The organism is Adlercreutzia wanghongyangiae (assembly GCF_035989245.1).
GTDB classification, from domain to species: domain Bacteria; phylum Actinomycetota; class Coriobacteriia; order Coriobacteriales; family Eggerthellaceae; genus Adlercreutzia; species Adlercreutzia wanghongyangiae.
Genome location: NZ_JAYMFF010000002.1, coordinates 1 through 57,671 on the forward strand (window position 1 = coordinate 1; position 57,671 = coordinate 57,671).

Here is a 57,671-nt window from a genome sequence, read left to right on the forward strand (position 1 = left end):
CCGCGGGCGGGCTGAAGCCCGCCCCTACGGGATTGATCGGCCGCGGGGGATTAATTGGCCGACTGGGGGCGATGCGGGCGGCCTGAAGGCCGCCCCTACGGGGGTTCAGGCGGTGGCGGCTAAGTGGTTTTGGGCTTGCGGTGGGCGTCGCGGCGGGCGTTGTTGCGCTCGGCGGTCACGTCGCTGAAAGCGCGGGTGATGCCGCGCAGGGCCTCCAGCATGGCCGTGCGATCCTGCATGGGAGCCCGCATCACGCCGTCGCGCAGGATGGCCCACTCGTGACCGCCTTCGAACAGCTGGGCCGCATCGGTAACACCTGCGGCTTTCACGGCGTTGAACAGGGCGTCCACCATGCGCTTGCGCCCCTCGCCGTCCATGGAGGCCAACCACTGGTCCAGCGCCTGGGCGCGCCGCTGGGTGCGCTCGGGCAGCGCGGGCACCGTGACGAAGGCGCCTTCTGCATCCGCGCGCTTGTCTGCAGTCGCCGCTTCACCGCCCTTCGTCCCGGCGGAACCCTTCGCATGGCCCCCATTCTTCGCACTTTTCTCCCGACCCTCAGCCGCATCAGCCACTTCCCAGCGGTAGACCGAGTGCTGCTCGAAACCGCGACCCGTCGCGTGCACCACCTGCACAGGCATCTGCGACGCCATGAGGATGCCCACCATGGAGTCCTCCGGCACCTGCTTGGTCATGCGGCCCGCCAGCGGCGCGTAGTCGGCCGCCGAGAACGTGCCGGGCATAAATCCGGGGCCGTCGTGGTTGTACACGTGCGCAATGCGGTCCTGCACGGCAGGCGCCGCCGTAAGAGCCGCGTACTCGGCCAGATTGCCGCCCTTGGAATGGCCTCCCACAATGATAGGGCCGGGTACGCGCTCGTCGGCCGCCACCGCCGCCAGGTAACGGGCGGCCAGATCTTGGCCCGGCACGGGCACCATGTAGGCCATGTTGAAGTCCTCGCGCCAGCCGGTGAGCGTGGTGTCGGTGCCGCGGAAGCCCACGTAGACGAACTGGCCCGGGCACACGAAGGCGGTGGCGGCGAACTGCATGTCCAGCACCTCGTCGAAAGCGGCCACGTGATCGTAGACGAGCAAGTCGCGGTAGCGGGGGCTTGCCGCCATGAGGAAGAGCTGCTGCCTCATCTGAGCCGCGTGCATGCCCGAGAACATGGTGGAAAACAGCTCGGCCCGCATAAGGTCGGCAAAGCGGACGGGCTCGGTGGGCGCCTGCGCGTCCTGGGCCATCTCGAGTCGGTCGCGAACCACCGCGTCGGAAGCGGCGGGGGCGGTGCCACTCGCTGCGGAATCGCCCGCCATGGGCGCACCAGCTGCTGACTTCAGAGCACCCGCACGGGATGCCGCCGCATCGTCCCGGCCCGCCGTTACAGCCGCCCGATGCTCCTCGCGCCCATGGCCGCTGCGCCCACGCCGCGCCCCGCGGTCGCGCCAGCGGGTGAGCCGCAACCGCAGCGCGGCCAGCTTCCCGTCGGATGCCGGGCGCATGGCCTCGCGCTGCGGCCCCGCGTCCCCCGCCTGGCTCACTCGGGGCATCACGCCTTCGCCGCGAGCCATGCAGAACTGCGCGAGCAGCGCCGAATCCACAGCATTGAAGGGTACCTCGCTGAAGGGGGCCAGCTGCTCTTCCAAATATGTGAGCACATCGTTCATGGTTTCATTATGCCGCACCGAGCGCGCGCCCGCACAGCATCCTCTCCCCCAGACACAAAGCCGTTGCCAATCCTCCCAACACTTATCATGACCGCATCGGTCACCTTCCGCTACAATGGCTCCTGCAATTTCGTTCAAACGCGCCGCTCGGCAATTCCCCGCGACCCGGCTTCAACCCAGCTCCGGCCGCCAGCGCCACGGCGCCCCAAGCATCAGGAGTCACCATGGCCACCGATCCTGCTTCCATCCCCGCTCCGGCCCGCGATGCGGCCGCGCCCACCTGCGACGCGAACCCCGCCGGAGGCGACATCCCCACCGGCATCGGCAGCGCCGCCGCGCCCCGCGAGCACTTCGCCAGCCGCCTCGGGTTCATCCTCATCTCGGCCGGCTGCGCCATTGGCCTCGGCAACGTGTGGCGCTTCCCCTACATTGCCGGCGAGTACGGCGGTGCGGCGTTCATCCTCCTGTACCTGGTATTCCTCGTTATTCTGGGCCTGCCCGTCATGGTGATGGAGTTCGCCGTGGGCCGCGCCTCCCAGCGTTCGGGCGCGCTCGCCTTCGACGTGCTGCAGCCCTCGCGCCGCTGGCACTGGTTCAGCTGGTGGGGATACGTCGGCTGCATGCTGCTCATGATGTTCTACACCACCGTCTGCGGCTGGATGTTGGCCTACACCGCCAAAATGGCCACCGGCACCTTCGTGGGGCTTGATCCCGAGGGCGTCGGCGGCGTGTTCGGCGCCATGCTGGCCAACCCCTCCGAGATGGTGGGCTGGATGCTGGCCGTTATCGTCATCGGCTTTTTCGTGTGCAGCTTCGGCCTGCAGAAGGGCGTGGAGCGCATTACCAAGATCATGATGATCTGCCTGTTGGCCGTGATGGGGCTGCTCGTGGTGCGCTCGGTCACGCTGCCCGGGGCGGCCGAGGGTCTGGCCTTCTATCTGGTGCCCGACTTCGGGAAGATGTTCGACGGCGGCATGGCCGGCTTCGGCGAGGCCGTGTACGCCGCCATGGGCCAGGCGTTCTTCACGCTGTCGCTGGGCATTTCGGCCATGGAGGTGTTCGGCAGCCGCATCGGCAAGCAGAACTCGCTCACCGGCGAGGCGCTGCGCATCTGCGGCCTGGACACGCTGGTGGCCATCCTGGCGGGCCTCATCATCTTCCCTGCTTGCTTCGCCTTTGCCGTAGCTCCCGATTCGGGCCCCTCGCTCGTGTTCATCACGCTGCCGAGCGTGTTCGAGCAGATGCCGCTGGGCCAGCTGTGGGGCACGCTGTTCTTCGTGTTCATGAGCTTCGCGGCGCTGTCCACCATCATCGCCGTGTTCGAGAACCTCATCACCTTCACCATGGAGAAATGGGACCTGTCGCGCCGCGACGCCATCAAGCGCACGGCCATCCTGGTCACCGTGCTCAGCCTGCCCTGCGCGCTGGGCTTCAACCTGTGGGCCGGCGTGACCGTGCCGGGCATCGGCGACATCCAGTCCATCGAGGACTTCATCGTGTCGAACAACCTGCTGCCCCTGGGCAGCCTGCTGTACGTGATGTTCTGCGTGACCCGCAAAGGCTGGGGCTGGAACAACTTCCTGGCCGAGGCCGATGCGGGCAACGGCATGAAGTTCCCCCGCTGGGCGCGCGGCTGGCTCACGTTCGGGCTACCGGCGCTCATTATCATCATCTTCATCATGGGCTATGTGCCGAAGATCATGTTGTGGTGCGGATTGGCCTAATTCTGCCTCGACGCTGACGCGCCCTTCCGCTATACTGCTCTGGTGCCCTTGAGCCCGAGTGGTGGAACGGCAGACACGACGGTCTCAAAAACCGTTGCCGCAAGGTGTGCGGGTTCAAATCCCGCCTCGGGCACCATAAACTGCAACGGCTCCCCACGGGGAGCCGTTTTTGTTGGCAGGTACTGCCGCAGCCTCCCTACCGCTTTCGTAGGGGCAGCCTCCCCGCTACCTCCGTAGGGGCAGCCTTCAGGCTGCCCGCAAGCACGACCTTGTCGCCCGCGCCCGTGCCACGAGGCGTGGGGGCACTGCGTCCTCAGGCGAATCGCGAAACCTCTAGCAGGTCTCGTGGTAGAAAATGTGCATGTCCTCGTACTGGTCGTCCTTGTTGCGGAAGCCACCGGGAATGGTACCGATGCGCACGAATCCCAGCTTCTCGTACAGAGCGATGGCGCCGGCATTGCTGGCAACCACGGCATTAAACTGCAGCCCGCGAAAACCCAGCTCCCCCGCCTGACGCAGCGAGTCCTCCACCAACAGCCGACCCAGGCCGCGACCGCGCAGCTTGTCGGACACCGCATAGCTGGCATTGGCCACATGGCCGCAGCGCCCCACATTGTTCGGATGCAGGATGTACAGCCCCACAATGCGCCCCGCCACCGTGACCACCGCCGTGTGCGACTGCGCGGCGAAAAATTCCCGCGCCGCATCTACACCCAGCGGTTCTTCCTGGGGAAAGGCCCGGCCGTCCTCCACCACGGTATTCCAAATGGGCACCATGGCCGGCACGTCCTCTTCCCGGTAGGGTCGGGTTACCTTCACGGAAATCTTGTCGAGCACGCCCATGGCCGATTCCTCCCTTGTCGCATACGAAGCCGGCGCCTATTGTACCCGCCGCGCGTGCGACTCCCTTCGCAAAACGGAGAACTGCGCCGCCGCAAACGTCAAAGGATAGTTGGTTGAGAAATGCAAGATGGGGGGCAGCGGGCTAGCGGTCACTTTCTCGGGAAGACTCTTGCTGGGTGCGGTGGCAACGGCGGTGCAGCAGGTAAGCCCAGGCCAGCACCACCGCTACCGTCGCGGTGCCCCATAGCCAGTCCATGACGCAGTAGTTCAGGGCCGCCAGCGTTACGGCGGCCAGCACGAACAGGGAATACAGCAGCTTATCGCACAGGCTCATGGCACGACTCCTCCCCTGGGGCGTTGCAAGCGCCGCGACGGTCTTCCCGCTTGTTAGACTCCTGACGCAGGCGCATTAAGGTGTAGGCGCTGGCCAGCACCATGATGAGCACGAACATAATATGCAGCGGGCAGGGGCCCAGGATGCCGCCGGTCTGGGGCAGCTGGTGAATGGCCGACGCCCACCGGTTGCGGCCGTCGCCGTTGCCGGAACCCGTTACCGGACCTGCTTCGCTCACCGACACGCCGCCCGAATCGGCCCCCGACGAGCCGTTGCCGTCGGAAATGCCGCCCTGCACTGCGCCCTCGCGCACCTCGTAGGTGAGCCGCAGGGTGGTGGTGTTGCCGTACTCGTCGGTGAACACCTGCTCGGCATGCCACGTGCCCGGAACGGAGCGGTCGATGGAGGCTACTGCAGCGCCGTAGGCATCGGTCAGGCGCACATCGCCAGCCGTCACGTTGCCGCCCATGGCCGCTGCAATGCGATAGCGCGCGTCGATGAACGATGCCATGGCCTGAGCCGTCAGCGGTGTCTCGGTGGTACCCACTATCACGTGATCCTCCACCACGGAGTGGGTGAGCCCCGTTTCAGGATCGAAGTCGGTGCTGGTGGGCGTGATGGGCACCTCCGGCGGGTTGCCGCCGATAACGCCGCCCGAACCGTCGCCGCCAGAGCCGTCACCCGGACCATCGGGGGTCACGGTGGGCGCATCGGACGTCACCAGATAGCGCAGGCGGATGGTGACGGTGTTGCCGCTCTGGTCGGCCACCTTCCAGGTGATGAGCCACGAGCCGGGATGCGAGAGATCCACAGCCGGCACGGGCGACCCCTTGGCGTCGGCCAGGGCCAGGGACAGCTCGGCCATGGCGCCGCCGCCCTCGGGCGTGAAGGAGTAGCGGCGCAGCATGAGGCTGCGGGCGTCGGCCAAGGTGAGGGTCTTGCCCTGCTGCACCTTCACGCGCATCGCGTCATCGATGACGGCGTGCTGGGTGCCGTCGGGCGCCACCTCGGGCGGATAGGACGGGTCGACGGGCCGCGGCTTCGGGTTCAGCGGGTCGTCGCCGGGGCGCGGCACCAGGTCGGTGCCCGGGTCGGGCGTGACGATGACGCCGGGCACGTGCGAGGCGACCAGGTGGTAGGTGAGCCGCACGGTGGTGCTGTTGCCGGCCGCATCTCGTACCAAGTAGGTGATCAGGTAGTCGGCCGGCCGCGAGGTGTCAATCGCGGAGATACCCCCCCCCCGAGGCGTTCTTCATCGACTGCACGGTCACCGTGACGCCGCTGCCTCCGTCCACGTCGGTGGGCAGGAAGTGCCGCCGCAGCAGGGCCTCGGCGCCCGGGCCGTCCATGGTGCCGTGGCAGACCGCCTCGGTCACCTCGCAGGCGACTTCGACGGACTGGGTGCCGTCGGGGTTCTTGGTCACCGAACCGGTGGGCTCCAGCGGGTCGCCGGGCTCCTTCGGCCCGGACGGATCGGAGGGGTCCTTCGGCTGCAGCGGCCGGATGACCGGGCAGCTGTCCCGGGTGGTGGAGTAGTGCAGCAGGATGGTAGTGGTGTTGCCCTGGGAGTCGGTGATGACACGGCGGATGAGGCACTCGCCGGGGGCCTTCGTGTCGAAGGAGGCGATCGCGTTGCCCGCGGCGTCCAGCAGCTCGTCGGAGACGGACACCGGCGCGGCCGCGGAGGTGGCCGCGTAGCGGTAGTCCATCATGGCCGAGGCCTCGGACTTCTCCAGCAGGCCCCCGAAGGGCGGCGACGCCGGGTCGATCATCTCGGACACGCTCTCCTCGATGAGGGCGTGGCGCAGCCCCCCGTCGTCCTCGGTGAAGGTCGGGGGCGGCACGGGGTCGCTGCCGGGGTCGTAGGGCGGGCCGGCCGGCTCGGGGCCGTCCGGGTCGCCGGGATCGGGCCGCTCCACGCTGGGCGGCTCGGTGGTCGACACCTTCACCGGCGCCGACAGGTTGCCCGCGGCGTCCTCGGCGACGTACCAGCCGTTGGGGACGTTCGCCACCGTCTGCACCGATTCCCCGTCGCCGTCCGTCAGGTCGAACGGCTTGTAGACCCCGGCCTGCGCGCCCGTGCCCACGGCGCCCGACGGCCCCGTGCGGTGCAGCCGCCAGATGCCGGAGGCCACCTCGGCCGAGTCGTCGGCCGTGAGCGTCCGCAGGGCCGGATCGAGCGACAGCCGCGGGGCGGTCTGGTCGAGCTTGACCGTGCCGGCCCGCTGGGTGGAGAGCACGCCCGTGGAGTCCTTCCTCGCCTGGGCCGACAGCGACAGCCCCGCGGTGTCCCCCGCCCGCGTCCACGCCGGGTCGGCAGCGGTCAGGGTGGCGCCCGCGTCCTCCGAGGGCGTCAGCTCCATCCGGTCGAAGTCCCCGGGGTAGAAGGTGACGGTGACCGGCGACCTGTTCCACCCGTTCTCGTTGGCGGCGGGAAGCCGCGTGTAGTGCCAGTCCGAGCCGGGCGTGCCCGGGCCGGTGCCGTCGCCGGGCACGAGCGGGTGCTCGTTCAGGAGCTTCGCTCCGGCCTCGTAGGTGCCCCCGAAGGAGTCGTCCACCAGCTGCAGCCCGATGGAGGCCGCCGTGCCGGCGGGCCCGTCAATTTTCGCGTTGAACGTGACCTTGTTCTCGGTAGTGCCCTTCAGCGTGACCGCCTGGCCGGCCGATGCGGCGACGTCTCCCGACACGGTCATGCCGGACGTGGGGTACTTGGAGTGCGTCGCGCCCAGCAGCTTCAGGTGCAGTGGGAACTCCTCGCTCCCGGCGCTAGCGTTGGTGTTCTGCAGCACCGCCTCCACGCGCACGGTCGTGCCGGGCGCCACGTAGTCGTTGGACCCGATGAGGGTGCCGTCCGTGCGGTACATCTTGATGTCCTTAATGACAGGGTCGAAGTGAGGAAGGGACATAGATTGAAAAGTGGCAGCAACGGTAAGTCTCCGATCGGGCGGAGCAGAGCTAGCGGCGGCTCCCCACCACACAATTTGACCCGCAAAGTACAAATTGGCACTAGCAAGCGTCGGGCTTGACAACTTATCGCGCACTTTATTAATGGTCCTAGTCCCCACTCCAGCCACATTAACTACAAGGGAATTACCCGTGTAGCTATATGTGAGGGTGATTTGAGCCGTAGCCCCCGGCCAATTAACCTTCAACTCATTTGCTATAACCTGATCGCTTGTCAAACCTGGCTCATTAAGCTGAATCACGCTTTCAATGGTGGAACTTGTCTCCGCCACCCTCTTCTTAATGCCAAAGAAAGTGCCATTGCTGCCAGACTCAAGTCCTGTGGTGAAGGCCACATTCATCGCAAGTTGTGAGCCAGGAGCCACAGGATTAGGAAGCTGCCCTGTAAACTTCAACTGCCAATCATGCTTAAGGGAAACAGGCTTTATCGAAGTGAATCGACCGTCACTTCTATAGGGATTTGTGCCACTGTAGTCAGATGCATTCTCTGTAGAGGCCATGCGAAGAAGTCCTCCGCTAATTGGGCGAATGGGCGTGCCCGTTCCATTGAAAAAATCGGCATAGTTCGTAGTGCCTGCAAAATCCGCCTCGGCCTCCTCCACGGCGGGGCTTCCCGGCACCAGGGGCAAAAGGGTTGCGGCGAGCAGGATGGCGAGGGCCATTCTTGTTGCGCGGCCCAGAAAAGAGGGCATGCGGTGTCGGGAAGCAGCCGCTGGACGGTGAGACTTCAACGCCACTTCCCCGCTGTCGTGCGGGCGTTCTCCTCTTCTCCTCATAACCGCTCCTCCTTTGCGAAAGCCTCTCTCATCAGGCATTTTGGTACAAGGGACAATTTATCGAAGCCTAATATCCATATCTATGGGAAAACGGGTCATCATTTCTGACACTGAGCTGCCACCTTCACAGTCTCTTCACATATCCCGTTTCTTGCACCGCGCGAGCGCCGCCATTGCCTGGGCCGTCGGAGGCGCCAACGGTCTCCCCCGCTCCGCAGCCCAGCCTGGATTAAAGGGCACCTGAAACCCCCTGTGGTACACTGCGCCCCGACATTCCCGAAGGAAGGCACGGTACGCAACATGGGCTTGGGTGCGAACCCCTACGATGAGCTGGCTGAACTGGTGAGGCGCGCCCAGGCGGGCGATCGCGAGGCGTTCCGCACGCTGTACCAGCGCACGGCCCAGGCGCAGTTTTTCAACATCTCCACCAAGGTGGGGGCCGAGGCGGCCACCGACATTCTGCAGGAAGTGTACCTGATTGCCTGGCAGAACATCGCCGATATCAAGCCGCGATCGTTTGTGGGGTACCTGCACGCCGTGGGGCACAACGCGTGCCTGCGCTATTACGACCGCGCCACCCGTTCGCGCGAGACCATGCTGGTGCGCGACGACGTGGCGTCGCTGGACGAGACCATGCTCAGCGGGCGCGTAGCCGACGAGACGGCCGATCCGGCCCTGGTGGTGGACGCGCGCGACGAGCACGAGCGACTGGCCCAGGCGCTGCGCGAGGTGTTGGACGAACGCGAGCGCGAGGTGATACTGCTGCGCTTCTACCAGGAGATGCGCCTGGACGACATCGCCGAAGCGCTGGACATGTCGCCGAGCACGGTGAAGCGCACCATCCGTCGTGCGCTGGACAAACTACGCGGGCGCCTGGACGATCTGCCGCGGGGCGCCGCCTTCCCCGTGCTGCTGGCGGGAGCGGTGGAGCATCCGCTGGCCGAGGGCGTGCTGCCGCGGGCGCGGCGCGTGCGATCGTGGCCGTCGGACGGCGCGGTGCGGGCGGTGGCGGCCGCATCGGCCCTGGTGGTAATAGGATGTCTGGCCGCGGCGCTTTCCATGGAGCGACCGGTGTTCTCGGCACCCGAGGTGATTAGCGAGACGCCCGTTCCCACGGCCGAAACGGCCCCTGCGGCCGAGCCCGCCGACGCCGCTGGCCCGCAGCTGGCGGCCATGGCCACCGAGCGCGGATGCACGGTGCTGACGCTGACCGACGAGACCGGTATCGCCGAGGCATATGTGACCGACAACAAGGGTGCGCGGCACGACGCTACGAGCCTTGAGAGCACCTCTGACGGCTCAGGAGCGACCGTTTACCGTTTCGAAATTCCGAGCGGAACCTACGTTTTGACCGCCATCGACACCCTCGGAAACACCTCCGAAGGCACCATCACCGTAACCCTCCCACCCGAAGACCCCATCTCAATCTCCGACTGGGAATAACTTTCCACATGCCTTCCGGTCTCTCCCCATCCACGACCCCTGCGGCCTACCGAAAGCGGTCCGGCGACGGCAGCCGCTGGACACTGCTGCGGCCCAGAAGCGGCACGCGAGCGACTCGCGGGCGGTGTTTTGCCGACGAAGGTGCGAAAGGGGCGCGACACCTCGCCGACAGTTCCCGAGACAGAATGACGGTTCTGCTGTTGTAGGCTCGACTCACCACTAGCACCCGTGCAGAGAGGCGAGCCATGGAGCAGCGCAACCTTCCCTTTTCCAATCGATGGATGTTCAACCGCGTGATGCTGCAGGAGTCGATTTGCCGCAAAGTCATCAGAGCCACCACCGGCATTAAGGCGAAAGAGATCACTTACCTGAACGCCGAGCAGGTCATCGAGCCTTCTCCGGACAACCGCGGCGTGCGCATGGATATTTTCGCCCAGGACGACAGCCATGCCTACGATATTGAGATGCAGGTAGAGCCGGAACTTCTGCTCGGCAAGCGATTTCGCTACTACCAGTCGGCGCTTGACATGCGAGCCATTCCTCGCGGCAGCGACTACGACGGCCTCACGGAGAGCTTCATCGTATTCATTTGCGTGCAGGACCCTTTTCAGCAGGGGCTTCCCGCATATACCATCGAGCGTTCGTGCCGAGAGGCGCCGCACCAGGCCATTGGGGACGAGTCGCACTGGATCGCCCTTAATGCGGAAGCCTGGAGCGATCTGGCCAATGAAGAACTGCTTGATCTGCTAAGATACGTGGAAACCGATGAGCCTGACGGCCCCTTATCCCAGGAAATCCACGCGGCCGTTTCCGAGGCAAATGCAGATCGAAAGTGGGTGGGTAAAGTGTGGTCTGTCAGCACCATTGAGGAGAACGACGCCCGTCGTCATCGCATAGGCTTGCGCCTTGCTCGCAAAGAGGGTATCGAGGAAGGTCTTGCGCAGGGTATCGAGCAGGGTATCGAGCAGGGTATCGAGCAGGGTATCGAGCAGGGTATCGAGCAGGGTATCGAGCAGGGCGCTGCGCAGTTCGCCGCTCTCGCCGACCAATTGCTCGATCAGGGACGTCTTGAGGATTTGAAGCGTGCGGCCCACGACAAGGAGTTTCGCGACCAACTGTTGCGGGAATTCGAGTCAAAGGCGTAAGCCCAATCCTTGTTTGGAAGTAGCTTCGAGGGCAGCTCATAGGACGATGAAATGCAGGGAAGGAGCCAATATGGCTCCTTCCCTTGTTTTGCATGCAGAATACTGCAGCGAAGGGTTAGGCTACCCGCGGAAGTAGTCCACACCGCCCTCGAACAGGGGCTGATAGGTGTTACCGAAGGCGTTCTTGTACAGACCTGCGCCGCTTCTCTCGGTGTGGCCCATCTTGCCGAGCACGCGACCGTCGGGGCTCGTGATGCCCTCGATGGCGAGCACACTTCCGTTGGGGTTCACCGAAAGGTCCATAGAAGGCACGCCAGCCTCATCCACATACTGGGTGGCAATCTGGCCGTCCGCGATCATCTGATCCAACAGCGGCTGCGGTGCCACGAAGCGGCCCTCGCCGTGGCTGATAGCCACCGTGTGAATGTCGCCCACCTCCATCTTGCTCATCCAGGGAGACATCGTGCTGGCCACTCGCGTGCGCACGAGCGTGCTCTGGTGACGGCCGATGTTGTTGAAGGTGAGGGTGGCGCATCCGTCATCCATAGGACGGATGTCGCCGAAGGGCACGAGCCCCAGCTTCACCAGGGCCTGGAAGCCGTTGCAGATGCCGAGCATGAGGCCATCGCGGCGCTGCAGCAAGTCGCGCACGGCCTCGGTCACCTGCGGGGCGCGGAAGAACGCCGTGATGAACTTCGCCGAGCCGTCGGGCTCGTCGCCACCCGAGAAGCCGCCGGGAATCATGACGATCTGCGACTCGCCGATAAGGCGCGCCAGCTCGGCGGTGGATTCGGCCACGGCCTCGGGCGTCAGGTTGTTCACCACATACACCGTAGGGATAGCGCCGGCCCGCTCGAAGGCAGCAGCGGAATCGTACTCGCAGTTGTTACCGGGGAACACCGGGATGACCACGCGAGGGGCACCGAACCCGTCGCCGATCAATGCCGGGCCATGGTAGGCCGGGGCCGGCTCGCCCTCGAAGCTCAGAGCGGACACCTCCTCGGCAGCCGCCGCCTCCTCGGGCGACGTACGGTACGGGAACACGCCCTCCAAACCGCTTCCGCGCTCCCAAGCCTCCTGCACCACGGCAAGATCGGCCACCTGGCCGTCGCAGACCAGCTCGTAGGCCTCGGTCACGCGACCCAGATCCAGCACGTCCACATTGGCGTCGAGCCCGGCGTCCTCCAGGCGGGTAACCACCGACTGGGCGTCCTCACCGGCGGCCAGCTCCAGCGCGAAGGAGCCGTAGGCCGGCTCGAACAGCACGCCCGCATCCACCTCATCGGAGGTGGCCACGCCCACGCCGTTGCCCACGGCCATCTTCACGAGGGTCTCGGCCAGGCCACCGTAGGCGCCGCTCGCGCAAGCGCGCACCACGCCGGCGCCGATGAGGTGCTCCACGGCGTCGAAGGTGGCGCACAGGCTGGGAGCGAGCGCGTCTTCGGGCGTGAGCCACACAAGGGCGCTGCCCGCCTCCTTCAGCTCCGGCGACGTGACGCGATCGACCGAGCCGATGGCCGTGGCGAAGGACACAAGCGTCGGCGGCACGTCCAAATCCTCGAAGGAGCCGGACATGGAGTCCTTGCCGCCGATGGCGCCCACGCCGAAGTCGATCTGGGCCATGAGCGCGCCAAGCACCGCGCGCATGGGCTTGCCCCAGCGCTCCGGGTCCTGGCGCAGCTTCTCGAAGTACTCCTGGAACGTGAGGTACATGTTCGCCCGCTCGAAGCCCGTGGCCACCAGCTTCGCCACCGAGTCGAGCACGGCCATATAGGCGCCCGCATAGGGGTCGAACGACGACAGGTACGGGTTGAAGCCCCAGGACAGGCCCGAGACCGTGGTGGTCTTCCCGCCGAGCACCGGCAGCTTCGCCACCATGGCCAGCGCCGGCGTGAGCTGGTGCGCGCCGCCGAAGGGCATGAGCACCGTGGCGGCGCCGATGGTGGAGTCGAAGCGCTCCACGAGGCCCTTGTTGCAGGCGCGGTTGATGTCGCCCATAAGCGCCGAGAGGGATGTCTCCAGCGAAGCACCGTCACACACCGCGTCCACCACGGGGTCGGTCAGGTCGGATACGGCCTCGAAGGCGCGGTCGCAGGCGCTTTCGGCGTAGCTTGGCGTAGCCGGCGCCGGCACCGTCACCGCCGCGTGCTTCGGCGCGCCGTTGCTCGCCAGGAACTCGCGGCTCACGTCCACGATGGTGCTGCCGCGCCAGTGCATGCGCACCCGCGGCTCCTCGGTGACCACGGCCACCGGCGTGGCCTCCAGGTTCTCCTCGTGGGCAAGCGCGATAAAGGCATCCACGTCCTCGGGCGCGAGGGCCACGGCCATGCGCTCCTGGGACTCGGAGATGGCAAGCTCGGTGCCGTCAAGACCGTCGTACTTCTTGGGCACGGCGTCCAGGTTGATGTCCAGGCCGTCGGCCAGCTCGCCGATGGCCACCGACACGCCGCCGGCGCCGAAGTCGTTGCAGCGCTTGATCATGCGACAGGCGTCGCCGCGGCGGAAGAGGCGCTGGATCTTGCGCTCCACCGGCGCGTTGCCCTTCTGCACCTCGGCCCCGCAGCTTTCCAGCGATTCCACGGAATGGGCCTTGGAAGAGCCCGTCGCGCCGCCGATGCCGTCGCGGCCCGTGCGGCCACCGAGGAGCACCACCACATCCCCCGGCGCCGGCGTCTCGCGGCGCACGTGGTCGGCCGGGGTAGCGCCCACCACCGCGCCGATCTCCATGCGCTTGGCGGCATAGCCGGGGTGGTACAGCTCGTGCACCTGGCCGGTGGCCAGGCCGATCTGGTTGCCGTAGGAGGAATAGCCGGCCGCCGCCGTGGTCACCAGCTTGCGCTGGGGCAGCTTGCCAGGAATGGTGTCGGCCACGGGCACCGTGGGATCGGCCGCACCCGTAACACGCATGGCCTGGTACACGTAGGAGCGGCCGGACAAGGGGTCGCGGATGGCGCCGCCCACGCAGGTGGCCGCGCCGCCGAAGGGCTCGATCTCGGTGGGGTGGTTGTGGGTCTCGTTCTTGAACAGGTACAGCCAGTCCTGCTCCTCGCCGTCGACATCCACCTTGCACTTGATGGTGCAGGCGTTGATTTCCTCGGACTCGTCGAGCCCGGTAAGGATACCCTGCTTCTTCAGCCACTTCGCGCCGATGGTGCCCATGTCCATGAGGCACACGGGCTTCTCGTCGCGGCCGAGCTCGTGGCGCAGCTCCAGATAGCGGTCGAAGGCCGCCTGCACGTTGGCGTCGGCAATGTCCACGTCATCGAGCACCGTGCCGAAGGTGGTGTGGCGGCAGTGGTCCGACCAGTAGGTGTCGATCATCTTGATCTCGGTGATGGACGGGTCGCGCCCCTCCTCGGCGAAGTACGCGCGGCAGAACTGAATGTCGGCCAAGTCCATGGCCAGACCGCGCTCGGCGATGAAGGCGGCCAGCTCGTCGTCGGAAAGCTCGGTGAAGCCAGAAATGACCTCCACGTCGGCCGGGCGTTCGAAGGCCATGACCAGGGTATCGCGCTCCTCCAGCGAGGCCTCGCGGGCCTCCACGGGGTTGATGACGTAGCGCTTCACCGCTTCCACGTCGTCCTGCGACAGGTCGCCCTCCAAGTAGTACACCACCGCCGAGCGCACGGCGGGACGCTCGCCCTGGCTGATGAGCTGGATGCACTCGCTGGCCGAATCGGCGCGCTGGTCGAACTGTCCGGGCAAAAACTCCACGGCGAACACCGCCGCGCCGTTCGCCTCGGGCAGCTCGAAGGTGGCGATGTCGGACTGCGGCTCGGAGAACACCGTGGGCACGCAGGAGGCAAACAACTCGTCGCTCGCGCCTTCCACATCGTAGCGGTTCACCAAACGCATGCCGGTAAGCCCGGCAATGCCCACAATGTCACGCAGCTCGGCGGCGAGAGCGCGGGCTTCTCCGTCGAACCCGGGCTTCTTCTCAACATAGACGCGAGATACCATGAATGTGCCTCTCTCTTCGCAGTGAAGGTACCAGTTCCTTGAGTCGGGCGGGCTGAAGCCCGCCCCTACGGCCATCTCCCGCCCCCCGGTCGGCCATCTCCCGCGGGCGGGCTGAAGCCCGCCCCTACGATCTCTTCCCGCCTGGCCCTCGTAGGGGAGGCCTTCAGGCCTCCCGGGGGGGGGGTCGACCGATTCCCGCGGGCGGGCTGAAGCCCGCCCCTACGACCGCTGCCCCTACGGTCTCCGTGGTGCGGGCGGGCGTTTGCTACTCGGCCTCTTCCGCCTTCTCGGCGGCCTTGGCCTCCTTGGCGGCCTTTTTCTCGGCCTGCATCTTCTCGCGGTTGGAAAGACGGAAACCGCTGCCAAACAGACCGCGACGCGCGGGTTTCGCCGGCGCCTCGTCGGACGCAGCCCCATCAGCCCCATCGACCTCGGCAGCATCCCCCTCAGCGGAACCGCCGCCCTGCTTCTGCGCCGCGTGGCGGTTCTGGTTCTTGCCGGAGCCCTTCTTCTTCGCTGCCTGGCTCTTCTTAGCCTGTTCAGCCTGGCGAGCGGCACGCTCGGCCTTCTCGCGTTTCGCCTCAACCTCGCGCATGCGCGCCTGGTAGGCGTTGCGCTCCTTGCGCACGGGCCACAGGTCGATAACGAACGCCGCGATGAGGAACACGTAGGTGAGCACCAGCACCGCCACGCCCACCTGGCCGGGCAGGAAGTCCTGCCCCACGAACGCCAGGGCACAGCAGCCGATGGCCAGCACCAGCAGCACCCACCACACGATGCGCAGGCGCTTGTAACGCAGGGTGTCGGGCTTGTAATAACGATTGTTGAACTCGCGGCGCTTGCGCTCTTCCTCGCGCTGCTCGGCCTTGATCTCCTGTTTGGTCTTCACCTTCTTGCCGGGCACCACGGTAACCGACGAGGCCGCCTTCGACTTCGGCTTGGCCGAAGCGGCGCTCTTGCGGGTGGTGCCGCGGCGGTCTTCGGAGGTGTACCGCTCGTTCATGGGGTTGCGCTGGGACATTTCTCTCCTTCAAATCATGCCATCTTGAGCGTAGGCCGCAAGGCCGAAGTCGGAAGACCTCGCGAGGTTCTTCGACTCGCTCCGCTCGCTCAGAATGACATAGCGGGTCTTGCGTGGAACGAACTAGAAGGTCGCGGGATCGAACTTCTGGCCGGTAATAAGCTCGTAGGCCTGTATGTACTTGGCCGACGTGGCGTCGATGACATCCTGGGGCAGGCGCGGCGGCGTGCCCGTCTTATCCCAGTTGGCCGTCAGCCAATCGCGCACGAACTGCTTGTCGAAGCTGGGCTGGTCGGCGCCCTCGGCGTAGGCGTCGCCCGGCCAGAAGCGCGACGAATCGGGCGTGAGCACCTCGTCGGCCAAGATGATGGTGTCGCCCAAACGGCCGAACTCGAACTTCGTGTCGGCGATGATCACGCCGCGCTCGGCCGCATGATTGGCGGCGGCGGTGTACACGGCCAGCGCCAGATCGCGCAGGGCGGAAGCGTCGTCCTCGCCGATGATCTCCACCAGACGCTCGTAGGAGATGTTCTCGTCGTGGTCGCCGATCTCGGCCTTGGTGGAGGGCGTGAAGATGGGCTCGGGCAGCTTCGAGGAATTCACCAGCCCCTCGGGCAGCGCAATGCCGCACACGGTGCCCTCGCGCTGGTACTCCTTCAGGCCGCTGCCGGCCAAATATCCGCGCACGATGCACTCAGCGGGGAACATCTCGGCCTTCTTCACCAGCATGAAACGGCCGCGCAGGTAGTCGGCGTAGGGCTGGAACTGCTCGGGCAGATCGGCCACATCGGTGGAGATGAGGTGGTTGTCCACCACGCCGTCCAGAAGCTCGAACCAGAACTTCGACAGCTGGGTGAGCACCTGGCCCTTATAGGGAATCTCGTCCTCCAGAATGTAATCGAAGGCCGAAATGCGGTCGGTAGCCACCAGCAGCAGCTTGTCCCCCAAATCGTACAGATCACGCACCTTGCCCTGCGCGTCGGGGGCGATGTCGATTCCCGTCATGAGCACCCTTTCTCTTACGGTCTCCCGTTGCTTGGTCTCGGCGCCCGAAAACGGCACTTCGGACGCATTTTTGCGTATCGCTCATTATGGCACAAATGGGAACGTCCCCGCGACTCCATCACGCACACGGCACAGGCCGCCAACCCTGCGGCGCGGCAGCCGGTCCCGTCACAAAACGGCCCCGTCAGAACCCGCCGGGCCCCCTCAACATCAACATCAACATCAACATCATTTTCAACATCATTTTGGGAAATGATGTTGATGTTGAAGAGTTTTCCCAGGTAGATGGACTGCATATCAACATCATTTTCAACGTCATTTCCCAAAATGATGTTAATATGCAATCGAACGAATAGCCCGAAGCAAAGGAGACCGCGTGGCGCTTCCCACCAACCTCACCACTCTTCTGGAAGGCGGCGTTGTTGAATGGGGACGCCTAGAATTCAAGGAGACCTGGGATCCCGAGGCATCGCTCAAAACTATCTGCGCTTTCGCTAATGACCTGGACAACTGGGGAGGCGGCTATCTGGTCATCGGCGTTCGCAGCACCGACGATGGAACGCCGGGCGAGCTGGTCGGCGTCGACCCCGCCAAGGTAGACGCGTACCTCAAGGACATGCTCAACAAATGCAAGCTGATCCAACCCGACTACGCGCCCATCACCGAAGTGGTCAAGCACGAGGGCAAGCTGTTTATTATGGTGTGGGCGCCCGGCGGAAGCCAGCGGCCCTATTCGTCGCCCAAGGTGCCCACGGGCAAGCCATCGGAGCGCATTTACTGGATTCGCAAGATGAGCAGCACCATCAAGCCCTCCGAGGCCGAAAAGCGCGATCTGTACACCCTCGCCAACAACATCCCCTTCGATGATTGCATCAACCATGACGCCGACCTGGCCGACCTCAACATCTCGCTCATCAAGGGATACCTGAAGGAAGTTGGCAGCTCGCTCTACCAGCATGCCGACACCCTCGATTTTCGTGACCTATGCCGCAACATGAACATCGTCGCAGGGCCCGACGAATACCTGAAGCCTAAAAACGTCGGACTCATGTTCTTCTCCATGACGCCGGAAAAATTCTTCCCCTACGCGCAAATCGACATCGTTGAGTTCCCCGAGGGAGAAGGCGGCGACCGCATTATCGAGCACACTTTCACCGGCCCCCTTCACCAGCAACTACGCGACGCGCTGCAGTATTTGAAGAACACTGTGGTGGAGGAGCAGGTGGTCAAGCGCCCCGACGCCGCCGAGGCCGAACGCTTCTTCAACTACCCCTACGCCGCCATCGAAGAGTCTTTGTCGAACGCCGTGTACCACAAAGGCTACGACTCGCGCGAGCCTATTGAGGTGCGCGTACTGCCCGACCGCATAGAGATCCTCAGTCATCCGGGAGCCGATCGTTCCATCAGCATCGAGGGACTGCGAGCCTACCGGGCCCTGAGTCGGCGCTACCGCAATCGACGCGTGGGCGAGTTTCTCAAGGAAATGAGACTCACCGAAGGTCGAAACACGGGCTTGGCGAAAATCCTGCGGGCCTCCCGGGAAAACGGCTCCCCCGATCCGCTTTTCGAAACCGACGAGGAGCGGCTGTACTTCCTCGTCACGCTCTACGCGAACCAGCCGTCTGACATCTCGCCCTCGGATGCCGAGGGCACACGAGGCAGTCGCGGCAGTCGCACAGGGCAGGATTCTCCCGCGGAAGCAGCCGCGCGCATCTCGGGCCAGCTGCGCCGCGCCCGGCTTTTGGCCTTCGTAAGCGAAAACCCCCATGCCACCATCGAGGACATTCGGCTTCACCTGCATGTCGCCCGCGCAACGGTCGATCGCGACATACGGGCGCTCAAGCAAGAGGGGCGCCTTCAAAGGCGGGGCGCGGCCGCTCGGGGAGAGTGGATCGTCCTATAGGGCGCTTCCGACGTCCATGGCATCAGCGTCAACATCATTTTCAACATCATTCTGGGAAATGATGTTGATGTTGAAGAGTTTTCCCAGGTAGATGGACTGCACATCAACATCATTCTCAACATCATTTCCAGAAAATGATGTTGATCGGGCGGCGACGGAGGCGAGATCTTCGCCACTCCTTCGCCGTCCTTCGCCGCTTTGCCCCGCCCGAAAAACAGCCGCCCCAGCGATTCATGCTGGGGCGGCGCTGCTCTATCGGCCAGACTTCGGCTGCTTCTTGTGACCCACCCGGGGGATGGCGCCCTTGCGGTCGCGGGACTCGACAGCTGCGTCGTACAGTGGGATGTGGATGGTGAAGCACGCCCCCTTGCCCTTCTCGCCTTCCACCTGCACCCAGCCGCCATGGCGATCGACGATCTCCTTCACCACGGCCAGGCCCACGCCCAAGCCGCCGCTCTCGCGGTTGCGCCCGGCATCGGCGCGCCAGAAGCGCGAGAACACCATGCGGGCCTCTTCCTTGGAAAGGCCGATGCCCGTGTCCTTCACGGCAATGGAGGCCATGATGTCGCCCTTGCGCACGCTGACCTGGATATGACCCCCCTCGGGCGTGTAGCGCACGGCGTTCGAGATGAGATTGGCCGTGGCCTGGCGAATCATGTCGGCGTCGCCCTTCACCTGCACGTCGGGCTGTGCATCGTATTCCAAGGTGAGCCCCGAATCGGACACGAACATCTCGTGGGTGGCGATGATGCCGGCGATAAGGTCGCCCACGTTCACCACCTCTTCCTTCATGGGGTCGGCGCGGTTTTCCAGACGCGACAGCTTCAGCAGCGCGTTCACCAAACGGCTCAGGCGCTGAATCTCGGAATTCACCGTCACCAGGCGCTCCTCGTCGGCCTCGTACACGCCGTCCACCATGGCCTCCACCGTGGCCTGGATGGCCATCAGCGGCGTGCGCAGCTCGTGGGCCACATCGGTGGTCAGACGCCGCTCCAGGTCGCGATCCTTCTCCACCGACTCGGCCATGGCATCGAAGGTCTCGCCGAGGCGCGCCACCTCGTCCTCGCCGTGCAAGTCGGTGCGCGCCGAAAGGTCGCCTTTGCCGATAGCGCGGGCGGCCCCCATGATGCGGTTGATGGGCGCCACCAAATTGCGCGCGAACAAAAAGCCGATGCAGCTGGCCAGCACGATGGCCACCGCCGCGGCGATGAACATGGCCTGGTAGGAATTGTCGCGGAACTCCTGGTCGGGCTGGCGCATCAGGGCCTCGCTGCCGTACACCCACAGGCGCACGTAGCCCACGGTCTCGCCGTCGGCCGCCTGAATGGGCGCCACCGCCAGCTGCGACCGATCAGACGGCTCGAAGGACTTCAACGTGCCCGCCTGCTCCTCATCGATGACGATGGAGGAATCGAAGGGCACTTCCCCGTTGTCGTCGATCACCTTCACACCCACGCCGCTGGTCAGCTCCACCGCCTGGGCGGCGGGCTTGGTGGTCTCGGGATCCCACAAGCTGCCCGACTGGTCGTACAGCATGGCGATGCGGTCGGCCGTGGTCTTGCACAGCGTCTGCATGTTGTCGGCCGTGTAGGTGCGGAAGTGCTGTTCCCACACGAACGACACCACGCCGATGGCCACCAGCGCCGTCATGGCGGCGATCAGCGCGAAGGCCAGGGTGACACGCGTGGTGTAGGAAAAGCTGGACCAGCGCAGCCGGCGGCGCCTCGGGGGCTTGCGCGTTACAGACGGCGAAGAGGTCGCCGGCGGGGCGACCTCTTCAGCAGTTTCCAGGATGCGGGGCTTGGGTTCCACCTCAGTCATGGAGCTCCTTCAAATCGGGGGCGCTTACTGCTTGGTGGGATCCTCGAAGCGGTAGCCCACGCCGTGCACGGTGTGCAGCCACTTGGGGCTGCGGGGGTTGTCGCCGATCTTGGCGCGCAGGTTCTTCACGTGCGAGTCGATGGTGCGCTCATAGCCCTCGAAGTCGTAGCCGAGCACCTTCTCCACCAGCTCCATGCGGGAATACACGCGGCCCGGATAGCGCGACAGCGTGGTGAGCAGCTTGAACTCGCTGGCGGTGAGGTCGATCTCCTCGCCGGAGACGAGCACCTTGTGGCCCGACACGTCGATGGTCAGCTCGCCGAACTCCAGCACCTCGCGCTGAGGTTCGGAATCGGCGTGCACGCGACGCAGCAGGGCGCGGGCGCGGGCCACCAGCTCACGGGGGCTGAAGGGCTTCACCAGGTAGTCGTCGGCACCCAGCTCCAGGCCGATGATGCGATCCTCCACCTCGCCCTTGGCAGTGAGCATGATGATGGGTACATCCGACGTGTCGCGGATGACGCGGCAAACGCGCTCACCCGGCACACGGGGCAGCATGAGATCCAGGATCACCAGATCGAAATGGTGCTTCTGGAACTCTTCCAGGGCGTCCTGGCCGTCGCCCACGGCCGTAACCCAGTAGTTCTCGCGCTCCAAATAGGCGGTCACCGCATCGCGGATGGCCTTCTCGTCCTCGACGAGCAGAATGCGACGTGTCTCGTTGCTCATGAGTGCGCTCCTCGTATTCGCTAACGTTCCGTTCTGGTCACCAAAGCTGATACCCTATCTGACCTGCGATTTCTTTGCGGTCGCGATATATATCAGCCCGGCGGTCGTGTTTGCGTTTATTGTAGCGTTTAGCGCCATACGGTCGCCGAGGCGTATGCGAAATGACACAATACACCCATGCCACAGAAACGAACCACGCGCACCCGGCCGACCCCCTCGGCGCAGCACCGCCCCCGCAGCGGTGCCCCGAAGCGGTCCGCGGGTGATTCTCCCAAAACTTCCTCGCGCCTCGGCCGCCGCACGGCTCCGGGCGCCGCGCGTCCCGGCTCGCCGTCGGCAGGCGCCCACACCGTCAAGGTGAAGGTGCGCCGCGCACCGTCGGCCCCCACCCCCCGCGCCGACGCCACCGAGGGTCGCGAGATCACGCTGCCCGGCGGTCACGAGGTGCTGCTGACGCGCCGCCATTTCCTGTACGGCGCCGCCGGCATAGCCGCGCTGGCCCTCATGGGCACCGGGGCCGCTTACGCCTCGGGCCAGTCGAAGGGGGCCGATTCCACCGACACCCTTTCCGTGCCGCAGGACGCCGTGTTCTCATCGAACGACCTGGAGAAGATCGACGACGCCTCCACGGTCATGGAGCTGACGGCCTCCATCAAGCTGCCCTTCGGGTCGCTGGTGTGGTCATGCGACGACGCCGTGGCCGCCTGCCTGCTTCCCACCGAGGTGGCCAAGCCGCTGGCACAGATCGGCCTCATCCTTCCCGATCAGGGCGACTACGTCACGGTGCTGGAACACGCCGTGGGCGAGGACGAGGGTTTCGAAATTTACGACGTGCGCGCCAACAGCGCCGGCGTTATCTGGACGGAAGCCGACATCATGGACAGCATCTGGCGCGTGTACGGCGCCGCCCTGTCGGGCGAAACCTTGGGCGAGCCGCAGCTGCTGGACGAGGGCGATGCCGACTGGGAGATGCCCACCTTGGCCTGCGCCGCGAACTACGGCTTCTGGCAGCGCCTGCCCCAGCTTGACGGCAACGCTCGAGTGGAAAATTCCCTGCTGAAGCGCGCCGCCTTCGGCACGGCCGATGTGGAAGTGGTGTACGAGTCGAAGGGCCGCATGGCCTGCGCGCCCACCTCGTGCGGCGACGCCGTCATCGCCTCGCCCCGCGCTCGCACCAGCGGCACCTACTATCAGCTCACCCGCATCGAAGGCTCCACGGGCCAGGTCACCGACGCGTGCGTGCTGCCCTCATCGATGCGCCCCTTCGAATGCGGCTACGGCAAGACGGGCTTCAACTTCGCCTTCGACGGCATCTACAACTACGGCGACGGCATCGCGAACCTGGGCACCTACATGCCCCTGGCATCGTTCGAGCGCCCTTCGCTGGAAGGCGACGAGCCCAGTGACGAGGGCACCGAGGCCGGCGGCCCGCATCTGTCTGGCACGGCGGCGAATGCCAGCACCAAAGCCTACAGCGACCAGCAGTGGTTCCACTACGCCCGCAACCCCCTGTCAGCACCGGCCTGGTGCGGCAATTGGGTGATGGTGCGCGGCCAGAGCAGCGTGTGCGCGGTGGACTTGGCGTCGAAGCGCTACACGTCGCTGCCCTTGGAAAACGGGGCCAGCAGCTACGGCGACTTCATCGCGTCCACCAACATGGGCAGTCGCACCATTACCTACAGCAACATCGACCACACATCGCTCGACGGCAAGCAGACCAAGCACTGCCTCGTGCGCGTGTGGCAACCCGTGGCGTAACCCACAACCGAGTCCCTCCGCATAGCGCACGTCCGCCCCCCGTAGGGGCGGGCTTCAGCCCGCCCGTTCAGTTCGCCCGACGAGGCACTGGCGGCGGGCGGCCTGAAGGCCGCCCCTACGTGCATTTCCCAGCAAGGAATCCCGCAGGCGCCATCCTCGTAGGCGCCACCCTCGTAGGGGCGGGCTTTAGCCCGCCCGTTCAGCTCGCCCGGCGGCGCCCCCGGAGGGGCGGGCTTCAGCCCGCCCGTTCAGTTCGCCCGACGAGGCACTGGCGGCGGACGGCCTGAAGGCCGCCCCTACGTGCATTTCCCAGCAAGGAATCCCGCAGGCGCCATCCTCGTAGGCGCCACCCTCGTAGGGGCGGGCTTTAGCCCGCCCGTTCAGCTCGCCCGGCGGCGCCCCCGTAGGGGCGGGCTTCAGCCCGCCCGGCAAAGATGTCAGCGGCGGGCGGCCTAAAGGCCGCCCCTACAGGCCGATATACTGCTGCTTTGCCAGGAGGATACGCGTGACAGACTCGTCGATGCGTTCCTCGGTCAGCGTGCCGGCGGCCACGGCATCCAGCACGCCCTGGTAGGCTTCGCGGAAGTTCTCCGGCATCAGCGGCACGTCGCACCCGGCGGCCAGCGCGGCCACTGCCGCCTCGGCCGGGCTGTAGCGATCGGTGACGGCTCCCATGGAAAGCGAGTCGGTCACCACGATGCCCGTGAACCCCAAGGTATCGCGCAGCATGTCCTGCACCACCACGCTGGCCAGAGGCGCCGGCGTGTCGTCGCCGACCACCTGGGGCAGGTTCAGGTGGCCCACCATAATCATCGGCACACCTGCCTCGATGGCCGCCTTGAAGGGAACCAGATCCACCGCGGCCAGCTCGTCGGCTGTCTTGTCGATGGTGATGGCGCCGGTGTGGCTGTCGCCCGCGGCCGCACCGATACCCGGGAAGTGCTTCGCGCAGCACAGCATGCCGGCATCCAGAAAACCCCGCACCTCGGCTTTCACCATCGCCGCGCACACCTCGGCGTCGCTGGAGAACGAACGCAGCCCCATGGTGTCGCTGCGCAGAGGGTCCACCACATCGCACACGGGCGCGAAATCAAGGTTGAAGCCGAGCGGCTTCAGGTAGCCCGCAATCTGCCCGGCCGCCTGACCCGCCGCCGCGGCATCCCCCGCCGCGCCGAGGGCAGACGCGTCACCCACATCTTGCACGCCGAAGGCCTCGTTCGAAGCCACCCGCGCCACGCTGCCGCCCTCCTCGTCCACTGCCAGAAACGGCGGCACGTTGCTGTCTTCCTCATAGAACCCGTGCACACTGGAAAGCATCGTCGTGGTTTGGTCGGGGTCGGTCAGGTTCGGGGCGAAATACACGATGCCGCCCACGGGCCACGCCTTCACGCCCTCATGAGTGGCGTCCCCCGCCCGCGTCACCTGCGACACACCCTCCACCAGCGCCTCGGGGGCCACCACGAACAGCTGAGCCACCTTCTGCTCCAGGGTCATGGCATCCACGCGCGCTGCCACGGCGGCCTGGGCCTCGGCCTGGGCACTGCCCGCATCACCATTGGCCGCAGCCTCGCCATCGGCCGGCTCGTCGAAAGCCGTGGCCGAGGGAGCCACCTCGTGCGAGGCGCCATCGCAGCCGCCCAGGGCCAAAGTGGCCGCCGCGGTGGCACCGAGCCACACGAACCGGCGGCGGGTAACGGAATTGGTCGAGATGCCCATGGGAGGCCTCCTGTAACGGCGCGTATCGGAACAAAGCGCATGCACCCATCCAGCATAGGGCAGGCGCAGCGCCTTTTCAACCAACGAAACGGGAATACCGTGCGCTCGATGCGGCGGCTCCAGAAGGCTCGGCGGAACGCCGATTCTCAGCCAAGCGCGTAACGGACGCGCGACTTTCTGTGGAGTCCGTCGCGTGGCGGCCCGTTTTCGGGAATAATAGAAGCTGCACCAACAGCGACCACGGCTCGGAGGCCCCATGACCTACCTCATCACCTTCCTCGAGGGCATCATCACCTTCGTGTCGCCGTGCCTGCTGCCGATGATCCCCATCTACGTCACCTACTTCGCCGCCGGCGAGGAAGTGCGCACGCCAATAGTGCTGCGCAACGCCCTGGGGTTCGTGCTGGGATTCACCTGCGTGTTCGTGGCTATGGGCGCGCTGGCATCCAGTGTGGGCGCGTTCTTCATCCAGCACCAGACGGCGGTGAACGTGGTGTGCGGCCTGGTGGTGATCGCCTTCGGCCTGTACTTTCTGGGTATCATCAAGGTGAACCTGTTCCGCGGAGGCAAAAACCCGCTGGCCGGGCGTCAGCTGGGGTTTTTCTCGTCGGTGCTGTTCGGCATCATCTTCTCGGTGGGCTGGACTCCTTGCGTGGGAGCGTTTCTAGGGTCGGCGCTGATGCTGGCATCGCAGCAAGCCTCGGTGGTACAGGGCATCATTCTGCTTCTGTGCTACTCAGCTGGCCTGGGCATTCCCTTCGTAGCGGCGGCTGTGCTCATCGACAAGCTGAAGGGGGCCTTCGCGGCCATCAAGCGTCATTACGACATCATCAACAAAGTGTGCGGCTGGTTCTTGGTGGCCGTGGGAGCGCTGATGGCCACGGGGCTGCTCGGCGGCTTCCTGCGGCTGCTCAGCTAGCGCGTAAACGAGAAAGGTTGGGAACATGAGCGAGAACGAGAAACCCCAAGGCACTGGCGAGACGACGCCCCAATCCCCCGAGGAGCGCGGCCAGCAGATCGGCGCGACCCTGGCGGCAGTCGAAGAGGCAGAGGCGCGTCGGGCCGCCACCCCTGCGGGCGAGCAGGCCGACCGAAAAACGCATCGCGGCGTGATCATCGCCGTGGTGGCGTTCGCCGTGCTGCTCATTGGCGCGGGCGTGGCCTACAACGCGCTGGTGCCCGGAGCCGAGCCGTCCCTGTCGGGCGGCAACGTGGTCACCACCACCGAGGTGCCCACCGACGACACCGACCCCAACGGCAACGGCGCCAACGCGGCCGAGGTGGGCACCACCGAAGCCGACGCCGACGACACCAACGCCACGGCAGCCCCCGAGTTCACCATGAGCGATGCCGAGGGGCAGACCCTCACCCTGGCCGATTTCCGCGGCAAACCGGTGCTGCTGAACTTCTGGGCCAGCTGGTGCGGCCCCTGCACCAGCGAGATGCCGGCCATCCAGGACGCCTTCCAGAAATACGGCGACCAGGTGCAATTCGTGGCCGTGAACATGACCGGCATGGGCGGCGAGACCGAGGAAGCCGCCAGCGCCCTCATTCAGCAGAACGGCTACACCTTCCCCGTGTACTACGACGTGGACAACAGCGCCGCGGTGGCCTTCGGCGTGACCAGCATCCCGCAGACCTACCTCATCGACGCCGACGGCAACATCGTCGCCGGCGTGCGCGGAGCCATGAGCGAATCAGTCCTGGAAGAGGGCATCCAGATGCTGACGGATGGCGCCACTTCGTAAACGGATAGCGGTAGAATTCGAATCCTTGCGTTTCTTCTCGCCGAAGCATCGGGCCGGCTCAAGCCGGCCCCTACGGAAACGAGGCGCGGGAAGACCGCGCCTCTTGTAACATCGAAGCGGGGGCAGCTTCAGCCGCCCCCGCCCATCTTTAGTTGCTTCCTATCGCCTGCAGACGATGGCCTTTTAGAACTCCAGCTCCTGCAAGCGGTCAAAGACCACGTCCTTGCGGGTGAGGAAGTCCCACGGGTCGAAGATCTCGTCCAGCTTCTCGACCGACAGCAGCGCGGCGGCCTCATCGTCGGCCTCCAGGCGCTCGCGGTAGGTGGGGCCGTCCACGGCGTTCTGGATGCCTTCCCACACCTTCATGGCGTTGCGCTGCACGATAACGTAGGCGTCCTCGCGGGTGATGCCGGCGTCCACCAGGGCCAGCAGCACCTTGCTGGAGAAGATGAGACCCTTGGTGCGCCACAGGTTGTGCTCCATCTTGGCAGGGTAGGTCTGCAGCCCGTCGAGCATCCACTGCATCTTCGCGAACATGTAATCAAGCGCCGTGAAGCTATCGGCCAGCACCACGCGCTCGGCGCCGGAATGCGAGATGTCGCGCTCGAACCACAGGGCCACGTTGTCGAAGGCCACCTGGGCGTTAGCTTTCACCACGCGGGCCAGGCCGCACACGCGCTCGGCCGTGATGGGATTGCGCTTGTGGGGCATGGCCGAGGACCCCTTCTGGCCCTTGGTGAACGGCTCTTCCGCCTCGATGACGTCGGACTGCTGCAGCAAGCGCACCTGCATGGCAATGGACTCCAAAGTGGAGGCGGTCACCGCGAGCGCGGCCATCACCTGGGCGTGGCGGTCGCGGGCGAGCACCTGGGTGGACAGCGGGTCGGGCGTGAGGCCCAGCTTCTCGCACACGTAGGTTTCCACAGAGGGGTCGATGGAGGAATAGGTGCCCACCGCGCCCGAAATGGCGCCAGTGGCGGCCACGGCGCGGGCCTCCTCCATGCGCGTGAGGGCGCGCTTCAGGGCCCAGGCCCAGCTGCCGAACTTCATGCCGAAGGTCATGGGCTCGGCGTGGATGCCGTGGGTGCGGCCGACGCACAGCGTGTTCTGGAACTCGAAGGCACGGCGCTTGCAGGTGGCACCGAGGCGCTTGATGTCGTCGATGATGATGTCGCAGGCTTGGGTGACCTGGTAGGACAGGGCCGTGTCACCCAAGTCGGAGGAGGTCATGCCGTAGTGCACCCAGCGGCTCGGCTTCTCGGCGCCTTCGGGAATGTCGGCATCGATGTAGTTGGCCATGCAGGTAGTGAACGCGATGACATCGTGGTTGGTGACCTTCTCGATCTCGTCGATCTCCTCCACCGTGAAGTCGGCGTGGTCGCGAATCCACTGGGCCTCTTCCTTGGTAATGCCCGCCTGGCCGAGCTCGGCTTGGGCCTCGCAGGCCAGCACCTCGATCTCCTTCCAGATGGCGAACTTGTTCTCGAGTTCCCAAATGCGGCCCATTTCGGGGCGAGTGTAGCGACCGATCACGTGCGTTTCCTTTCCTCATGCCCTGCGTGCTCTCGTGGTGAACAGGGTACCAGAAACAGCCCGATTCGTCGGGACTTCTCGCTCAAGCGCCGCTTTCGGATGCGCCGAGGTGCCGCGAGGTCGTCATCGTGAACAAGTCAACGGGATTCTTTGCGCAGCGGGAAAATATCTCATTGCAGAATGCGGCCGGCTCGGGTAAGATGCATTGTTACGCGGAGGAGTGACCGAGAGGCCGAAGGTGCTCGCCTGCTAAGTGAGTATGCCCCACAAGGGCATCTAGGGTTCGAATCCCTACTCCTCCGCCATTCTTTGTTTCGTTCGCTCTGACGAGACGAACGAACCTCTCGATGCTGCGGCTTTCTGCCGCATTTCATCTTCACCCTTGTTTTGCACGCGGCGTTGGCGAAGCCAACTTGGTGCAAAGGCGGGCGAATCTGAAATGCCGCAGAAAGCCTCGTTGACTTTTGCCAAATCTGCGAGTTCTTTTAATTGACTTATCGGGGCGTTTTTATTTTCCCCAAGGCCAGCGGCGGTGGGTGGTGGCGGTGAGCTTTCAAAGAATTTGGCGCGATTTTTAATTTCTGGTTGACCACACGCACCCCCTCTTGTTAGAGTAACTGCCAGTGATGCAGTTGCCGTGGACTCTACGTGAGGCGGTGACAAAGAAAGGTCGCCACCCGCCGGTGGCGGCCTTTTGATTTTCGGGGAGGATGCATGGTCAAGGGGTTTAAAACGCACGAGGAGCTCGTTGCCCTCATGGAGTCACGAGGCATAACAACCGACTCCAAAACAATCGACATCATAAAACGGGAGAGCTACTACGCCATAATCAATGGATACAAGTCGCCTTTTCTCGATCGCGAGGCAATGCAGCATACAGCTGAAGATGTTTATCGAGAAGGCACGGCGTTTTCGCAAATTTACGAATTGTTCTTGTTCGATCGAGACATGAGATCCCTCATATTCCCCTATCTGACCCGCGTTGAATCCATTCTCAAAAATGCTGTCGTCTACTCGTTTTGCGAGAGAAACACCTCTCCCGCCGCCTATCTTGATCGCGAGAACTATACAACCGCCAAAGATATGCTTTTCCCAAAAACTTTCGCGGGCAGCAAGCGAGACGAACATCGCAAGAACTTGGCAACCCTCATGAAAATCCTCAACGGGAAGCTCGCGATCAACAAAAGAACGCGGCCATTCGTAAAGCATTACCTAGAGGCATACGGGATGGTGCCCCTGTGGGTTCTCCAAAACGACCTTACCTTTGGGAACATGGAGCATTTTTATCAACTTCAAAAACGCGGCGTGCAGAATGACGCATGCAAAATCGTCGGAGAAGTATCAGGCAATTCTCAGCGGATCACCCCTCACGACTTGCTCAGAGTGTTTGGAGTACTCGTCGAATTCCGCAACATGTGCGCCCACGACGAACGCATCTATTGCGCCGAGGTTAAAGGTGCCCGACTCGACGGAGCCCTGAGCCTCATTCAACTTGTTCTCCCGCGAGACGAAATGATTGAACTGGCCCTATCATATAGGGCCCTTGTTGGAGAATACCTGAGCAAGGCGAATGGGCCTATCCTCCCATCGGTCTTAAGCGACATGAATATGCTCGCACCCAATATAGAAGCGGATGCTGCCGCAATGTCAGCAGCATCCGATCCGCTATAAGCCAGCTGATAGTAAGCAACGCTACCGATGCCAAGGCCAGCGACGGTGGGTGGTGGCGGCAAGGCGCTTTTTGCGGTAGCTGGGGTTGTTCTTGAGGAAGCGGCGGTTGCACAGGCGGGTGATGGCCAAGCCCACCAGACCCACGGCCATGAAGCTCAGCGTGAGGTCGAGCACGGCCGGGGCGTGGTCAAAGAGCGCGTACACCGAGGCCAGCGCGAAGAAGCCGCTGATGACGCCGCACACCCAGGTGAACACCTGAATGAGCACCTCTTTGGCGCGGGCCGGGGAATGGCGGTAGGTGACCACCAGGTAAATGACGCCCGCCACCAGCGCCAGCAGGATAATCAGGGGCACGATGCGGGAGAGGCGGGCGATGAGTCCCATGGCATGCTCCTTTCAGCAAGCGCGGTTGTCTTCGCCCATTCTATCGGCAGCCCGGCCATTTCGGCGCGACAACCGCCGCTCTCCAGAGGTTCGTTACGTTCGCGTGCAAGGCAGAGCGAAGCCGAGCCGACGTACGGCGGGGCAACGCGCTAGCGGCGGCTGGGAACGATGGCGGCGCGCAGACCCGACAGGTTGGTCGGGCGCGCCCACCAACCCTGCTTGCCAGCGGCCAGGGCCAGGGCGCTCGCGGCATCGTAGTCGTCCACCAGGGCGAACGTGGCCGAACCGCTGCCGCACAGCAGCACGTTTTGGGCGCCCACCCGGTCGGCCAGCCACTGGCGCACCGCAACCAGCTCGGACAGCAGGGCCTCGGCGGCGGGGGCCAGGTTGTTGACCAGGGGAACGTCGGCGGCATCGGCGGCAGCGCAGGCCGCTTCCAGCACCGCGGGTTGCACGGGCGTCGGTCGCTCGTCGAAGCGGCGATAGGCCTCGGCGGTGCATACGCCGTCTGCGGGTTTCACCAGCACCACCGCCTGGCGCGACGGAGCCAGCGTGCGCTCCAGCGTATCGCCCGTACCGCCCAGCTGCGCGCAACCGCCCTGCAGGAAGAACGCCACATCGGCGCCAAGCGAGCGCGCCACGGCCACCACGCGATCGTCATCGGCGGGAACGTCCCAAAGCTGGGCCAAGGCCACCAGCATGGTGGCGGCGTTCGACGAACCGCCGCCCAAGCCGCCCTGGGCCGGAATGTGCTTCTCGATGCGCACCGACACGCGCTCGCAATCGCGACGATCCAAGGCACGGGCCAACGCGTCGGCCGCCTTGAACACCAGGTTGTCGGCGGCAGCCACCGCAAGACCCTGCCCCGTGCGATCGGACAGGTCGATGCTCACCAGCAGGTTTTCCGCGGGACCGCCCACCGCAACCTCGGCGCGCGACTCCGTGGCCGCTCGTGCCACCTCGTCGGCAGAAGCCGGGGCGGCATGCACGTACATCGTGTCGTGCAACGCCAGGGCGTGCATGATAGTGCGCGCCTCATGATAGCCATCGGGACGAACCGCGCCGATGGCCAGCAACAAGTTCACCTTCGCCGGCGACACGAGCTTCAGCGACCCCGGCCCCAGAAACGTCGTAGCCGACCACTGAGCGTCGCGGGCAGCAGCCAGCAGGTTCACCTCAGCTTCGCGATTGCGCTGAGCGTTGTCAATCATTCGCCATCCTTTCGCTTCTTCCGGCGGGCGCGGAAGAAATTGCGCAGCAGTTCCACGCACGCCTCCTCGTTCATGCCGGGCGTAACTTCGAACTGGTGGTTCAGGCGCTCGTCGGCGTGAATGCGGTACAGCGTGCCCAGCGCGCCGGCCTTCTGATCGGGCGCGCCGTACACGCACCGGGCGATGCGCGCCTGGTGCATCAGGCCCGCGCACATGATGCAGGGTTCCAAGGTCACGTACACCGTGCAATCGGACAGCCGCCACGCCTCCAGCACGCGCGCGGCCTCCTTCATGGCGATGAACTCCGCGTGCCCCGCCGGATCGCAATCGGTCTCGCGCCTATTATGGGCGCGGGCGATCACCCGCGGCTCGGCCAAGGGACGCCGCGTACCACGGTCGATAGGCTCGTACACCACCACGGCGCCGATGGGTACCTCGCCCGCAGCGCCAGCCGCCTGGGCCTCTTCCAAGGCCAGGGCCATGTACTGTTCGTCCAGTTGTTGCTGCTCTTGCGCGCTCCGATGCTCGTTCATGGAAGTGATTATAGCGAATGCGACGAACGCGGCCGGGAAGGGCTGGCTGCACTCTTCCAAATCTCCGTCGCCGGACTGGCGGGCTACGGACCCGAATGGGACGCGGGGCGACAGCGCCCGCCGAACGCAGCCGCGAAGAGTGCGTCGAAAATCTGCCTCAATTTCCAGATTTCCACGGTTTTGTCCCCCTAAAACGTGGAAATCTGGAAATCGCGCCTTGTTTTCGGCCCGCAGCGGTGGAAAACCGGAAATCGGGGCGGATTTTCGCGAAGCTGCGGTCGGCGGGGTGCTTGCTACTCTTCCTCGGGGTCGTCGTATTGATGAATCTTGCGGTACAGCAGCCACGACCAGAAGATCACGACCAGCACCGTGGCCGCGGCCCACGCCCAGTCGGCGGCGCACAGGCCCACGCTGGCGAGCACCACGGCACCCAGGCCGACGGTGATGTACAGCACTACGTCGAAGGGTTTCACGAACAGCTCCTTCCCCACTTACGGCGCGCGTCGCCTTCGCCGTGAGCGCGTGCCTCTTGGCGCAGGCGCATCATGGTGTAGGCGCTGGTGAGCAGAATCATCAGCGCGAACAGGGGGTGCAGCGGACACGGACCCAGAATGCCGCCAGTTTGCGGAAGCTCGTGAATGCGGGAGGCCCAGCCAGAGCCACGGCCCGCGCCGTCGCCCGAGCCGTTGCCCGCGCCCGAGCCGTTGCCGCCATTGCCCGCACCCGAGCCATCGCCGTTGCCGTTGCCCGTACCGTCCATGGAGCCGCCGGCAGTGCTCTCGCGCACTTCGTAGGCGAGGCGCAGGGTGGTGGTGTTGCCCCAAGCATCGGCTATCGTCTGGTCGGCGTACCACAGGCTCGGCGCCGAGCGATCGATGGCGTTCACCGCCTTGCGATAGGCGTCGAACAGGTGCACCTCGCCGCGCGTGACCGCGCTGCGCGTGTTGCCTGCGGTGCCGTCGTCAGCCGCGAACGCATAGCGGCTTGCGATGAACGCGCTCATGGCCTCCGGCGTTACCCGCTCGTCGGCCGTACTCACGATCACGTGGTCCTCCACCACAGAATGGGTGAGCCCCGTGTCGGGGTCCACGGTCACCTCGGAAGGCGCCAGCGGCGTGCCCGGCGGCGTGCCGCCGGGATTGCCGGGGTCGGTGCCGCCCGGTCCCTCGGACCCGCCAGGTTGCGAAGGCGTCACCGAGGGCGAGCTGGATGTAACCATATAGCGCAGACGGATGGTGACGGTGTTGCCGTTCTGGTCGGCCACCTTCCAGGTGATGCGCCACGAGCCCGGGCGGGAGAGGTCGATGGCGTTCACCGCGCGGCCCTGGGCGTCGGCCAGGGCCAGCGCCAGCTCCTTCATAGCGCCGCCGCCCTCGGGCGTGAAGGTGTAGCGGCGCAGCATGAGGCTGCGGGCGTCGGCCATGGTCAGGCTGCCGCCGGGCTGCACCTTCACGTACATGGCGTCCTCGATGTCGGCGTGCTGGGTGCCGTCGGGCGCCACGGTGGGCGGGTAGGCCGGGTCGATGGGCCGCGGCTTGGGGTTCAGGGGGTCGTCACCCGGCTGCGGATTCGGGTCGGTGCCGGGGTCGGGCGTGACGACGGCGCCGGGAACGCGGGAGCTCACCAGGTGGTAGGTGAGCCGCACGGTGGTGCTGTTGCCGGCCGCGTCGCGCACCAAGTAGGTGATCAGGTAGTCGGCCGCGCGGGACGTGTCGATGGCCGACAGCTGGTTGCCGGCGGCGTTCTTCATCGACTGCACGGTGACGGTCACCCCGCTGCCGCCGTCCACGTCGGTGGGCAGGAAGTGGCGCCGCAGCAGGGCCTCGGCGCCCGAGCCGTCCATGGTGCCGTGGCAGACGGCCTCCGTCACCTCGCACTCCACCTCGACGGACTGCGCACCGTCGGGGCCCTCCGTCACCGGACCCAAGGGCTCGATCGGCTCTCCGGGCTGCTTCGGCCCCGTGGGGTCGGCGGGGTCGGTCGGCTTCAGCGGCCGTATGACAGGGCACTCGTCGCGAAACACCTCGTAGGTCAGATTCACCGTCGAAGTGTTGCCGTCGGCGTCGGACCGCGTGTAGGAGATGAGGTAGGCACCGGGCTTTGACAGGTCGATAGATCCCACGGGATCGCCGCTGGCGGTCGCCATGGTCAGCGATCGCTCGGTCGTGGCACCGCCCCCGAGGGCGGCGAAGGTGTAGCGGCCTTCCATCAGCTCGCGCGCAGCCTGAAGCGAAAGCGTCGCGCCGGTCTGCGCGGGCACGCGCATCTTGTCGGACATCACCGCATGGTGCGTGCCGTCGGGATGAATATGGGGAGGATCACTCGGCTCCAGCGGTGCCGGATCCGGATCGGTGGGCGTCGGACGTGGCTTCACTTCCGGCGCCTTGCTCTTGACCAGGTGATACGTCAGGCGAACCGTGGTGGTATTGCCCTCGTCGTCGGCCGCCAAGTAGGTGATAAGGTAGTCGGCCGGCCGGGAAAGGTCGATGGACGACACGTCGCCGCCCGCGAGTTCCTTCATGGACTGCACCGTCAGATGCACGCGCGCGTCGTCCAACGTCGCCACATTGAAGTGGCGCTCCAGCAGCGCGAGCGCGCCGACCTGGTCCATGGTCCCCGGGCCCGTCGCCTCGGTTGCCTCGCAATCCACCGTGGCGTGCTGGGTGCCGTCGGGATCGGTGGTCACCGGGCCAGACGGGGAAACCGGGTCGCCAGGCTCCGTCGGACCGTCGGGGTCGTTGGGGTCCACGGGCACAATCGGGCGCACCAGGGGGCAGTTGTCCCGAATGGTGGCGTAGTGCAGCAGGATGGTGGTCGTGTTGCCCTGGGCGTCGGTGATGACACGGCGGACGGTGCACTCGCCGGGAGCCTTCGTGTCGAAGGAGGCGATCGCGTTGCCCGCGGCGTCCAGCAGCTCGTCGGAGACGGACACCGGCGCGGCCGTGGACGTGGCCGCGTAGCGGTAGTCCATCATGGCCGAGGCCTCGGACTTCTCCAGCAGCCCTCCGAAGGGCGGCGACGCCGGGTCTATCATCTCGGACACGCTCTCCTCGATCACCGCGTGCCTGAGACCCTCGCCGTCCTCCGTGACCTTCGGCGCGGGCACCGGGTCGGAGCCCGGCCCCAGCTCCGGCCCCACGGGCGGCGCGTAGCCCGGGTCGGAGGGGCCCAGGACGCTGCCCGCCGGCCGCTCGACGGCGGGCGGCTCGGTGGACGACACCTTCAGCGGCGCCGACAGGTTGCCCGCCGCGTCCTCGGCGACGTAGTAGCCGTTGGGCAGCTTGCCGACGGCCTGGGTGGGCTTCCCGTCGCCGTCCGTCAGGTCGAACGGCCTGTAGACCCCGGCCCTCGCGCCCGACGCCACCGCGCCCGACGACCCCGTGCGGTACAGCCGCCAGATGCCCGACGTCGCCTTCGACGGGTCGGAGGGAACGTCGGTGAGCGTGTAGGCCTCGAGCGCCGCATCCCTCTCGATGCGCGGCGCCCAGGTGTCGATCTTGATGGTGCCCGTCTTCTTGCTGGAGACCTCTCCACTAGTTGTATTGGTCGCCTTGATCTCCACATCGTAGCCGTCGGTGTCGTCCGAGCGCGTCCACACCTGCTGGTCGGACAAAGTGACCGCCGCGTCGCCGTTGGCGGGAGTGAGGGCCAGCTGGTTGAAGTCGCCTGCGAAGAACTGCACCGAGACCGGCGTCGTATTCCAGCCGTTCTCGTTCGGCTGGGGCAGGCGCGTGTAGTGGTAGTCATGTCCCGCCTCACCCCAGCTGTCGGGATCGTCAGGATTCGTCGGCGGCCGCAGCGACTGCTCGGCCATCAACTCCGTGGTGGCGTACTGGCTGCCCTGAAACGTGTCCTCAATCAACTGCTGCGACAGCACTACGGCCCCGCCTGAGACGCCGGCCACGGTACACCAGTAGCGGATCTCCGTCACATTGCTTCCTATCAAGCTGATCGGCACGCCGTTGGACCCCGTCGGCGTGTCGGGCCCAGCGGCCGTGGCCACCGGCGAGGGAGTCGAACCGCCGTACCCCACCTCTACGGGATGGGAGGCGTCGTAGAAGGCGACGAGCCCCTTCGTAGGGTAGGAGGACGTGTTGACCTGCTTCACATGCATCCCATATATCTCGCCGCCGGGGGAGGCATAGGCGTTCTTCACTTTGCAGCGCACCTGCACATTCTCGCCCGGCACCACGATATCGTCCTTGCTGATAAGCGTGCCATCTTCTCGATATAACGCGACATCTTGAATTACGGGGTCAAGGTGAGGCAGACTCATCGCTTGAAATTCGATGGTAGACAACATATTTGAAGGAGCATCCGCGACCGTTGTGGAGCCATTCTTCCAATTAATTGTACATTGCAGAAAAATATAGGGGCTTTTCGCCACTTTATTTGGCACCGTACAAGACCTGCTCTTGCCAGCCGCAGACAAAGTAAGAGTGTTTGAAGAATACTGATACTGCAAGACTGCATCGTAAGAGTCCTGCGATGGAAGGGTCGTGTCCGCGCTGCCGATAATGCCAGCCGCTAGGCTATTGGTGATGTTGCATGTTCTTATCTCGGTGCTCCTCCCCTGGCCCCTCACCCACCCGCGTACCATGAGACCCATAACTCCATTCAAGTCTGCTGGATCTGATGTATAGGAAAGGCCAGCTTGGAAATTGCATTTTATTTGACTTGTGGATGAAGTTGCCAGAGCCGAACATGGCTCCGTTGTATTAACCCGAACGCGTATGGCCCAATCATGACTCAACGACACCATGTTCTTACTCACGAAGGCGGCGCTGCTCGCCCAGCGATCGCCCCGATACCCATAGGCCCACGAATAGTCAGTTCTGCCAGCAATCAGCGTACTTCCCGTAATGCTCCCGGGGGCACCATCCCGATCTCCAATAGTAAAGAAATCCTTATAGTTCGTCGTGCCCTCAAGCGCCTCAGCTTCTTCCACAACAGGAGGCGCAGGCAGCAATGGCACCAGTCCGGCAACCAAGACAACCGCCAGCGTAGCCTTCGCGATACGCGCGAGAAGACCCCTGCGACACTTTCGTCCGTCCGCTGCCGTTCCTTCTCCCCGTTCATCGTCGACAGAAGCGATAACGCGACGAAATAACCGGGCCTCTCTCCGGGTTCTCATTGCCGTCTCTCCTCGATGAGCCCGCGGTCTCTCTCACAGCCGGCGGGCGCCTAGGTATAGTCCATCAGGGGAAGAATCGGGTCAACAAGCAAAACGGCCCATATTTTTCACCGGACGAAAAATTCCGTCCTTCCAATGCCCTAAGCGAACGCCAAATCCCGCCCCACCAAGCGTCGCAGATAGTCGGACCGGGAGATTCCCTCACTCTTCACCCGCGCGTCCATGGCCGACAACTCGCTCGCGGGAATCTTGAACGTCACCGAAACGAGTTCCTCGCCCAGCTTCAGCGGACGTCCGCGCACAACGCGCGTGCTCCCTTCGGGCCATTCGCCATGCTCGAACATGTGCGCCATTTCCTCAAGCCGAGCCTCGCTCACCACAGAGCCGTTTTGTGTCGTCACCGCCATACCGCTCACCTTCCCAACCCCGTCTCCTGCAGCGTTTTCCAAATATGTCTTTCGTAATTGTAAGACATATTTAAACGACAGGATGCGCCGTTCGCACGGGAACGCATTCTGACCTTTTCGGGGAGTAGCGGCCGATTGGGCGCTTTCGTTGGGGGTTGGTTCACGCTATGATAGGCGCCACGAATCGCAGGCGGAGCGGAAGGCGGTGGCGCAGTGGCGCGGAATCAACGGGATCGCGAGGCGCTGGCCCGACTGGTCACGCAGGCGCAGGCGGGTGACCGGGCGGCCTTCGACGAGCTATACCGCCGCACGGCCCAGGCGCAGTTTTACCTGATGGCCGCCAAGGTGGGCTACGATGCGGCGGCCGATCTGCTGCAAGAGCTGTATCTGATCGCGTGGCGCAACATCCAGAACGTGCAGCCTTACGCCGTGCTGGGATACCTGGGGTCGGTGGGGCGCAACCTGTGCCGCCAGCAAGCGGAACGCGCCCAGCGCGCACGGCGCAGCGTGCCGCTGGAGCCCGACGCCCTGGAGGGCGATGATGCGACCGACGAGGTGGCGGCCGCCCTGCACGACACCAGCACCGACCCGGCATCGGCGGCCATCGCGGCCGACGAGCACCGGCGCCTGGCCCGCGCGCTGCGCGAGGAGCTGACCGATTTCGAGCGCGCCTGCGTGGTGATGCGCTACTACCAGGGAGCGAAAATCGACGAGATTGCCGAGGCGCTGGAGTCGTCGCGCAACACCGTGAAGCGCACCCTGTCGCGAGCGCTGCTGACCCTGCGCACGAAGATGGGCCTGGCTCCGTGGGGCGCCCTGGGGCTGTCGGGTGCTTTGGCCGACGCGGTGGAGTCGCGCATGGCCGCCGGCGCGCGGGCGCTGGAACGGCGGCGGCCGTGGTTCTCGCTGGCCACGGGCGCGGTGGGCGCAGCCGCCATCGGCGTGACGGCCGGAGCCGTGGCCTTCGCGGTGCTGGCACCTCCGCCGGCCGAGCCAGTGGCCGAGGCGCAACCGGTGGTCATCGAGGAGGCCGGCGTGCCAGCCGCCTCTTCCGCCGAGGTGGACACCACCGCGCCCCAGCTGGACAGCGTGCGCGTGGAAGACGGCACCACGGTGCTGCGCTTCACCGACGAAACGGGCGTGCGCGACGTGTGGTGCGAAGGGCCCGACGGCACGGTGTACCACCCGGCATCGCACGAGGACGCTCCGGGCACGCCGGCCCGCAGCGCCTGGCGCTTCAACCTGCCCACCGGTACCTACGAGGCCCACGCCGTAGACGAGGCGGGCAACGAATCCGCCGGCGAGATCACCTGCGAGATTTATTCCGACGACCCCGTGTCAGTGGGCCCGAACTCGTAAGTACGCTCCCTTCATTTCTCCCGCCCCCCAGCCCTTCTGCAGGATGCCTCCCACCTCTCCGCAGGACACCTCCCATCCCTGTAGGGGCGGGCTTTAGCCCGCCCTAAAGCTGCCCCGACCCCCTCTGTAGGGGCGGGCTTTAGCCCGCCCTAAAACCCAAAGACCCCGTTACCGCAGGGAGGGAAAGCGGCAACGGGGCCCACAAGGGAAAGGCGCAGAAGCGCGCCGGATGGAGCTTAGGCGTTCAGGATTTCCTCGGCCACGTAGGCGCCGGCACCGATGGCCAGACCCACCGAAGAGCCCTCGTTGGTGTAGTAAGGCACGCTGTACACGCTGCCCTGGTCAACGCCGGCCACGTACAGGCCGGGAATAGCGCGGTTCTCCTTGTCCACGGCGCGCAGATGGCTGTCCACCTTCACGCCGCCGTTGGTGGACCAGCAACTGGGCACGTACTCGAACGCGTAGAACGGGGCGGTCTTCACGGCCTTCAGGAAGTGGGCCTCCTTGCCGTATTCCTCGTCGACGCCGGTTTCGCAATAGCGGTTGTAGTTCTCCACGGTGGCCTCCAGCGCCGGCAGGTCGAAGGCCTCGGCGATCTCGGCGATGGAGTCGGCCTTCACGGCCCAACCCTGCTCGATGGCCTCCTGCAGATGCGCCTCGGCGTTCTCGGGCGTCGTCTTGTAGTAGTCGGCAACGGGACCGGAAATCCACGAGGCCGGCTGACCCAGATAGGCGAAGATGCCATCGCCCTGCACCGCATTGTAGTAGTCGGCGTCCATGATCACGTAAGCCTTGCCGGCGCGCAGCAGCGCCTCGCCGCCCACGGCCAGCGGGAACTGGGCAATCTTGCCCTCGCTGATGAAGCGCTCGCCCACCGGGTCGGTGTACAGGCCGCCGAACAGCCAGTAGCCCAAGTGCTCGTTGGTGTTGTGCCAGTCTTCCGTGAAGGGGCTGACCGTGGCCTTCGACACGGCACCGCACTCGTTGCCCAGCACCGCGAAGTTGCGGTCCCACGCGCCGCCGGCATCCAGCACCATGTTGATGCCCGTGCCGTCGGAAAGCGTGCTGCCCAAGGGGAACACCTTCGTGTTCAGCTTCTCCAGCTGCATGTCCTCATTGCCGCCGAAGCCGCCCGTGCACACCACCACGGCAGAGGCCATCACGTCGATGCCCGCGTCGGTCTGCACGCCCGCGACGGCGCCGTCTTCCATGATGATCTTCTCGGCCTTGGTGTTGAACAGGAACTCACCGCCGTTGGACTGAATGTCGGCCACCAGCGGCCCCACGCGGTCTTCACCGCCGGCCTGGAACATATGGCGACCGCGGAAGCCCACGCCGTAGGTGTCGGGAATGAGGTCCATGCCAATGCCGAGGTCGAGCATGGTGTTGATGGCCTCACCGGTGTGCGCCAGGCAGTTGCGCAAAAGCGCGCTGTTCACGCTGCCGCGCGAGAAGTCGTTCATGTAGGTGAAGATCTGGTCGAGCGTGACCGTGGCGTCCTCCTGCTCCTGCAGCTTCGTCTCGCAGGCAGTGGGGCCGCCGCACATGGCGAAGTTCGAGATAGCGGCCGACGGGCCCACCTCGATGACTACCACCTTCTTGCCGCCGCGGGCCAGCTTCAGGGCCGCCTGCAGGCCAGCCGCACCAGCGCCTACGATGGCCACGTCGCATTCCTTGGTTTCGGAACCTTCCTTGCGGGGAATGCCGGCGTCCGCGGCGCTCTCGCCCGTGTCGCTCAGCGCCGCCGCGCCGGCGTCCTGCGCCTGGGGCGCGCAACCCGCCAACCCCGCGCCAGCCGTGAGGGCGCCCAGAGCGCCCAAGCCCAGAAACGAGCGACGATCCATTGACAGTGCCATTTGTTGTCCTCCTTGAGTCCTCCCGTAAGGCCGAGCGCTGCGGCCGGCCCGTGGTGATTGCAACGAGACGCATGGTAGGGGCTGCCTGGGCGCCCGCGCATCGCCCCAAAGAGAGGTGATGGCCGCGAACTGGGAAGACTTTGCTAAAATCACCGCGACGAGGTGATGTTCAAGAGGCGTGTTTCCCCTAGGGTTACATCGGTGAGAAGGAGGGGGCAGTGGGCGAAATGCAGAAAGCGAGCGCACCGACGCTGCTGGAACGGCTGGACATCAACGTGCCATTGCGGCTTTTGGGGTTCGGCCTCATTTACGCGTGGGGCATCTGCCTGTGGGACATTCCCCTTTCCGCCAGCGGTACCGCCAGCGCCCTGCAGACCCATCCCGCATGGCTGCTGTCGGCTATGCTGACGCCGGCCTCCTGCGTAGCTGTGGCCATATGGGGAAGGCGGCGGGAGCTGTCGCGCTGCCCGTGGCTGTATGCGGGCGCGCCGCTGCTGTGCACTGCGGGAACCGTGGCGCTCATCGCCTGCGGGTACACCGAGGGAACCGCGCGGGATTTGTGCGCGCTGGCGGCGGGCGTGGGCACCGGCTGCGGCCCCGCTTTCCTGGTGGTGCTGTGGGGCTGCCTGTTCGCGCGCATCGAGACATCGGTGACGGAAACGGTGATCCCCGCGTCATTCGTGGCCACGATGCTGTGTGCGCTGGTTATTCCCACTCTGCCGCCGCTGGCCGCGGGCGCCGTGGTGGCGCTGCTGCCCCTGGCGTCAGGTTTTCTGCTGGCGCTGTCGCGCACGGGGCTTTCCCGCAACCGCATTCCCGCCGAGGACGCCGCGAACTTCAAACCGCTCGCCGCTACCCCGTTCACTGTGGCGCGCATGATGATCGCGGTGTTCGTGCTGTACACCCTGGGCTGCGCGGCGCCGGCGGCATCGCCGGTAACGATGTCGGTGACGTCCGAGGCGTGGGCCACCGTGGTGGGCATGCTGTTCGCCGTCACGCTTTCCGCAGGTATAGTGCTGTTCGCGCATCGCGTGAACGTGGCGTCGCTGTACCGATGGATCACCGTGCCGTTCGTGGTGGGTATCGTGGCAACGCCGCTGAACGACGAGCTGGCCGCATTCCTCGCCCGCGTGCTGATGAACGCCGTGTTCACCGGCATCGAGATCATCACCATGCTGTATTTCATTCGGTTGTCGCAGCGGACGCGGCCTTCCGCCACGTTCTATGTGGGCCTGGGCGCCGGCGCCGCCTACGGGGGCGTGCTGGCGGGCTACGGAATGACCAGCATGCTGCAAGACGGCATCCGCAATCCGGAGAGCGCGTTGTTCTTCTGCCTGGTTCTGCTGGGTGCCTTCGCGTTGACCTCGCTGCTGGTGCCGCGCCAGGATGCCACCCTGGAGGAGAGCGCCGTCGGGGGAACAGAGCCGGCAGCCAGCGAAGGCGGCGCCGGGAGCGAAGGCGCCGCCGATGCCGTGATGGCGTCGTATGCCGAGAAAGTGGATGTCGTTCTAGCGCACCGCACTTCTGTGGCCGCCGAGCACGGGCTGTCGGCGCGGGAGACGGAAATCTTCCTGCTGCTGGCCCAGGGGCGCAGCCGCCCCTATATTCGCGACTCGCTGTATCTGTCGAAGAACACCGTGGCCACGCACATCCGCCATATTTACGAGAAGCTGGGCATCCATTCCCAGCAGGAGCTCATCGACCTCGTGGAGGAGTAGGCGGGGCATTCGCCACGCCACCAGCCGCAACGCGTCTTGCGGGATTGTGCGCGCGGTTGCCCGCGAGGTGTGGTATCCTTTTCAGCGCTCAAACGCAACAATGCGCAGGTCGCGTTGCGTTTCGCCTAATGCGGAGGCGTGTCCGAGTGGCTTAAGGAAGCAGTCTTGAAAACTGTCGTGCCGAAAGGTACCGTGGGTTCAAATCCTACCGCCTCCGCCAGTTTCACATCGCATCGCCGTCGGCTTCGCCGTACTTCGCCTTGATCTCGGCAATAACCTCTTCGGAGGTTTTCGCGCCCGTAGCAACATCGACGAGGTTCTGATGAGCCTCACGCGTCAGGGGCATGTCAGACAATGCCATGGTCGCGGCAACTTGCTTAACGTGGTACTCCTGTTCCGTCGTCATCTCCATAATGGCCTCCTTATGCTGGCCATTGCAAACAATGTGTCCTTGCTGCGATAGCAGAGCGCTAACAGCGCAGAACCGCGCCGCCCGTCTAGCGCGATTGCGTGACGATCTGCAAGCCCTTCTCTAGCTATTTCGTCTTGCCCGCAAGGCCGAACAACGCCGAAATAAATGCGCCCACGACGACAAACGGCAAAAGCAGAAGCGTAACTATGATGGAGCCAGCGCTGTCATTTCTCATGATTGCCTCCTCTCGGTCGATGTTTACAGGCTACCACGATGCGTCGAAGCGTGGAGCGAAATCTCGCAGTAGAAATGCCGGAAGGGGTCCGTCGATAGTTTCTCGAAAGACCCGTCTGCTGAATTGGCCAGGCTACAGACCGAGAAGGTCAAGTAAGAAGCCGGAAGAAAGCTTTGGGAGAAAATATGCGCCAGCTCAGCCTGTTCATCGGTAGCTAAATGCTGAACCAAGCCAGCCCCACCACCGGAAGGGAGCGAAAATGCTTCACGTGTACGAGTTCGATGTTTTCGAGGACGAGGACGTCCTGCTCGCCCCGCCCTTCAACATGAAGGGAGGCACCCAGGGCGCAGACTTCCGAGAGGCCTGCGAGATGGCCGCCGACTGGCTGAAGACCGAGATGGAACACCGAGTCATGCGGGGCCTCCCCTTCCTCGAGGCCACGTTCGGCAACGAATCGCGCCACGGCGGCCGAACGATCATCGTCGCCGTGGACGCCAGCAAGAAGACAGTACCGCGGATGACGGCTGCAGCAGCGGCGCGCGAGCTGGGCGTGACGCCCGGACGCGTATCGCAGATGGTGAAAGCGGGCCTGCTGGAGTCGTTCGAGCTGGACGGCCGAACATGGCTCACCCGCGGCAGCGTGGAGGCCCGCAAGGAGGAGGCCCCAAAGCCAGGGCGGCCCCGGAAGGCCGCAGCCGTTTGAGTGCCGGCCAGAATGCCACTGATCCAAAACCAGGAGGGTACCTTGAAAACAAAAGAGAGCGACGGAGGCAACGCGGACGTCATGGCAACGGCAATAGGTCCATGGCGATAAAACACTGAGTGAGGAGCCCGCGGGAGATACAAGACCAGCCGTAACATGTCCGGCCCGCCTAACCGTCCGCGGCGGAATAGGCCGCCGTCAGATACCGAAGGCCGCCAGCCGCCCCGAGCTCGGGGCGGCTGGCGAGTACGCACCTCCGAAGCTAGCGAAAGGGGGTGATACCGATGATAGAGACGCTTCTATCAGTGCTCGCGGGCATCCTGTCCGCCGCCATATGGGAGGCCGTTAGGCGCGTCGCCGCGTCTGTTAGGGCGCGAAAAAGGCCGCCGGAAGATCGTTAGGCCTCGGCGGGCTTGATGCCCCGCGGGGCGCGGATCGGTACCGCGTCCCTTGGTTTGCGACAAGTATACACCCGATGAAGGAGTTAGCCACGAAGACGACGAACGAGGAGCTGCTCAAGATGGTCAAGGCCGCGGCCCCGGGCTTCGAGAATGTCGGCAACAATGTCGTGTTCTCCGACCCGCAGAACGGACAGATCGACGCGGGCCGGTACTTCCAAGGCGAAGTTCCCGTTGCTACACTGGTTTCGCGAATAGACAACCTGAAGCCGTCGGCTCTCATAGACAACTGCCGCACCAGCAGGAAGGATTGATCAGATGATTGACGCCATAAAAGCCGTGTCTATCGCGGAGTCCCAGGGGCAAGTCCTTCAAAGCGTCGCGCCTCCTGGTTGGCGACTCCCACTGGTTCGTCGCAGTGCGCGGCGAACCCGGCAAGCCTCTGCCTGGATACTCGCCCATGGTCATCAACAAGGCGACGGGAGAAGTCAGCGGAATATGCTCGGTTCCGTATTTCGTCAGGAGCGACGAGCCTACGTCCGTCGAAGCAGAGTACGAATCTGCAGAGGCAGTGCCGCTCCCGGCGGCGTAGAGACCAGCAGTTTGACCACCAGCCAGAATGTCACTGCTCCAAAACCAACTCCTTTCGTCGGGCCTGATCGTGGTATGATGGCGGGGATGTGGTGCCGCTCCTGCTGCTAACATTCGCGGCGCCACTGGTTTAGCGGGTGCGCCTTTGGCGTGCCCGTCTCGCTTTCAGGACCGTTCAGCCCATCCGGCGACGCGGGCCAGCAGGTACGCCCCACGGAGCACTTCGCCTAGCCAGGCCATCCCTAGCCTTTTCGTCCCTAAGTAGCTTCTCGCCCGGGGCGGCCCAGCCCTTCGGCTGGCGGGGGACGTTCACGCTTGAGCGCCCCCGCCAGCCGCCCCGCGCTCGGGGCGGTCTGGTTTCCAGGCCTGGGTCTTCGCGCCGACGCGCTCGCCAGGTCCCAACGCTCTTCATTCGCATTCCCGCCATGCTCGCCGCCTGCGGCTGGTCGCTGCGCGCCGTTCCCTCCGACGAGGTGCCGCTCTCGGCCCTCGTCATCGCCCCGCACAACCGTTCGAGGGGAAGGGGGGCTTATAGGGGTTCCCCTCGGCTGCGGCCGTCCCTCATCTTGCCTCTGAGCCCCCCACCGCTGGCCCTCGCGCCCTGCCCGCCGAGAGCGTAAGGGCTATAGAGCACCGGGGTAGGACATACGCCGTCATCGAGAAGTGCAAGCATGTCAACCCTGGCAAGCTGCGGGAAGCTGGAGGACCATGCACGGCGAGGCGGGCAGCCCGAGCGATCTCGTCAGAAAGGCGGTAGGCTATGCCGGCGGAGAGACGGATGAGAGGCACTACCTGCGAGCGTCGAAACGCGGCCCGGTGATGCTCGCCGACGACCTCACGAACTTGATCGAGGACGACGACATTTTCCAGGCAATTCGTCATCTTGCACATTTCCGCCACAAGCAAAACGCTGTGAGACGGTGAAACCTCGCTAATGCGGATCACCTGAAAACTGTCGTGCCGAAAGGCGCCGTGGGTTCAAATCCTACCGCCTCCGTAGGAGAACGCCAAAGCCCCGATTCGCTCGGGACTTTTGGGTACGGGGCCTTTATTCGAACCAAGCTACAACCCGAGCCGAAAGCCACCGGAGATGCGAATCTGCGGGGAAAGACAGCTTAACCGGAACAAGCCGAGTGTATTCTCAAACCTCTAGTTTGATTGCCAGGCATAATACTAATCAAAGAGAAGGAAATGTGCCGCCGGCCTTCGTCGGCAGCCATTTCCCTAGTTGGCATAATCGACGTATCGGCGGTTTCCATCCCCGCTAAGTCTTCGCCGGCAACCATTTCCCCAGTTGGTATAATCGGCAACAAGAGGATAAGCAACGTGAGAAGGTCTTCGCCGGCAACCATTTCCCCAGTTGGTATAATAAGGTAGGCTGGTACACGGGCGCTCCTTTCGTCTTCGCCGGCAACCATTTCCCCAGTTGGTATAATAGGAGATATACGCAATGATCGGCAGAACAAGTCTTCGCCGGCAACCATTTCCCCAGTTGGTATAATCCGCAAGCCGTTGAAGCTGCCAGCGTCTATGTCTTCGCCGGCAACCATTTCCCCAGTTGGTATAATCACCTTGGGGTTTTCGAGCGAAACGCCGTAGTCTTCGCCGGCAACCATTTCCCCAGTTGGTATAATTCGACAACGTAGGCTTTGCCATGCTGAAAAGTCTTCGCCGGCAACCATTTCCCCAGTTGGTATAATGACGGCTACGCCGACTGCGAGGCTCCGCTTGTCTTCGCCGGCAACCATTTCCCCAGTTGGTATAATCGCAGTGAAGCGCTTGACCAGCTTCCAGGTGTCTTCGCCGGCAACCATTTCCCCAGTTGGTATAATCCAGGCGAAAGCGACCTTCAGCGCCGCATAGTCTTCGCCGGCAACCATTTCCCCAGTTGGTATAATCTCGCGCCGCCAGCGGCCTGGTCACCCGCCGTCTTCGCCGGCAACCATTTCCCCAGTTGGTATAATTATGGCGGTGGGCGAGATCAACAGCCGCAGGTCTTCGCCGGCAACCATTTCCCCAGTTGGTATAATTCATTCACCTGCTTGGCGGGAATTTCGAAGGTCTTCGCCGGCAACCATTTCCCCAGTTGGTATAATTGAAGCGGGAGACCATCTGCACCGTATGCAGTCTTCGCCGGCAACCATTTCCCCAGTTGGTATAATTACCTCGGATCGCATGGTCGAATCCGTACGGTCTTCGCCGGCAACCATTTCCCCAGTTGGTATAATTGAAAGACCTGCTGTACCAGATGGAACAGGGTCTTCGCCGGCAACCATTTCCCCAGTTGGTATAATGGCGTTCACCTTGTCGAACCCGTCCGACCAGTCTTCGCCGGCAACCATTTCCCCAGTTGGTATAATTATCCGCAACCGCAATCTGATGTACGAGTAGTCTTCGCCGGCAACCATTTCCCCAGTTGGTATAATGTAGTACTCATCGACAACGTAGGCCCTTCGGTCTTCGCCGGCAACCATTTCCCCAGTTGGTATAATCAATGCAGACGGCAGAGAGATCGTTCAGTAGTCTTCGCCGGCAACCATTTCCCCAGTTGGTATAATAGCGAAGATCAGAATGGCCTCCTGAACAGGGAGGTCATTCTGATTTGACGCGCACAAAGCACCTTGGTTCCCTTTGTTTGCACGACGAATTTCCTGCTTTTTCAAAAAACGAATCCTAGAAAAAGGATCGCCCGCCAGAAAACTGACGGGCTAACCTTGCGGGTAATCACAAAAGTGATCCCCTTATCTACGCCGGCAACTAACTCCCCAGTTGGTATACTGCTGTAGACAGCGTTAAGTATATCACATTTGCCCTGGTAGATCGGAGGCACGTTGTGGCACGACGCACTATTTGCATTCAATCCCCATCGAAGCTCTCAGTTCAACACGGTTCACTCTGCATAAAACAAGCTGGCGACAAAACTGCCGAAATCCCTCTTGAGGACATCTGGGTTCTTATTTTAGAAACGCCACAGGTTAGCATTACCTCAGCGGCTCTTTCTCGTCTTTCTAATGCTGGAATCGGCACAATGACGTGCGGAGCCGACCATTTGCCGAATGGCCTCCTGCTGCCTTTAGGCGCTCATTCGCGCCATGCCGCCATCGTCGAGCAACAGTTGGCCATGAGCCTCCCCCTCAAGAAAAGACTCTGGCAGCAAATCGTTATTCGCAAAATCAAAAACCAGGCAAAAGTCCTAGAGCTGCAAAGAATCGAGAACTCGCTTCTCGAGCAATATGCGCACGCCGTGCAATCGGGCGATAAAACCAATCGGGAAAGCGTTGCAGCGTCACTGTACTTCAAAAGTCTTATCGAATGCGGAAACCGCCGCGAGGGTCCTTACTCCGCGCCCCTCGATTATGGTTATGCGGTGCTGAGAGCCGGAATTGGAAGAGAGGCCGTAGCCCATGGATGGCTTGTTTCTCGCGGCATCCACCATGAAAGCAGCCTCAACGCTTTCAATCTTGTCGATGATCTTATTGAGCCTTTTCGCCCTGTAATTGATCTGCTCATTTGCGAGAAACAGCTCATTGGTGACCTAACTCCAACCGTTAAGGCGCAACTTGCATCGATCTTCGAAACGCTCGTCAAGGTGGACAATAAAAAAGTGTCTGTACAACATGCGATCGAACTTGAACTAAACTCCCTGAAAGTAGCTGTCGTCAATGGCGATGCATCGCTACTTAAACTTCCTGAAGTCATACCATTTTCGATCGCGAGTCACGAGTAGGGGCAGGGGATGAGACCGATGCGATTGCTAGTAATGTTCGATTTACCCACGGGCAATAAGGAGGAACGCAAGTCGTATTCAGCGTTCCGCAAATTTCTCGTAGACGACGGGTATCAGATGGAGCAGTTCAGCATCTATTCGCGTGTTCTCCTCTCTCGCGAAAGCCTCAATACTCACCTAGAGAGACTCAATGCCAACCTGCCTATCGCGGGTTCTGTATTCGTTCTCGAGCTCACCGAAAAACAATATGAGAGCCGCAGGATTCTTGTGAGCAAAGCATCTCACAAGAATCCTGCGGACATCGGATCGCAAATGACGCTAGTCTTCTGACTGGATCTCTTGCAGCCAAGCCTTATGACAATGCCCCAGGCAATCTTCTTGCACTACCCGAATTTTGGTTTCTTTGCTCCATTTCCCGAAAGTCGGAATACCCTCAGCGGAACCATTAGGCGAAATAGCCTCGAATTCAAGGCTGACACTAGCGATATTAACCCCCATAAACCGTGCTCGTGCACCATTCATCTCGACAACATCGCCCCGGAACAAAACAAGGGGCGAGAGCGCCTGGGCTTCAGGGGGAACCGGCTCGCAATTCACACGCGCAACATGAGCTTTTATCGCCTTCGGAATGTATGACCCATTTCGAAGTGCTGGAATATCAGCATAATACACAGGATCAGCGTACCATTTCCCCTTGCCCTTGTTTGCGTCAGGGTCAAGCCAAAGCCGCAAGAACGCCATTCCGTCAACGATATGGGCGTTGCCCTCCTTGCCTAAATAAACATTCCCCTTCTTAACCAATTTGCCGTTTCCGTACAGCAAAGCAAGTTTTTTCTTATCGTCCGTAAACCCATCGAATCGGTAATTCGTCTCTTCGAAGGCTCTCCCTGTCACGCCGTGGTTTACCAAACGCGTTGGCACAACCTTCTCGCGTTGCTCGACGACCTCCTCAGCAAACGTTTCCCATGGCTGAGTGTCCGCAAGTCGGCTTTCACGCGCTCGTTTAAAGGCCTCTTTTCCCAAAGAACGCGCCTGGGCAACTTTTTTAACCACGCTTGCCGAGCAAGCAGCAATAACGCACGCATCGACGGCGTGGTGCCGATCGTCTGTCCTGTCTTTGGCTGAATCTGTGCCAAAATTCAAGCCCCAACTGTAGCGAAGGGCACTTGTCGCCCCTCCGGCCACCGCAAGAACACGGGTTTTGGGTCCCTCTTCGGGAAACAAGAGCGTATTCTCCAAATACTCTTTAATGGCAATTGACATATAGCGTGTATCATTGAGATTACGGGCCAGAAACTTACCCTCAGCCTCTGAGTCCAACAGCATATTCAGCAGGTGCTCTCTCTTGCGCCGCCGATAATTGCCATTCGCCAAGACCCCTGCTTTGAATTCCTCCCATGAAGGCGCACCCCGACCAACGTCTTGAGTCATCCATTCATAGGGAGTTCTCTCCCGCTTGTTCTGGTTTGTCGACCCCAGCACAAGCACTTTATTGTCTCTGCTATCTTCGCATGTTCTCGAATATGGAAGAATGTGGTCAATCTCGCAATAGCGATCTTCGAGGATCATGCGCACCAAATCAATAGGATCCCCCGTATAGGCATCTTTCTGATTCTGCTGTTCGCGAAGCGCATATTTCAGCAAGTCTTTTCCTGTCACATCCTCCACTTCGCACCCGCGTATGCCAGCGATCTCCTCTGCCCAGATTTTGTTGTTCTGCTGATTCTGCCGATTCCGCTTGCTTACAAGATCCTTTTCGTGCTTTGACTGCTTGAGCTCGCGTCCTACTTCAATATGTATCTCATGGGGAACACCATATATTTTGATAATGGAATTGATGACGCGGCGCATGCGCCCCATGGCACGAAGCACGACAGGGTTTGAGCACGTAGGATCATAGGCTTCATACGGGGGGAGAAACGCCGTACGCTCATTTCGCTCTTTATCTAAGCGCAGATCCAGCAGTCCCGTCTCCCTCTCAGCGTCTACCAACGTGTGAACGTCCTCTTCAACGAACGCATCCAGCAGAATGCCCAACGCCTTGCGGCTCCTCGTTCCATAGCCTTTGAACAATTTGCTGGCATAGGGGAGGCCCAACACAGCCTCCAGCTCTTCTTCGTCAAGGCACACACTGGCCAGCTGGTTTTCGAGACTTTCTTTTGAACTGGCAAACGTAATGGCTTCAAGAACATCATCGGCAAAGTCGCGATCGTCAAGCATTCTCTGAAGAAGTTCTTCGGGAAGCCTTTTCGCAAGCAAGCTCCATGCCTTAGCTTCTGCCACATTAGTTTTGTTCTCTTGGTCCTTCTCAATCCCCTTGAAAAATATGGTCGCGCTGAGATCAAGGTCTTTTCTGATTGTCGAGTATTTCACCGACTTGGGCTTCGTCGAAAACAATTTAAGAATATAGCCGTTGACTTGGTCGCTCGTAAGGGACAACTCATTTCCCTCAGAATCGACCATGACGATATGCCCTAGCTTCTCGTATGCTCGGCACAACTCGAACGACAAGTCTGCTCTTGCTGCGCGCTTCTCGTCTTTGAAATAGGAACAAGCTCCAACACGGCTATAAACGAGATCATCGTAGTCGGTATTGATGGCGCGCCAGGTGATATTGTCAATATAAGCGGTTTCAAACTCTTCCGAAGCTTTGAGATTACCTTTGCTACGCTGCGCCGCGAAGATCTTATGCACCTCATCGATAAGCTGAGTATTGCGGACGCAGTGCTCATAAGCTCCCGCCTTATTCCTACTCCTACCTTTCTGAAGCAGGAACTCGCCGATCGTCCTACAGCCGGACTCTTTTAGCTCTCTATCGTTTTGAGCAAGAGCGCTTAAAACTTTGCCCGAATCGTCGTTGGCATCTTTTCCATCACCCTCTCCGTTCGGAAAGTAGCCCCTACGACCAGACAGGGAATAAAGCACCTGAGAGAACTCTCTATCAGTCAAAACCCTATCGAGTCCCGCCACTCGCACCTCGATGACTGGGCTATCGCCTTTCTTTGACTGCAGCCATTCTTTTCCCGCTTCTTCGGGTACAAGGCCTTGCGCTTTCAAGAGCTTCAGGCAGTGCTTCTGACGATTTTTGGTTCGCGCGTTATTTCTACGTGCGCTACGAGCGCTTCGACGCCCCACGGCAAGGCTTACTTTCGTTTTGTCTTCTTGTGGCGCATCAAAAAGATGGGAGCCCATTTCCAAGATTTTGCGATTAGCAGTATCAATCAAGGCAAATCCGCAACTAGCAATACCTGGATCAAGGCCAAGGATGTAGTAAGGCTTATTCAACATAGAAGTTCTCCTTTTTACCAGAAAAGTGCTTTCAGGCGAAGACAGTCATGACGCGAGCATTCTATCGCAAAACCTGCAAAGAAGAGCCCGAGCAGCCGATCGCCGCTCGGGCTCTTTCATCAAGGCAAAGTCCAGAAGCAAGCCTTGGAACCTGCGCTTTTCGCTCCCCTACCGCCTCTCGATCGGGACGTAGGGCTTGGTGCCGCGGACGGTGTTCTTGTAGGCGGGGCGGATGATGCGCTTGCCGGCGGCGATTTCCTCGAAGCGGTGCGCAGCCCAGCCGGCCATGCGAGCGCAGGCGAACAGCGGCGTGAACAAGTCCTCGGGAATGCCCATCATGGAGTAGATGAAGCCCGAGTACATGTCCACATTCGCGCACAGCTCCTTGGTGGAGCCCTTCTCGCGGGCGAACACCTCCGGCGTCAGACGCTCGATGGACTTCAGCAGGTTCAGCTCGGCCTCGTATTCGGTGCCGGCGGCCAGCTGCTCGGCGAAGCGCTTGCCGATGATGGCGCGCGGGTCGGAAAGCGTGTACACCGCGTGCCCCATGCCGTACACGAGCCCCGTGCCGTCGTAAGCCTGCTTGTTCACGATCTTCGCCAGGTAGGCGGCCACCTCGTCATCGTCTTCCCAATTCTTCACGTTCTGCTTGATTTCCGCTTGCATGGCGCGCACCTGGTGGTTGGCACCGCCGTGGCGATGGCCCTTGAGCGACCCGAAGGCCGCCGCGTAGGTGGAATAGGGGTCGGTGTCGGACGACGACAGCACGCGCGTGGTGAAGGTGGAGTTGTTGCCGCCGCCGTGCTCGGCGTGCAGGCACAGCATGATGTCCAGCATGCGCGCCTCCTCCGGCGTGAACGCGCGATCGGGACGCAGCATGGAGAGGATGGTCTCAGCCGTGGACTGCCCCGGCACGAAGCGGTGCATGATCATGGAGTCGTGGTGGAACGCCGCGCGCTTGGCGTAGTAGGCCAGCACCATGATACGCGGCAGACGGCTGATGAGCGACAGTGCCGTGTGAATCTCGTGGCCGGGCGAGCGATCCTCGGCGCACTCGTCGGCGGCGTACAGGCGCAGGATGGAGCGGGCCATCATGTTCATGAGATCGGGCGAGGTATCCACCATAAGGGTGCTGGCCGTGAAACCGTCGGGCAGCTCGCGCTGGGAATCGATCACCTCCACGAAGCGGTCGAGACGCTCCTGCGTAGGCAACTCGCCCATGAGCAGCAGGTAGGCAACCTCCTCGAAGGCGAAGCGGCGCGACGGGTCCAGGTCGCCCAGCAGGTCGTAGATGTCGTAGCCGCGCAGGCGCAGCGAGCCCTCGGCGGGCATCTTCTCGCCGTCGGACACCACGTAGCCGTGCACGTTGGACACGTTCGTCATGCCCGCCAGCACGCCCGTGCCGTCGGCATTGCGCAGGCCGCGCTTCACATCGTGGGTGCGGTAGTGCTCCGGATCGATGGCATTCACCTGGTAGAAGTTGTCGTAGAGGCGCACGCGGCGCGCTTCCTCTTCGCTGATCTCAATAGGCTCGGCGCCGTCGATATCGGCGTGGTTGTCCACACGGATGACAGCTTCGTCGATTTCCATGGCCATGGCGCATCCTCTCGCAACGCGGCTTACGCGGGTATCGGACTATTTTAGCGTGCCGAGCCTCCCCCGCCTAGGACGACTCGCGCGCATCGCCACCCGCACGGCGAGCGGCGCGCTCCCAAAAAAGTTGAAAATTGTCGTTGACAAGCCCCGACGGTGATGGTTTAATAGTCGTTGCTGTTTTGAAGTGCGCCGTTACCTCAGCTGGATAGAGGGACTGACTACGAATCAGTACGTCGGGGGTTCGAATCCCTCACGGCGCACCACTTTAAATGATCGAAGTCGCCACAGGCGGCTTTTTTTGTACCCACGTTCTGAACGACCGCCCTCGGCCTCGCGCCTGCAAAAGCGATCAGCAGCCGCTACCTGTCCTGAACGCGAGAAGCCTCCACCAGGTCGATCAGCTCTTGCTGGGAATGGATGTCCAGCTTCTGGTACACATGCTGACGATGCGACGAAACCGTGCTCGCGGAAACAAACAGCTGCTTCTGAATGTAGGCGCTGTTGCGGCCCTGGGCCAGAAGCATCATCACCTGCAACTCGCGTTCGGAAAGGCCGCAACGCTGCGCCAGATCTTGGCATGTCTGGCGGAAATCGTCCTCGCGCTGGGAAGCCGGCTCCGCCTCCGCGACTGCAGCCGGCGACGCCGCCACGTCTTCCAGCCGCCCATTGGCCGACACCGCAATGCGCGGCCCCCGTTCCGTCCGGCTGCGCAGAAGCAGCTCGAAATTCCGTTCGGGAAGCAGGAACAGGATGGTAGCCACCAGAATCAGCACGGCTCCCATAGCGCACCCCACCGCCACCTCAACCGGCAGCTCACCCGCGTTTCCCAATGCGCCCGCGGCCAACTGGCCGAGAATCTGACCGAGGCACGACGCCAGGCGCACCGTGGCGAACATCCTGATGTTCGCCCGCATCGGGGAGCACGCAAGCAAAATGGCCGTCAGCCACAGCAGGATGGCCGAGCACCCCCACGTCGCGGTGCCGGCGACGCCGAAGGCAATCTGACCTGCATCACTGGCACCGAACAGCGCCGGCACCAGAAGCCCCACCGCGTCAACGAACAGCAGCGAGAACAGCACCCCGTAGAATGCCGCCCCCTTGCGACGCTGGGTGAGCCAAATGAAAGGGGCCAGCAGCAGGGCGGCGGCCAGGGCGGTGCCCAAGGCGCCGAACTCTTTCAGCAGCAGAAAGCCGTTGGATCCCGGCAAATCTCCCGTCCCGAACCCCTGCAGCGATTGCGCGCCCTCGCAAACGAACCCCACGGCAACCATGCCAAGCACCACGCCGACAACCGCGCGCTGCGAAAGCCCCTCGGCAGACGATGGAGCACTCTCGCCTCGCGCGGGCTCTTCGCATCCCGCACCCCCAACGCGGCCGGGACGCTTCCGCCCTTCCCGACGGCAGGCAACCAGGGCAGCTGCTGCAACCAGCGGGATGGCCACCGTGGCGGCCACGAACAGCGGAACGGGAAACGCGATCATGAAGCAGTAGACGAACATGGCCACGGGAACCCCCGCGCCCACAATCGTCACAATGGCGCGAGACTCCAGCTTGCACAGCTCCAGCCCCACCCCCAGCGCCAGCAGCCCCGCGCACATTCCCGACAGGGCGTCGGCGGCCAAAACCACCCACGGCGATCCTGCCGACAGCTGGCCCACGTTCACCGCCATGGAGAATCCCGTGACCGCTGCAAGCAGCACCGCGGCCACCCACACAGCGCGGCCCTCGGTGCACCGCGCGGCCCACCGGGGCAGCAGCGCGACCACCGCCCACGCAAGCGCGAACACCACGCCCGATTGCGTGTACGACCCCAGCAGGGCCTCGTAGCGGGCGCTCGCCGCATCCATAAGGGAAGGATCGGGCACGATATCCATGCCCACGCAGATGATCGAGACGAAGGCCAGCATCAGGAGAGCATGCTCCTTCTTGAACCATGTCGCCCTCATGCGCACCTCCCCGTGCCCTCATCCGAATCTCGCGACGCATCATTGTAACACGGCTCTCATACCGTCTTTTCACCCCTCGGTAGCGGGGAAATCATGTTACGGACACGAGCCGTTTCGTGCCGTCGAGCCGATGGCGAAACTGAGCAGAACCATCACTATGGACGTCACGTCGCGCCGGAGAAGGCCGGCGCAGGAGAAAGGATCGAAAGGAGCGGGATGAACGTTTCAAGAAGAGATCTGCTGAAGGGCAGCGCCGTGCTGGGGGCCGGCTTGGCCGCCACGGCCGGATTGTCGGTGCTGCCAGGCTGCGCGCCCGCCGCGGGCTCGTCGGACAAGGCAGGCGACAGCGCGCTGGCGAACAGCGGCGCGGGCAACCCGAACGACCACTACCAGACAGGCATCGATTGGCTGGGAACGCCTCCCGAAATCAGCGACGACGAGGTTACCGCAACTTTTGATGGCGACATCATCGTATGCGGCGGCGGCAACTCCGGCATTCAGGCCGCCCTGGCCGCAGCCGAAGGCGGCGCGAAGGTTCATGTGCTGGAGTCTTCGGCCGAGGAATTCCGCCGCGTCAAGGGTCGCGACGTGGGTCACGTGAACTCGCAGTGGCTGATCAACCAGGGGTTCGGCCCCTATGACGAGGGCGCGATCGTGAACGAGTTCATGCTGCGCTGCGGCGGCCGCAACAACGCCGAGATCGTCAAGCGCTACGTCTACAACTCGGGCGAGACCTTCGATCACATGATCAGCCTGGTCTCGTGGCCCGACGAGCGCATCAAGCCCGTGAACCGCTCGAGCCAGGAGATCAGCCCCATCGACCCCAGCGCCATGTACGTGCCCCAGGCCGCCGGTGCGCTGGACGGCCCGGTGGAGTACCCCGTCAGCCAGGGCGGCTTCAAGACGTGGGCCTCCACAGCCTCCGCCGTGGGCGAGATCAGCCACATGTTCGGCGATGAGTCGGGCATCGGGGAAAACGACTACTCCCGTTGGGACGAGATCCAGCAGTTCTCCATCCTGAAGGGGCAGGACCTGGGCGCCGAATGGCACTACGAGCAGCGCGCCCGCTGCCTCATCACCGACGACTCCGGAGCCGTGGTGGGCGTGTATGCGGAAAACGCCGACGGCACCTACACCCGCTACAACGCAGCCACCGGCGTTATCCTGTGCACCGGCGACTTCGGCGCCGATGTGAACATGGCCTGGGCTCTGCTGGCCGAGCATTCCGAACTGGCCGCTCGCGCGGGCAAAAGCCCGGAGGATCTGCGCCCCGAAAGTTTCTGCGAGGGCGAAGGACACAAGATGGCCTGCTGGCTGGGTGCCCAAATCGAGCCGCTGCCGCGCCCCGTCATGACCTACTACTGGACCGGCGCGCCCTGGGGCACCGTTCCCTATCTGTGGCTGAACAGCGAAGGCAAGCGCTTCATGAACGAGGCGGCCGTCTCCAATGCGTGGGCCACTGGCATTCGACAGCCCGTGGGCCCGACCTGCACCATCTCGGACAGCAAGTGGTTCGACGTGCTGAAGCGCGGCGGCATCGAGCTGGGATCTCCCAATGCGGGACGCCCCGACTACGTGCTGGAGATGAAGGAAGATGTCGACAACGTGCCGGTGGGCGACCCCAACGGAGCCCGCTGTCGCGACAGCGTGGAATGCGAGCGCGCGCCACATATCGTCTATAAGGCCGACACCATCGAGGAACTGCTGGGCTTCATGGGCTTTTCGGACGAGGCGATCAAGGAGGCCACGGCATCGGTCGAGCGCTACAACGAGCTCTGCTATCAGGGTCACGATGCCGACTTCGACAAGGACGACAAGTTCATGTCGCCCATCGACGAGCCGCCCTACATTGGCGCGTTCTTCGAGAACGAGCGCTGGAAGGGCATTGGACTTGTGTGCCTCACCGGCTTGATCACCGACAGCCATCTGCAGGTGCTCGACGGCGACGGCAAGAAGATCCCGGGCCTCTGGGCGGCGGGCAACTGCCTCGGCGGCCGCTACGGCACCGGGTATGTGACCCCCATCGCGGGCAATTCCATCGGCATGGCCATCACTCACGGCCGCGTCGCCGGCAAGGTGGCCACGGGCCAAGAGGTGCGTTAGCCCCCGCATCCACTTTCGCGCCGGCACGGTTCCCTCCCCCGTTGCCAGTGCATACCCTCCCAACGAGGGGAGTTGCGTCATGCAGCTCCCCTCGCCCCTTTTCAGGGGAATATCCCCGATCTGCGAATTCCTCCGCAACCCCCGGTCGCTTCGACTATAATAGGAACGTTCGCTTGAGCAACGTCGGCGAACTCGTGTACTGGCTTTAGGAAAGGAACACCGTGAAGGTTCGAAAATCGAAACCTCACAGTATGTAAGCTTCCGGCCTCTTCCTTTGTGGCAGCGGTCGGGAGAAACGACTGCTGTGCGCTC

The 57,671-nt window shown here is 63.4% G+C and carries 41 protein-coding genes, 4 tRNA genes and 1 CRISPR repeat array; of the genes, 21 read left to right on the forward strand and 24 right to left on the reverse strand.

Annotated elements, in window-relative coordinates; genetic code table 11:
• Positions 1 to 119 precede the first annotated feature (119 nt).
• On the reverse strand, positions 120 to 1,664 hold the full coding sequence (locus VIN30_RS00295; protein ID WP_338208332.1) for an Mbeg1-like protein: 1,545 nt from the start codon (positions 1,662 to 1,664) through the stop codon (positions 120 to 122).
• Positions 1,665 to 1,888: 224 nt separating this feature from the next.
• Between VIN30_RS00295 and VIN30_RS00300 the strand changes: the two genes are divergently transcribed.
• Positions 1,889 to 3,388: a sodium-dependent transporter gene (locus tag VIN30_RS00300; protein ID WP_338208334.1), complete on the forward strand. Its 1,500-nt coding sequence runs from the start codon at positions 1,889 to 1,891 to the stop codon at positions 3,386 to 3,388.
• A gap of 52 nt (positions 3,389 to 3,440) precedes the next feature.
• Positions 3,441 to 3,524: transfer RNA gene (locus VIN30_RS00305), tRNA-Leu, on the forward strand.
• 197 nt (positions 3,525 to 3,721) lie between these two features.
• Here VIN30_RS00305 and VIN30_RS00310 read toward each other — a convergent pair.
• The 4 genes from VIN30_RS00310 to VIN30_RS00325 all read right to left on the reverse strand — a co-directional run bounded on the left by VIN30_RS00310 (position 3,722) and on the right by VIN30_RS00325 (position 7,429).
• On the reverse strand, positions 3,722 to 4,231 hold the full coding sequence (locus tag VIN30_RS00310) for a GNAT family N-acetyltransferase (RefSeq protein WP_326426233.1): 510 nt from the start codon (positions 4,229 to 4,231) through the stop codon (positions 3,722 to 3,724).
• Between the two features lie 142 nt (positions 4,232 to 4,373).
• A complete protein-coding gene (locus tag VIN30_RS00315) occupies positions 4,374 to 4,565 on the reverse strand; it encodes a hypothetical protein (protein WP_326426231.1) in 192 nt (63 codons plus the stop codon).
• Positions 4,549 to 5,748 carry a hypothetical protein gene (locus tag VIN30_RS00320; protein ID WP_338208337.1) on the reverse strand — a complete coding sequence of 400 codons (1,200 nt, stop codon included), beginning with the start codon at positions 5,746 to 5,748 and terminating at the stop codon, positions 4,549 to 4,551. Before VIN30_RS00320 ends, VIN30_RS00315 begins: the two co-directional genes overlap by 17 nt.
• A gap of 34 nt (positions 5,749 to 5,782) precedes the next feature.
• Positions 5,783 to 7,429 (reverse strand): hypothetical protein, encoded by a 1,647-nt coding sequence (locus VIN30_RS00325; RefSeq protein WP_338208339.1) that lies wholly within the window; start codon positions 7,427 to 7,429, stop codon positions 5,783 to 5,785.
• A gap of 1,176 nt (positions 7,430 to 8,605) precedes the next feature.
• On the opposite strand from VIN30_RS00325, the gene VIN30_RS00330 reads away from it, so the two are divergent.
• Together VIN30_RS00330 and VIN30_RS00335 are read left to right on the forward strand one after the other, a co-directional pair.
• The gene (locus VIN30_RS00330) at positions 8,606 to 9,748 is read left to right on the forward strand and encodes an RNA polymerase sigma factor (protein WP_338208341.1); all 1,143 of its coding nucleotides are present in this window, start codon (positions 8,606 to 8,608) and stop codon (positions 9,746 to 9,748) included.
• A gap of 245 nt (positions 9,749 to 9,993) precedes the next feature.
• The gene (locus tag VIN30_RS00335) at positions 9,994 to 10,893 is read left to right on the forward strand and encodes an Rpn family recombination-promoting nuclease/putative transposase (protein WP_338208343.1); all 900 of its coding nucleotides are present in this window, start codon (positions 9,994 to 9,996) and stop codon (positions 10,891 to 10,893) included.
• A 120-nt stretch (positions 10,894 to 11,013) separates the two neighbouring features.
• Here VIN30_RS00335 and VIN30_RS00340 read toward each other — a convergent pair whose 3' ends face one another.
• The 3 genes from VIN30_RS00340 to VIN30_RS00350 form a co-directional block, all read right to left on the reverse strand.
• Entirely contained in the window at positions 11,014 to 14,853 is a 3,840-nt protein-coding gene (locus VIN30_RS00340; RefSeq protein ID WP_338208345.1) for a phosphoribosylformylglycinamidine synthase, read from the reverse strand.
• Between the two features lie 265 nt (positions 14,854 to 15,118).
• Positions 15,119 to 15,874, reverse strand: a complete 756-nt coding sequence (locus VIN30_RS00345; protein WP_338208347.1) for a hypothetical protein — start codon at positions 15,872 to 15,874, stop codon at positions 15,119 to 15,121.
• Between the two features lie 123 nt (positions 15,875 to 15,997).
• Positions 15,998 to 16,879, reverse strand: a complete 882-nt coding sequence (locus VIN30_RS00350) for a phosphoribosylaminoimidazolesuccinocarboxamide synthase (protein WP_338208349.1) — start codon at positions 16,877 to 16,879, stop codon at positions 15,998 to 16,000.
• Positions 16,880 to 16,974: 95 nt separating this feature from the next.
• Between VIN30_RS00350 and VIN30_RS00355 the strand changes: the two genes are divergently transcribed.
• Positions 16,975 to 17,235 (forward strand): hypothetical protein, encoded by a 261-nt coding sequence (locus VIN30_RS00355; RefSeq protein ID WP_338208351.1) that lies wholly within the window; start codon positions 16,975 to 16,977, stop codon positions 17,233 to 17,235.
• 20 nt (positions 17,236 to 17,255) lie between these two features.
• Positions 17,256 to 18,782 carry an ATP-binding protein gene (locus VIN30_RS00360; protein ID WP_338208353.1) on the forward strand — a complete coding sequence of 509 codons (1,527 nt, stop codon included), beginning with the start codon at positions 17,256 to 17,258 and terminating at the stop codon, positions 18,780 to 18,782.
• A gap of 252 nt (positions 18,783 to 19,034) precedes the next feature.
• On the opposite strand, the gene VIN30_RS00365 is transcribed toward VIN30_RS00360, so the two are convergent.
• Positions 19,035 to 20,603: a sensor histidine kinase gene (locus VIN30_RS00365; protein WP_338208355.1), complete on the reverse strand. Its 1,569-nt coding sequence runs from the start codon at positions 20,601 to 20,603 to the stop codon at positions 19,035 to 19,037.
• 24 nt (positions 20,604 to 20,627) lie between these two features.
• Positions 20,628 to 21,332, reverse strand: a complete 705-nt coding sequence (locus tag VIN30_RS00370; RefSeq protein WP_016310340.1) for a response regulator transcription factor — start codon at positions 21,330 to 21,332, stop codon at positions 20,628 to 20,630.
• A 177-nt stretch (positions 21,333 to 21,509) separates the two neighbouring features.
• On the opposite strand from VIN30_RS00370, the gene VIN30_RS00375 reads away from it, so the two are divergent.
• Positions 21,510 to 23,090 (forward strand): Tat pathway signal protein, encoded by a 1,581-nt coding sequence (locus tag VIN30_RS00375; RefSeq protein ID WP_338208359.1) that lies wholly within the window; start codon positions 21,510 to 21,512, stop codon positions 23,088 to 23,090.
• A gap of 465 nt (positions 23,091 to 23,555) precedes the next feature.
• Here the strand turns inward: VIN30_RS00375 and VIN30_RS00380 are convergent, their stop codons facing one another.
• Positions 23,556 to 24,806, reverse strand: coding sequence for a glycoside hydrolase family 3 N-terminal domain-containing protein (locus VIN30_RS00380; protein ID WP_338208361.1), 1,251 nt, complete (start codon positions 24,804 to 24,806; stop codon positions 23,556 to 23,558).
• A gap of 256 nt (positions 24,807 to 25,062) precedes the next feature.
• Here VIN30_RS00380 and VIN30_RS00385 point away from each other — a divergent pair, with 256 nt between their 5' ends.
• Positions 25,063 to 25,725, forward strand: coding sequence for a cytochrome c biogenesis CcdA family protein (locus tag VIN30_RS00385; RefSeq protein ID WP_338208363.1), 663 nt, complete (start codon positions 25,063 to 25,065; stop codon positions 25,723 to 25,725).
• 25 nt (positions 25,726 to 25,750) lie between these two features.
• Positions 25,751 to 26,554 carry a TlpA family protein disulfide reductase gene (locus VIN30_RS00390; protein WP_338208365.1) on the forward strand — a complete coding sequence of 268 codons (804 nt, stop codon included), beginning with the start codon at positions 25,751 to 25,753 and terminating at the stop codon, positions 26,552 to 26,554.
• 183 nt (positions 26,555 to 26,737) lie between these two features.
• On the opposite strand, the gene purB is transcribed toward VIN30_RS00390, so the two are convergent.
• Positions 26,738 to 28,087 (reverse strand): adenylosuccinate lyase, encoded by a 1,350-nt coding sequence (purB, locus tag VIN30_RS00395; RefSeq protein WP_338208367.1) that lies wholly within the window; start codon positions 28,085 to 28,087, stop codon positions 26,738 to 26,740.
• Positions 28,088 to 28,301: 214 nt separating this feature from the next.
• Here purB and VIN30_RS00400 point away from each other — a divergent pair.
• Positions 28,302 to 28,392, forward strand: a tRNA-Ser gene (locus tag VIN30_RS00400).
• Here the strand turns inward: VIN30_RS00400 and VIN30_RS00405 are convergent.
• A complete protein-coding gene (locus tag VIN30_RS00405) occupies positions 28,379 to 28,825 on the reverse strand; it encodes a hypothetical protein (protein ID WP_338208370.1) in 447 nt (148 codons plus the stop codon). The two genes, VIN30_RS00400 and VIN30_RS00405, sit on opposite strands and share 14 nt — an antisense overlap.
• Here VIN30_RS00405 and VIN30_RS00410 point away from each other — a divergent pair.
• A complete protein-coding gene (locus tag VIN30_RS00410; RefSeq protein WP_338208372.1) occupies positions 28,802 to 29,758 on the forward strand; it encodes an Abi family protein in 957 nt (318 codons plus the stop codon). The genes VIN30_RS00405 and VIN30_RS00410 overlap by 24 nt on opposite strands.
• A gap of 21 nt (positions 29,759 to 29,779) precedes the next feature.
• Here VIN30_RS00410 and VIN30_RS00415 read toward each other — a convergent pair whose 3' ends face one another.
• The 6 genes from VIN30_RS00415 to VIN30_RS00440 all read right to left on the reverse strand — a co-directional run bounded on the left by VIN30_RS00415 (position 29,780) and on the right by VIN30_RS00440 (position 37,427).
• Positions 29,780 to 30,142, reverse strand: a complete 363-nt coding sequence (locus VIN30_RS00415) for a guanylate cyclase (RefSeq protein ID WP_338208374.1) — start codon at positions 30,140 to 30,142, stop codon at positions 29,780 to 29,782.
• Positions 30,143 to 30,291: 149 nt separating this feature from the next.
• Complete coding sequence (locus VIN30_RS00420) at positions 30,292 to 31,353, reverse strand: 4-(cytidine 5'-diphospho)-2-C-methyl-D-erythritol kinase (RefSeq protein ID WP_338208376.1); 1,062 nt, start codon at positions 31,351 to 31,353, stop codon at positions 30,292 to 30,294.
• A complete protein-coding gene (locus VIN30_RS00425; protein ID WP_338208378.1) occupies positions 31,350 to 31,886 on the reverse strand; it encodes a nucleoside deaminase in 537 nt (178 codons plus the stop codon). Before VIN30_RS00425 ends, VIN30_RS00420 begins: the two co-directional genes overlap by 4 nt.
• A gap of 293 nt (positions 31,887 to 32,179) precedes the next feature.
• Positions 32,180 to 32,359: a hypothetical protein gene (locus VIN30_RS00430; protein WP_338208380.1), complete on the reverse strand. Its 180-nt coding sequence runs from the start codon at positions 32,357 to 32,359 to the stop codon at positions 32,180 to 32,182.
• On the reverse strand, positions 32,356 to 36,078 hold the full coding sequence (locus tag VIN30_RS00435; RefSeq protein ID WP_338208382.1) for a hypothetical protein: 3,723 nt from the start codon (positions 36,076 to 36,078) through the stop codon (positions 32,356 to 32,358). The genes VIN30_RS00430 and VIN30_RS00435 overlap by 4 nt, the downstream gene beginning before the upstream one ends.
• A 1,082-nt stretch (positions 36,079 to 37,160) precedes the next feature.
• A complete protein-coding gene (locus VIN30_RS00440) occupies positions 37,161 to 37,427 on the reverse strand; it encodes a hypothetical protein (protein WP_338208383.1) in 267 nt (88 codons plus the stop codon).
• 213 nt (positions 37,428 to 37,640) lie between these two features.
• Between VIN30_RS00440 and VIN30_RS00445 the strand changes: the two genes are divergently transcribed.
• Positions 37,641 to 38,786, forward strand: coding sequence for a sigma-70 family RNA polymerase sigma factor (locus VIN30_RS00445; protein WP_338208385.1), 1,146 nt, complete (start codon positions 37,641 to 37,643; stop codon positions 38,784 to 38,786).
• 236 nt (positions 38,787 to 39,022) lie between these two features.
• On the opposite strand, the gene VIN30_RS00450 is transcribed toward VIN30_RS00445, so the two are convergent.
• A complete protein-coding gene (locus VIN30_RS00450; RefSeq protein WP_338208387.1) occupies positions 39,023 to 40,642 on the reverse strand; it encodes an FAD-binding protein in 1,620 nt (539 codons plus the stop codon).
• Between the two features lie 227 nt (positions 40,643 to 40,869).
• Between VIN30_RS00450 and VIN30_RS00455 the strand changes: the two genes are divergently transcribed.
• Together VIN30_RS00455 and VIN30_RS00460 are read left to right on the forward strand one after the other, a co-directional pair.
• Positions 40,870 to 42,360 (forward strand): helix-turn-helix transcriptional regulator, encoded by a 1,491-nt coding sequence (locus VIN30_RS00455; protein ID WP_338209078.1) that lies wholly within the window; start codon positions 40,870 to 40,872, stop codon positions 42,358 to 42,360.
• Positions 42,361 to 42,492: 132 nt separating this feature from the next.
• A tRNA-Ser gene (locus tag VIN30_RS00460) sits at positions 42,493 to 42,580 on the forward strand.
• A 3-nt stretch (positions 42,581 to 42,583) separates the two neighbouring features.
• Here VIN30_RS00460 and VIN30_RS00465 read toward each other — a convergent pair.
• On the reverse strand, positions 42,584 to 42,772 hold the full coding sequence (locus VIN30_RS00465) for a hypothetical protein (RefSeq protein WP_338208389.1): 189 nt from the start codon (positions 42,770 to 42,772) through the stop codon (positions 42,584 to 42,586).
• Between the two features lie 494 nt (positions 42,773 to 43,266).
• On the opposite strand from VIN30_RS00465, the gene VIN30_RS00470 reads away from it, so the two are divergent.
• The 5 genes from VIN30_RS00470 (at position 43,267) to cas2 (ending at position 48,756) form a co-directional block, all read left to right on the forward strand.
• On the forward strand, positions 43,267 to 43,710 hold the full coding sequence (locus VIN30_RS00470) for a DNA-binding protein (RefSeq protein WP_338208391.1): 444 nt from the start codon (positions 43,267 to 43,269) through the stop codon (positions 43,708 to 43,710).
• Positions 43,711 to 44,230: 520 nt separating this feature from the next.
• A complete protein-coding gene (locus VIN30_RS00475; RefSeq protein WP_338208393.1) occupies positions 44,231 to 44,422 on the forward strand; it encodes a hypothetical protein in 192 nt (63 codons plus the stop codon).
• A gap of 985 nt (positions 44,423 to 45,407) precedes the next feature.
• A complete protein-coding gene (locus VIN30_RS00480) occupies positions 45,408 to 45,623 on the forward strand; it encodes a hypothetical protein (RefSeq protein WP_338208395.1) in 216 nt (71 codons plus the stop codon).
• A 278-nt stretch (positions 45,624 to 45,901) separates the two neighbouring features.
• Positions 45,902 to 47,257: direct repeats of the CRISPR family, unit length 36 nt; unit sequence GTCTTCGCCGGCAACCATTTCCCCAGTTGGTATAAT.
• A 275-nt stretch (positions 47,258 to 47,532) separates the two neighbouring features.
• Entirely contained in the window at positions 47,533 to 48,426 is an 894-nt protein-coding gene (cas1, locus tag VIN30_RS00485) for a type II CRISPR-associated endonuclease Cas1 (RefSeq protein WP_338208397.1), read from the forward strand.
• Between the two features lie 18 nt (positions 48,427 to 48,444).
• Positions 48,445 to 48,756 (forward strand): CRISPR-associated endonuclease Cas2, encoded by a 312-nt coding sequence (gene cas2, locus VIN30_RS11525; RefSeq protein ID WP_420915307.1) that lies wholly within the window; start codon positions 48,445 to 48,447, stop codon positions 48,754 to 48,756.
• Here the strand turns inward: cas2 and cas9 are convergent.
• Complete coding sequence (cas9, locus tag VIN30_RS00490; RefSeq protein WP_338208399.1) at positions 48,745 to 51,714, reverse strand: type II CRISPR RNA-guided endonuclease Cas9; 2,970 nt, start codon at positions 51,712 to 51,714, stop codon at positions 48,745 to 48,747. The two genes, cas2 and cas9, sit on opposite strands and share 12 nt — an antisense overlap.
• Positions 51,715 to 51,882: 168 nt before the next feature.
• A complete protein-coding gene (locus VIN30_RS00495) occupies positions 51,883 to 53,310 on the reverse strand; it encodes a citrate/2-methylcitrate synthase (RefSeq protein WP_338208401.1) in 1,428 nt (475 codons plus the stop codon).
• A 186-nt stretch (positions 53,311 to 53,496) separates the two neighbouring features.
• Here VIN30_RS00495 and VIN30_RS00500 point away from each other — a divergent pair.
• Positions 53,497 to 53,573, forward strand: a tRNA-Arg gene (locus VIN30_RS00500).
• A 96-nt stretch (positions 53,574 to 53,669) separates the two neighbouring features.
• Here VIN30_RS00500 and VIN30_RS00505 read toward each other — a convergent pair.
• On the reverse strand, positions 53,670 to 55,256 hold the full coding sequence (locus VIN30_RS00505; protein WP_338208402.1) for a helix-turn-helix transcriptional regulator: 1,587 nt from the start codon (positions 55,254 to 55,256) through the stop codon (positions 53,670 to 53,672).
• Positions 55,257 to 55,472: 216 nt separating this feature from the next.
• On the opposite strand from VIN30_RS00505, the gene VIN30_RS00510 reads away from it, so the two are divergent.
• Positions 55,473 to 57,359 carry an FAD-binding protein gene (locus VIN30_RS00510; RefSeq protein WP_338208404.1) on the forward strand — a complete coding sequence of 629 codons (1,887 nt, stop codon included), beginning with the start codon at positions 55,473 to 55,475 and terminating at the stop codon, positions 57,357 to 57,359.
• Positions 57,360 to 57,671: the final 312 nt, after the last annotated feature.

What these genes read in the sequence shown, in the direction of transcription:
- VIN30_RS00330 (WP_338208341.1), top strand. Translation starts at nt 8,606, where the DNA reads ATGGGCTTGGGTGCGAACCCCTACGATGAGCTGGCTGAACTGGTGAGG.
- VIN30_RS00440 (WP_338208383.1), bottom strand. Translation starts at nt 37,427, where the DNA reads ATGGCGGTGACGACACAAAACGGCTCTGTGGTGAGCGAGGCTCGGCTT.
- VIN30_RS00475 (WP_338208393.1), top strand. Translation starts at nt 44,231, where the DNA reads ATGGTCAAGGCCGCGGCCCCGGGCTTCGAGAATGTCGGCAACAATGTC.
- VIN30_RS00375 (WP_338208359.1), top strand. Translation starts at nt 21,510, where the DNA reads ATGCCACAGAAACGAACCACGCGCACCCGGCCGACCCCCTCGGCGCAG.
- cas9 (WP_338208399.1), bottom strand. Translation starts at nt 51,714, where the DNA reads ATGTTGAATAAGCCTTACTACATCCTTGGCCTTGATCCAGGTATTGCT.
- VIN30_RS00470 (WP_338208391.1), top strand. Translation starts at nt 43,267, where the DNA reads ATGCTTCACGTGTACGAGTTCGATGTTTTCGAGGACGAGGACGTCCTG.
- VIN30_RS00295 (WP_338208332.1), bottom strand. Translation starts at nt 1,664, where the DNA reads ATGAACGATGTGCTCACATATTTGGAAGAGCAGCTGGCCCCCTTCAGC.
- VIN30_RS00510 (WP_338208404.1), top strand. Translation starts at nt 55,473, where the DNA reads ATGAACGTTTCAAGAAGAGATCTGCTGAAGGGCAGCGCCGTGCTGGGG.
- VIN30_RS00310 (WP_326426233.1), bottom strand. Translation starts at nt 4,231, where the DNA reads ATGGGCGTGCTCGACAAGATTTCCGTGAAGGTAACCCGACCCTACCGG.
- VIN30_RS00390 (WP_338208365.1), top strand. Translation starts at nt 25,751, where the DNA reads ATGAGCGAGAACGAGAAACCCCAAGGCACTGGCGAGACGACGCCCCAA.
- VIN30_RS00370 (WP_016310340.1), bottom strand. Translation starts at nt 21,332, where the DNA reads ATGAGCAACGAGACACGTCGCATTCTGCTCGTCGAGGACGAGAAGGCC.
- VIN30_RS00505 (WP_338208402.1), bottom strand. Translation starts at nt 55,256, where the DNA reads ATGAGGGCGACATGGTTCAAGAAGGAGCATGCTCTCCTGATGCTGGCC.
- VIN30_RS00415 (WP_338208374.1), bottom strand. Translation starts at nt 30,142, where the DNA reads ATGGGACTCATCGCCCGCCTCTCCCGCATCGTGCCCCTGATTATCCTG.
- VIN30_RS00365 (WP_338208355.1), bottom strand. Translation starts at nt 20,603, where the DNA reads ATGACTGAGGTGGAACCCAAGCCCCGCATCCTGGAAACTGCTGAAGAG.
- VIN30_RS00335 (WP_338208343.1), top strand. Translation starts at nt 9,994, where the DNA reads ATGGAGCAGCGCAACCTTCCCTTTTCCAATCGATGGATGTTCAACCGC.
- VIN30_RS00410 (WP_338208372.1), top strand. Translation starts at nt 28,802, where the DNA reads ATGGTCAAGGGGTTTAAAACGCACGAGGAGCTCGTTGCCCTCATGGAG.
- VIN30_RS00465 (WP_338208389.1), bottom strand. Translation starts at nt 42,772, where the DNA reads ATGGAGATGACGACGGAACAGGAGTACCACGTTAAGCAAGTTGCCGCG.
- VIN30_RS00345 (WP_338208347.1), bottom strand. Translation starts at nt 15,874, where the DNA reads ATGTCCCAGCGCAACCCCATGAACGAGCGGTACACCTCCGAAGACCGC.
- VIN30_RS00495 (WP_338208401.1), bottom strand. Translation starts at nt 53,310, where the DNA reads ATGGCCATGGAAATCGACGAAGCTGTCATCCGTGTGGACAACCACGCC.
- VIN30_RS00450 (WP_338208387.1), bottom strand. Translation starts at nt 40,642, where the DNA reads ATGGCACTGTCAATGGATCGTCGCTCGTTTCTGGGCTTGGGCGCTCTG.
- VIN30_RS00355 (WP_338208351.1), top strand. Translation starts at nt 16,975, where the DNA reads ATGGGAACGTCCCCGCGACTCCATCACGCACACGGCACAGGCCGCCAA.
- VIN30_RS00350 (WP_338208349.1), bottom strand. Translation starts at nt 16,879, where the DNA reads ATGACGGGAATCGACATCGCCCCCGACGCGCAGGGCAAGGTGCGTGAT.
- VIN30_RS00425 (WP_338208378.1), bottom strand. Translation starts at nt 31,886, where the DNA reads ATGAACGAGCATCGGAGCGCGCAAGAGCAGCAACAACTGGACGAACAG.
- cas2 (WP_420915307.1), top strand. Translation starts at nt 48,445, where the DNA reads ATGCGATTGCTAGTAATGTTCGATTTACCCACGGGCAATAAGGAGGAA.
- VIN30_RS00380 (WP_338208361.1), bottom strand. Translation starts at nt 24,806, where the DNA reads ATGGGCATCTCGACCAATTCCGTTACCCGCCGCCGGTTCGTGTGGCTC.
- VIN30_RS00300 (WP_338208334.1), top strand. Translation starts at nt 1,889, where the DNA reads ATGGCCACCGATCCTGCTTCCATCCCCGCTCCGGCCCGCGATGCGGCC.
- VIN30_RS00385 (WP_338208363.1), top strand. Translation starts at nt 25,063, where the DNA reads ATGACCTACCTCATCACCTTCCTCGAGGGCATCATCACCTTCGTGTCG.
- VIN30_RS00315 (WP_326426231.1), bottom strand. Translation starts at nt 4,565, where the DNA reads ATGAGCCTGTGCGATAAGCTGCTGTATTCCCTGTTCGTGCTGGCCGCC.
- VIN30_RS00420 (WP_338208376.1), bottom strand. Translation starts at nt 31,353, where the DNA reads ATGATTGACAACGCTCAGCGCAATCGCGAAGCTGAGGTGAACCTGCTG.
- VIN30_RS00325 (WP_338208339.1), bottom strand. Translation starts at nt 7,429, where the DNA reads ATGTACCGCACGGACGGCACCCTCATCGGGTCCAACGACTACGTGGCG.
- VIN30_RS00480 (WP_338208395.1), top strand. Translation starts at nt 45,408, where the DNA reads ATGCACGGCGAGGCGGGCAGCCCGAGCGATCTCGTCAGAAAGGCGGTA.
- VIN30_RS00340 (WP_338208345.1), bottom strand. Translation starts at nt 14,853, where the DNA reads ATGGTATCTCGCGTCTATGTTGAGAAGAAGCCCGGGTTCGACGGAGAA.
- VIN30_RS00455 (WP_338209078.1), top strand. Translation starts at nt 40,870, where the DNA reads ATGCAGAAAGCGAGCGCACCGACGCTGCTGGAACGGCTGGACATCAAC.